The following is a 57,671-nucleotide window of genomic DNA, read 5'->3' on the forward strand; positions in this document are numbered from 1 at the left end:
AGCAGGAGCGCGATCCGCTCCCGGGCCGTCAGCTTGCCCTTCGCGTGCTGCGCCTCGGTCGCCCGATCACTCGGCCCGCGCCGCGCCTCCTCACGCAGGTCGCGCAACTCGGCCACTTTCCCGGTGAGGTTCGTCGTCATGTGCCCTCTCGACCCCGGCCCCGCGGGGCGGGCGGCTCGTCGTCTCCCGACGGGCCGCCAAAGGCCCGCACCCCACCATTAAACGAGCGGCCGGCGCCGCTCCTCCACCGTCTCCGACCCCTATTCTGCGCGCGGCGACCCCTAGAGCCGTAAAGGTTGAGCAATGAGCATTTGAGGTTTCCTTGAGGTTCCCGATACCGCCACGACCTTTTTCCCCGATTCACCTGAACCAACGGTGGCTTGGCTGCGTGTCATTCAAAACGGAGCCCGCTGGAAGGCCGGTCGAGTGTTGCTAGAGTTTGATCGGACCTGCCGAACGGGAAGAACCGGCCTGCCGTTTGACCGACGGCGAGCGCAGAATTCCACGCGCTCCCCGGGCACCACTTCCCCCAGCGGGACTCCATGGAATAGCCATGTCTTGCCACAGGACCGAGATGTGTCGCTCCGAATCTCAGGGGAGGCTTCTACAGCCATGCTGGTCGAGCGGGATGAACAGATCGCCAAGCTGACCGCCTGGGTGACCGGCGCAGCCCGGACCCACACCGCCGCTCACGGGGCGGGCTACGGAGCCGCGCGCCGGGCAGCCCCCGACGACCCCTCCAGACCCGGCCGGATCGCCGTCATCAGCGGTCCGGTCGCCTCCGGCAAGACGGCACTGCTCCATCGCGTGCTGGAACCCACGGCCGACTCGGGCATCCGCCTCCTGAGCGCCGTGACCTCCGCCTCCGAACGACACATACCCTTCGGCGTGGTGGAGGAGCTGCTGCGGGACACGCGCGAGGCCGCGGGTCCCCTGGCCCTCCACGGACCGGCCGGCGCCGAGGAACTCGTTCCCGCGCAGACCCTCATGGCCTTCCACGCCCGCCTCGCCGGCCTCGCGGCGCACGGACCCGTGCTGATCGCCGTCGACGACGTGCAGTACGCCGACCCTCAGTCGTTGCAGTGCCTCCTGTACGCCCTGGGCCGGGCGCGCGCCACGGCCGGCGGCCTCGCACTGGTCGTGACGTGCGGTCCCGACGCGGGGGCGACCGCTCCGCACGTCCTGGACGAACTGCTCCGCCAGGTCGAGGGACTGCACCTGCGGCTCGGCCCGCTCACCACCCACGGGGTGGAAGCCCTCCTCGTCCAGAAGGCCGGCCTGGCCGCCCGCACCGGCGACGCCTCGACCGGCCCCTCCCACACCGCCCGCCTGGCCTCCTCCCTGCACATGGCGACCGGCGGCAACCCGCTGCTGGTCCACAGCCTCCTGGACGACCGCGTGCACCGACAGCGCGCCGCGGATCCGGTCGACGGGTCGTTCCCCGCCGGTGAACAGTTCCTGCAGAACGCGCTGATCTGCGTCCACCGGACCGGAGCCGAGGGCCTGCGGGTCGCCCAGGGCATAGCCCTGCTGGGCAGCTCCACCGCCCGGCCGCTGCTGGCCCGGTTGGTGGAGACCGACGAGCGCACGGTGGGCCAGGTCGTGACGGCCCTCGGCGACGCGGGCATCCTGCAGGGCGAACGGTTCCGGCACGGAGCGGTGCGCACGGCCGTCCGCGAGAGCCTGGCCGACGACGCCCTCGTCCTGCTGCGCCGGCGCGCGGCCGGGCTGCTGTACGAGGCCGGCGCGGCCCCGATGGCCGTCGCCTCGCACCTGCTGGGCAACGGTCCGGCCGTCCCGGACGAGGAGTGGGTGCCCGGGGTGCTGAGCGCTGCCGCGCACACGGCGCTCGCCTCCCAGCGGGTCGAGTTCGCGGTGCGGTGCCTGCGGCTGGCGGAGGAGTGCTCCCCCGACGAGCGCGAGCGGCTGCGGCTCCGGGCGAGCATGGCCAAGTTCATCTGGCGGGTCAACCCGTCCGCCTGGGCGCAGGAACTCCAGCCGCTGAACGCCGCGTTGCGGGAGGGGACGCTGCCCGTCACCGACTCGCTGCGCCTCGTCGGCGACCTGCTGTGGAACGGCTGGATCGATGACGCGTCGATCGCCATCGAGAACGCCCTCGACGGCATGCCGCAGCCGCCCGATCCCGGACTGACCCGTCAACTGGGCGACGTTCGGGTGATGTTGGCCTCCACCTACCCCACACTGCTGGAGCGACTGGACCGCGCGCTCGGACCGGCGGCCGCCCCGTCCCCGGCGGAGTCCCCCGAGGACTGCGCGATGACCGGGATCCGGGTCCTCCAGGGGGTCCTGAGCACCGGAACCGGATCGGGCCACCGGGAACGGGCGGCGGCGGACGAGGTGCACACCGAGATCGCCGAGCGGATCCTCGCCGGTACCCGGCTCACGGAAGACAGCCACGTCACGATACGGGCGTGCCTGTTGACCCTGCTGTACTCGGAGCGGCTGGGCGAGGCGATCCTGTGGACGGACCGCCTGCTGGACGAGGCCTCCGAGCACGACGCGCCCGGTTGGACCGCCGTCATGCAGGCGATGCGCGCCCACATGGCGCTTCGCCGCGGCGAGCCCGACCTGGCGCGGCGGCTGGCGGCGCAGTCGATGGAACAGCTCACTCCGCACGGCTGGGGCGTGGGCATCGGCATGCCGCTGTCCGCCCTGATCGAGGCACGGACCGCCCTGGGCGACCACGAGGCGGCGGCGGCCCTCGTGGACAACCACCCGGTGCCGGAGCAGATGCTGCTGACGCGCTACGGGCTGCACTATCTCTACGCGCGTGGAGGTCACCGGCTCGCCACCGGCCGGCATCACGCCGCGTTGACCGACTTCATGACCTGCGGCCGGCTGATGCGCGAGTGGGACATGGACCGGGAGGGACTGGCGCCCTGGCGCGTCGGGATGGCGGAGGCCTCGCTGGCCCTCGGCAACCGTGACCAGGCCGAACACTTCGCCAGGGAGCAGCTCGCCCGGGAGGCCGGACCGCGGGTGCGCGGCATGGCGATGCGCGTCCTGGCCGCCGCCCGGCCCGCGACCGACCGGCCCGTACTGCTGGAGCGGGCCGTGACGCTGCTCCAGGAGGAGGGCGACTCCCACGAGCTGGCCCGGGCGCTGACCGACCTGGGGACGGCGTACGAACAACTCGGCGACACGGCGCAGGGCCGCAGCTGCACCCGCCGGGCGGGCCGGATCGCCGAGGTCCGCGGAGCGCGCGAGCTCACGCACGGCTCCCGCGGCGGGCAGCCCGTGCTGAGCGTGCCGCAACGGCCCGCGCCCGCGGCGCTGCCGAGCCCCGTACGGTCGCGGCCGAGCGCGGCGGCCCCCCTGACGGACGCCGAGCGGCGGGTCGCGGCGCTGGCCGCGCACGGGTACACCAACCGTGAGATCGGGGCGAAGCTCTTCATCACCGTCAGTACCGTGGAACAGCACCTCACCCGCGTCTACCGCAAGATCAACATCACGCGCCGCCAAGACCTGCCGGTCAGTTGGGACATCGATGTCGCACATACTGCCTGATCCCGCCGACGTGGCCGGCGAGCCGGGCGGACCCGCGTCCGCCGGTGGACCCGGTCCCCGGTTGCTCGCGGTGAGCGACCTGCACATCGGGATGGCCGACAACCGGCCCATCACCGAATCCCTTCGGCCCACCCACCCCGACGACTGGCTGATCGTCGCCGGCGACGTCGGCGAACTGACCGAGGACATCGAGTGGGCGCTGCGCCTGCTGGCCGACCGCTTCGCGAAGGTGGTGTGGGCCCCGGGCAACCACGAGCTGTGGACGCCGCGCGAGGACCCGGTCCAGGCCCGCGGCGAACGGCGCTACCGGCACCTGGTCGAGATGTGCCGCGCCCTGGGCGTCGTCACGCCCGAGGACCCGTGGCCGTTGTGGGAGGGGCCCGGCGGACCGGTCGCCATCGCCCCGCTGTTCCTGCTGTACGACTACACCTTCCGGGTGGCGGGCACCCGCACCAAGGAGGAGTCCCTGGCGCGGGCGCACGAGGCGGGCGTCGTCTGCACCGACGAGTACCTCCTGCACCCCGACCCGTACCCGACGCGGGACGACTGGTGCCGCGCCCGGGTCGCGCACACCCTGAGCCGGCTCGAAGCCCACGACCCGACGGTGCCCCTGGTCCTGGTCAACCACTTCCCCCTGGTGCGCGAACCCACGGACGTCCTATGGCACCCGGAGTTCGCCCAGTGGTGCGGCACCGTGCTCACCGCCGACTGGCACCGCAGGTTCCGTACGGCCGCCGTGGTCTACGGACACCTGCACATACCCCGCACCACCTGGTACGACGGGGTGCGCTTCGAGGAGGTGTCCATCGGCTACCCGCGCGAGTGGCGCCGCCGGGGCCACCCACGCGGTCTGCTGCGGCAGATCCTCCCCCACACCGGCCGGGAGGACGCGAAGTGATCGAGATCCTGCTGCCCGACAGCGCCCGCGCGAGCGAGTCCTTCGGGCCGGACGCCGCCGCGGTGCTCCACCCCGAGGAGGCGGCCCTGGTGGCGACCTCCACGCAGGAGCGGCGCGAGGAGTTCACCACCGTACGGGGCTGCGCCCGCCGCGCGCTGGCCGCGCTCGGGCTGCCCCCGGCGCCGGTGCTGCCGGGCCGGCGCAACGTGCCGCAGTGGCCGGCGGGCGTGGTGGGCAGCATGACGCACTGCGCCGGCTACCGGGCCGCCGTCCTGTCCCGCGAAGGCGACCTGATGGCCGTCGGCATCGACGCCGAACCGGACCGGCCGCTGCCCCGGGGGGTACTGGAGTCGATCGCCCTGCCCCAGGAACTCGCCTGGGCGCGCACCCCGTCGGTCGGGGCGGCCCGACCGTGTCGGGACCGGCTGCTGTTCAGCGCCAAGGAGGCCGTGTACAAGACCTGGTACCCGCTGGTGGGCACCGAGCTGGACTTCGAGGACGCCGCCCTCTCCTTCCGTACTGACGACGGCGGCGACATGCCGGACGGCATGCTCGGCGGCACGTTCCGGGCCCGCGTCCTACGGCCGGGCACCGACCCCGACGGCCGGCCGGTGACGACGTTCACCGGTCGCTGGCTCGCGCACCGGGGCCTGGTGGTGACCGCGATCACCGTCCCCGCCCACCGGAACGCGGCGGCCGGGGACGCCGTCGGGCAGCACACCCCGTACGGCACCACCGGTACGGCCGGGCACCCGGGTCGGTAGGGGTTGTCCGGTTCGGGGCCCGCTGCGTAGCGTGCGAGGACCGGACCGACCGCGCACGGCGTACGGCGCGTGGACCCCTCCCGCCGCGACGGCCAAGTGCCGCGTCCCCGGCTGCGCCGGCTCGTCCCCGGTTCCCCTGGAAGCGATGTCGCACCGGCCCGAGAGGTACTCCAGATGACATCAGCAAGCCCGGCTCCCACCACCATGCTCCTGCCGGACTTCCCGTTCTCCTACGACGGCTGGCTCGACCACCCGGCGGGCCTGGGCTCCCTACCGGCCGGCAGCGCCGGGACGCCCGTCGCCGTGGTGGGCGGCGGGATGGCCGGGCTGACCGCCGCCTACGAACTGATGCGGTTGGGCCTGCGCCCGGTCGTGTACGAGATCGGCCAACTCGGCGGCCGGATGAGGTCGGTCGCCTTCCCCGGGCAGCCCGACTGCGTGGCGGAGATGGGCGCGATGCGCTTCCCCCGGTCGGCCCGCGCCCTGTTCCACTACATCGACCTGCTGGGGCTGGACACCAGTCCGTTCCCCAACCCGCTGTCGCCCCACACCCCGAGCACCCTCATCGACCTGGGCGGCGTCCGCCACACCGTGCGCGGCGCCGAGCAACTCCCGGACGTCTACCAGGAGGTGGCCGCCGCCTGGGAGAAGTCCCTCCAGGAGCGGGCCGAGCTGGCCACGATGCGTGACGCCGTGCGGCGCCGCGACGTGGAGACCCTCAAGCACGTGTGGGGCAGGCTGGTGCGGGAGTTCGACGACCAGTCCTTCCACGGTTTCCTCGCGACCAGTTCGGCGTTCCGCTCGTTCCGCCACCGGGAGATCTTCGGACAGGTGGGTTTCGGCACGGGCGGTTGGGACACCGACTTCCCCAACTCGCTGCTGGAGATCCTGCGCGTCGTCTACACGGAGGCCGACGACCACCAGATGGCCGTCCTCGGCGGCTCCCAGCAGATTCCGCGAGGGCTGTGGGAGCACCGTCCGGCGCGGCTCGCGCACTGGCCGGCGGGCACCTCGCTGGCCTCCCTGCACGGCGGGGCCGCCCGGCCCGGGGTGCGTGCCGTCGACCGGGACGGCGCGGAGTTCACCGTCACCGACGTCGAGGGCGGCCGGGACCGGTTCCCGGCCGTGGTGTACACCCCGCACGTGTGGACGCTGCTGAACCGGGTGCGGGCCGATCCGACGCTGCTCAGCGCACCTCTGTGGACGGCGGTGGAGCGGACCCACTACATGGGCTCGTCCAAGCTGTTCGTCCTCACCGACCGGCCGTTCTGGCACGACGTGGACCCCGACACCGGGCTGCCCGTGATGAGCATGACGCTCACCGACCGGATGCCGCGCGGCGTGTACCTGTTCGACGACGGCCCGGACCGGCCGGGCGTGATGTGCCTGTCGTACACGTGGAACGACGATTCGCTGAAGATGGCCACGCTCGGCCCGGCGGAGCGGCTCGACGTCCTGCTCGGGCAACTCGCCGCGATCTATCCGGGGTTGGACATCCGGTCGCACGTGCGGGGGGAGCCGCTCACCGTCACCTGGGAGAACGAGCCGCATTTCATGGGCGCCTTCAAGGCGAACCTGCCGGGCCAGTACCGCTACCAGCGGCGACTGTTCACGCAGTTCATGCAGCGCGAACTACCCGCGGGGCAACGCGGCTTCTTCCTGTGCGGCGACGACGTGTCGTGGACCGGCGGGTTCGCGGAGGGAGCCGTCACCACGGCCCTGAACGCGGTGTGGGGCGTGGTGGACCACCTGGGCGGCTCCACCCACACGGACAACCCCGGCCCCGGCGACCTCTTCGACTCGTTGGCGCCCGTGGAACTCCCCTACGAGGACTGACCCGCCGCGCGGAGCCGGAGGGCACGGGGCCGGTACGGACGAAGGCGCCCCCGCGTGAACGCGGGGGCGCCTTCACCACGGCGTCGCGGAACTCACCCCTCGGCGGCGAGCACGGCGAGGGCCTTCTTGTCGGGCTTGCCGTTGCGGTTCAGCGGGAACCGCTCCAACACCACCACCTTGTTCGGCTGTTCGTAGACCGGCAGCAGGTCGCACAGCCGCTCCCGCCAGTGACCGGCATCGCGCAGCTCCTCGTCCTCGACGAAGAAGACCAGCTGGGAGCCGCGCAGTTCGTCGGGCAGGGGCACGATCCGGGTGGGGCAGCCCTCTGCGGCCACCTTCCGCTCGATGAGCTCGGGGTAGAGCGTGTAACCCATGCGGTGGACGGCGAACTTGCGGCCCAGGACGTGCAGGTTGCCGCCGGCGTCGAGGTGACCGAGGTCGCCGGTGGCCTGCCAGCCGGTGGCGTGCGCCGGCACGATGGTGCCGTCCTCGGACACCTGCCCTTCGAGGGCGTCGGGGGTGTCGACCTCGATCTCCCCCGTCTCCCCCGCGGACAGCTCGCGGCGGTCCTCGTCGACGATCCGGAGCCGGATGCCCTCCATGGCCCGGCCGCAGGCGACCGGGTTGTCGAGGGTGGCGAAGGAGATGTTGCCGAGCTCGGTCGATCCGTAGCTGTCGAGCAGCGGCAGTCCGAACTCCGTCCGGTACTGCTCCACCAGCGGGGCGTCGAGGGGGGCCGCGCCGACGCAGAACATCCGGACGTCGGCCAGGTGGCCGCGCAGCGAGGACTTGCGGCCGACGAGACTGAGGATGCTGCGGTAGCTGGAGGGCGTCGCGTCGATGACCGTGACCCCCGCGTCGCGGCCCATGCGCAGGGCCCGGTCGAGCCGGCGGTAGGGGGCGATCACCAGGGAGCAGCGGGTCAGCCAGGCGATGAGGACCATCGACAGGCCGTACTGGTGGGCGAAGGGCAGCAGCGGCATCAGCACGTCGTCGGGGCGGTGCCCGACCTGTTCCGCGTTGCGCCGGAGGTTGCGCAGGAACGAGGCGCCGGACTTGACGACGCCCTTGGGCGATCCGGTGGAACCGGACGTCCACATGATGAGGCCGTCGGGCAGCTCTCCCCAGGCGTCGAAGGACAGGGCCTGTTCGGTGGGCGCGTGGTCGGCGACGGCGACCATCAGCTCGTACAGGTGGACGGGGTCGGCGTCCGGGTAGATGGGGGTGTCGTCGTCGACGAAGGTGACCTTCACGCCGGTACGCACGGCGATGCGGCGGGTCTCCTCCTGGTGTTCCTGCTGGTCGACGAGGACGATCGAGGCGCCGACGTGCATGAGCGCGTACAGGACGCACACGTAGCTCGCCGAGTTGCCCGCCTTGAGCATCACGCGGTCGCCGAGGCCGACACCCCGTTCGCGGATCGCCCCGGCCACCCGGAGGGCGTCCTGTTCGAACTCGTCGATGGTCCGTACCGAGTCGGCTGCACATATCTTCGCGGTCATCGGTCGCACAATGTCCTTCCTCTGGGCCGGTCCACTGCCGGGCGGCGTGCGGTCCGCCGGGCCGGGGGCCGGGCCCGTTCAGGGGGTGGATCGCGGGGTTCGCGAGCTTCACCGGGGATGGGAATTCGGTCGCCCACGTCGTGGACCCGGGTCAATCCGGGTCCCCTTCGCCGAGCGAGATCAGCTGGTCGTGCACGATGTTGACCACTTCCCGGCGGTACGTCCTCAGGTACCCCTGGGCACCGGGGAAGACCTCCAGGTCGAACCCGCCGGAGGTGCTGCGCCGCCACGATCCGACGGCGGCCGGTGTGGCACGCGGGTCGTGACGGGCCGCCAGGGCGACCACACGACAGCCCAGTTGGGGTGGTCCGAGGCTGCCGCGGTGGCCGGGTGCGGTCCGTCCGGAGACGAACAGGGTCAGGGGCGCCGTGTACGTCTCCTTTTCGAGCCGGCAGCCGACGGCGTAGGCCAGTTCGGCCCCCAGGCGGTGCCCGAACAGGGCGAACGGGCGGTCGGCCCAGCCCCGTACGGCTTCGAAGACCTTGTCGGCGAGCACGGAGCCCGCCTCCGGGTCGAGGTCCTCCTCGGAGAGCTGGGAGGGGTATTGGACGATGAGCAGTTCCACGGTGGGCAGTAGTAACTCGGCCATGGCCAGATAGCAGAGCGGCGAGTTCCGTGAGCTCGGGAAGCAGATCATCCGGTAGCTGCTGCGGCCCGCGGGCTGCCGGATCTGGATCAGGCCGACCTCGTCGGGGGTGGTCTCCCCGGCGGGGGGCCGGTTGTGCTCATGGGTCATGCTCCCTGAAACTCCGCATCGGGTGGTGCCTGACGACTCGTGGTCGGGCGTACGATCGGCGCCTCCCGTGCGGAGGGCCTTCATGAACAGGTCCGGGGCCTGCCGTGATCGACGGCGGTGTCGGTGACCGTGGCGCTGAACGTGTCGGTGGACGTGACGGTGAACGTGTCGGTTCGCGTGCCGCTTCGGGTGCCGGTGTGCGTGCCGCTTTGCGTGCCGGTGCGCGTGTCGCTTTGTGTGCCGGTGCGCGTGTCGTAGGCCCCGGCGGCGGGCGCGCCCGTGGCGACCTCCAGGCCCTGGTCGGCCAACCACCTCAGGACCTCGCCGAACCCGACCTCGCCGGACGCGGCGGGTTCGCCGCCGGTGGGCGCGGTGGCCTCGACGGCGCGGTGCACCGCGTCGGTGAAGAAGTACACCCCCGGGTGGTCGGGGACCGCCTGGGCCGCCGGGCGGTGGGTGCGGAAGGCCTCCAACTGTTCGCCGATCCCGCCCGGGACGAAGGTGTCGCCCGGGTGCGTCACGAAGTCGTCCTCGCCCAGCCAGTCCCGCGCGCCGCGCAGGGACCGGGCCGGGTCCGGTGACCGGTGTTGGGGCAGGTAGGTGACGCTGACGCCGAAGCGGGTGCCGTCGCCGACGGCCGCCCGGATCTCGTCGGCGCCTTCGCCGAGGACGATGCCGACGTCGAGGATGCCCGTGTCGGCTATGCCTTCGAGGACTTCGAAGAGGACGGGCTTGCCGGCCGCCGGGGCGCACTGCCCGGCAGGGGCGACGGAGGGCCCGGCGGTGGGTTCGGCGGAGGACCGGGGGCGCGGACGGGTGCCGGATCCCCCCGACAGGACGAGTGCTTTCACGGGGTCTCCTCGCGGAAATGGTGGGGCGATCGGAGAGGGTCCGGCGCAGTCACGCGGTAACGCTGTGAGGATATTCCCGGTGGCAATATTCGATCACCCCTATTCCCCCCTAACCGTTTCCCCATTGCCCCTAGGCCCGGCCACGGCGGAGTCGCCCCGTGACCCCGCATGCTAGACAGGAAGCCATCACTTCCGTGTCCTATTCAGTCGGCGCCCGACGCGCGTCCGGTCACGCGATATCCTTCCCGCGGACCCCCGGCCGCCGTCGTCGCGTCCCACTTGATTCGCAGGCATAAATGAAACCTGAACGATCCGTGGAATCCACTGTCGTGGTCGACGGACTTGTCAAGAAGTACCGGGACCGTGACCGGCCGGCGGTGGACGACCTGAGTTTCTCGGTCCGCCGGGGTGAGGTCTTCGGGTTCCTCGGTCCGAACGGCGCCGGCAAGACGACGACCATCGGCATCCTCACGACCCGCGTGGCCCCCACGGCCGGGCGGGCGTTCGTGCAGGGCGTCGACGTCGTGGCCCATCCCGCGCAGGCCCGCAGGGCCTTCGCCGTCGTCCCCCAGCGCAACAACCTCGACCAGTCGCTCACGCTGCGCCAGAACCTGACCTTCCACGCCGGCTACCACGGCATGGGCCGGGCGGACCGGCGCCGGCTCGCCGACGAGTGCCTGGACTGGGTGGGGCTCGCCGACCGCGGCAAGGACCGCGGCGACCAGCTCTCCGGCGGCCAGGCCCAGCGCGTGATGATCGCCCGGGCGCTGATGCACCGCCCCGACGTGCTGTTCCTCGACGAGCCCGCCAACGGACTCGACCCGCAGGCCCGCCTGTTCATCCACGAGCGGGTCGCCGAGCTGAGCGGGCGCGGCGTGACCACCGTGCTCACCACGCACGACATGGACGAGGCCGCCAGGCTGTGCGACCGCGTCGGCATCGTGGACCACGGGCGGCTGCTCGCCCTGGACACCCCGCAGGCGCTGATGGAGAACCTGAGCGGCACCGCCTGCACTCTCACGGTGCGGCCGGCGGACGGCGGCGCGGCGGAAGTCATCCGGCTGCTGGAGAAGATCGAGGCGGTGACGCGGGTCGAGAACGTCGAGCCGCCCCGCGGGGACGGTCCGGCGGACGCCGCGGCGCAGCACCCGCCGGTCGACGCGGACGCTCCCCTACGGCTCCGCCTCTACAGCGACGCGCCGACCGGCGCGCTGCTTCCGGCCGCCATCACCACCCTCGCGGCGGCGAACTGCGACATCAAGGACATCAAAGTGGGCACCGCGACACTGGAGGACGTCTTCATCGCGCTGACCGGCCGGGAGCTTCGATGAGCACCTCCACCGCACCCGCGCCCGACCCGGTCGCCTCCTTTCCGCGCGAGCTGCGGCCCGCGCCCACCGGCGTCCGCTCGGTGACCCGTACGTTCTTCTTCATCCTGTGGCGGGACGTCTTCGTCACCGGCCGCGAACTGGGCACCTTCCTCGCCCAGGTGCTGGTGGAGCCGTTCTTCATCCTGTTCGTCTTCGGCAAGGTCCTCGGCGAACTCGGCTACACCGGCGGAAACTTCCAGCAGGTCCTGTTGCCGGGCGTGGTGGCCCTCAACGCCTTCCTGGTGAGCCTGCAGAACACGGCCCTGCCGCTGATCATCGACTTCTCCTGGAGCAAGGAGATCGAGGACCGTCTCCTGGCCCCGATCCCCATCACCCTGGTGGCCGTCGAGAAGCTGGTCTTCGGCATGCTGCGCGGCATCATCGCCTCGCTGCTGATGATCCCGATGGGCTTCCTGGTCCTCGACCACGCGTCCTGGCCGATGGACAGCTTCCCGGCCACGCTGGGCGTCCTCCTGATGGGTGCGCTGGCCGGCAGCACGGTGGGCCTGACCATCGGCACGCTGGCCCCGGCCCGGCACATCAGCATCGTGTTCGCGGTGACGCTGACGCCGCTGATGTTCACCGGCTGCACCCAGTTCCCGTGGCACGGGCTGGCGGACGTCCGCTGGTTCCAGGTGCTGTGCGCCTTCAACCCGCTGACCTACGTCAGCGAGGGGATCCGCGCGCTGCTCCTGCCGCCGGGCGGTCCGGGCTCGATCCCGTTGTGGGTGGACGTGTCGGCGCTGACCGCGGCGATCCTGATCTTCGGGGCGATCGGCATCAAGGGCTTCCACCGCAGGGCCCAGGACTGACCCCGCACCCCTCCTCCCCGGCCTCGTGCCCGGACCGGCGCATCCGCGCCGCCCGGGTGCGAGGCCTTTTTCTCGCCCCTCACATACTTCCCGGAAGCAAAGGTATTCACGGCTCATGACTCGTCCCGAGGCGATTTCCGAAACGATCACCCCCACGGAAACGGCCGGACCCTCCACCGTCGAATCGGCCGAATCCCGGACCGGGACCGCCATCGTGTTTCCCGGCATGGGTCCCGCCTCCTTCGCGGAGGTCGGCAAGTTCCTCCTGCTCGACCCGTACGCCCGGGTTCGGCTCGCGGAGGCCGACGAGGCACTCGGCTATTCGGTGTTCGACCGTTTCCGGGACGCCGAGGAGGATTATTCGGTCGATTTCCAGATCGCGTTCCTGGTGAACTCGATGGCGTTGGCGGACCGGGCCGTGGACGCGCTCGGGGTCACCCCCACGGTCTGCGCCGGCCCCAGCTTCGGGCAGAAGGCCACCGCCGCGTTCGTCGGGTCGTTGTCGTTCACCGAGGTCGTCCGGCTCACCGCGGAGCTGGCCCGCTGCGAGGAGGAGTACTTCGCCGACGCCTACGAGGACGTCGTCACGCACTGCTTCGTCCGCACTCCGCAGGACAGGTTGGACGAGCTCCTCGCCGGATTCGACGACCGGGGCGCCTGGTACGACTCCTCCGGCCGCCTCGACGCCGGTTTCCACATGCTGTCCGTGCGCGAGAGGGACCTCGACGCCCTGACGTCCGGCATCAGCGCGGCCGGCGGCTACTCCATGTACTCGATGCGGCCCCCGGTGCACGCCGCGGCGTTCTCGGCGCTGCGCAAGAAGGCGGAGGAGGACGTGTTCGGCGCGTACGCGTTCGCCGACCCGTCCCTGCCCGTGGTCGTCGACCACGACGGCAGCGTCGTCCGGGACGCCGCCGGGATGCGCACGATGATGCTGGACACCTTCGACCGGCCGATCCACTGGCCGGTCATGGTGGAGTCGCTCAAGGGGCTGGGCGTGGGCACGCTGTACGTGACCGGGCCCGACAACCTCTTCCACCGGCTGGACGTCACCAAGGACAACTTCGAGGTCGTCGCCCTCGGCCTGCCGAAGAAGCGGGCCCGGGAACGCGAGCGGGCGACCGCGCTCGACCGGTCCCGGGCGGCGCGGGTCCGTCGCGGCGCCTGAGGCACCGGACCCCGCACCGGAAGGGCCCCACCCCCTCGGGGGTGGGGCCCTTCCGCGTGGTCAACGACCGTGCGGACGGGCCTGGTTCACCGGGCCCGTCGCGCTCATCGCCGGCCGGTCAACCATGCCTCGACGACTCCGGCGGTCGCCTGCGCGTGCTGCTCCATCATGGTGAAGTGGTTTCCGGGGGCGTCCACGACGGAGTGCTCCAGGTCCCAGTAGGAACGCCAGTCGCCGTCCGTCGCACGGTTCCAGTCGAAGAACTGTTCCTGCGCGCGGACCAGCAGCGTCGGCGACTTCACGGCGTCCGGCTTCCACCCTCCGAAGAGCCGGAAGTAGGCGCCCATCGCGAGCAGCCGGCTGTCGTCGACCGGGACGTGGCTGCCCTGCCGCTCTTCGACGCCTTCCGACAGCCCCGGCTGGATGCCGAGGATGGCGTCGTCGTCGTGCGAGTAGATGTCGACCAGGACCACGGCCTCCGGGAAGACCCCGGCGGCCTCCAACCGGCCGGCGACCGCGTGCGCGAGCATGCCGCCCGAGGAGTGCCCGAGGAGCACGAACGGCGAACCGTCGGTGTGCTTCAGGACGGCCTCGGCCTGCGCCTCGATGACCGCCGCGGCGGTCGACGGCAGCTGCTCGCCGCGCAGGAAGCCGGGGGCCGCCATGGCGTGCACGTCCCGCCGGCCGCGGAAGGCGGACGCGAACCGGGCGTACTGGTGCGGCCCGGAGATCGACAGGATCGACGAGAAGCAGACCAGTCCGGGACCGTCCTCGCCCCGGGCGAGCCGCACCAGGGCGGGCGCCTTGCGCAGCTCGGCGGGCGACGCGAACGACGGCCTGAACCGCGACGCCTGCATGAGCAGTTCCATGAACGGGCCGGACGCACCCTGCGCACCGGCTTCCTGGAGCATCGCGCCGAACATTCCGGCACCGTCCTCCTCCTCTCCCGGCTCCGCCGCACCGGCCGCTCCGCCGGAGCCGCCCGGGCCCGCGGCGAGTTCGGCCCGCAGCAGCTGGGCGACCAGCAGCGGCGTCGGGTGGTCGAACAGCAGGGTGGCGGGCAGCCGCAGTCCCGTCGCGGCGTTCAGCTGGTTGCGCAGTTCGACGGCGGTCAGCGAGTCCAGACCGAGCTCCAGGAACCCCTGGGACTCTCCCACCGCCTCGGGCGACGGATAGGCGAGCACGGCGGCGGCCTGGGCCCGCACCACGTCGAGCAGCACCCGCTCCTGCTCCTCCTCCGACAGAGCGGCCAGACCCGCCAGGCGCTGCGCGGCTGCGGACGCCGCGGCGGAACCCGCACCGTGGGCGGCCGCCCTGCGAAGTCCACCGCGCACCAGACCGCGGAAGACGGCCGGGAGGGCTCCGGCGTCAGCCTGGGCCCGAAGCGGCGCGGTGTCCAACCGGATGGCGACGAAGACGCTGCCGTCGGTCAGGGCGCATCCCGTGTCGAACAGCGCCAGACCCTCCTCGGAGGACAGCGGCGCCAGGCCCGCACGCGCCATCCGCTGGACGTCGGCGTCCGTGAGCTCGCCGGTCATCTCACTGCGCTGCTCCCACAGCCCCCAGGCCAGCGACAGGGCGGGCAGCCCCGCCGCACGCCGACTGCGGGCCAGGCCGTCGAGGAAGGCGTTGGCCGCGGCGTAGTTGGCCTGTCCGGGGCTGCCGAGCGTGCCGGCGGCCGAGGAGAACAGGACGAACGCCGCGAGGTCCAGGTCCCGGGTCAGCTCGTGCAGGTGCAGGGCCGCGTCGACCTTCGGCCGCAGGACCGAATCGATCCGCTCCGGGGTCAGGGACGGTACGAGTCCGTCGTCGAGGTGGCCCGCGGTGTGGATGACGGCGGTGAGCGGGTGCTCGGCCGGGATACCGGCCAGCAGCTCGGTCAGCGCACCGCGGTCCGCGGCGTCGCAGGCGACGACGGCCGCCTCCGCGCCCAGCGCGGCGAGTTCCGCGACCAGTTCCTCGGCGCCGGCTGCGGCGGGCCCGCGCCTGCTGGTGAGGAGCAGCCGACGCACACCCCGACCGGTGACCAGGTGCCGGGCCAGGAGGCTGCCGAGCACGCCGGTACCACCGGTGATGAGGACGGTGCCTTCCGGATCCCATGCGGGGAGGTCCGTACGCTCCGAAGGCTCCTCGGCGGCCCCGTCCGTCCCGGCCCGGTCCACGGGGACCCTGGCCAGCCTGGCGGCGTGCAGGGCCGCGCCCCGAACGGCGACCTGGGGTTCGCCGCTGCCGACGGCGTCCGCGAGCAGCGCGGCGAGCTCCGCCGACCCGCTCGTGGGCGCACCGTCCGCGAGGCTGCCGGTGGTGTCCGCGTCGAGGTCGAGCAGCAGGAACCGGCCGGGGTTCTCCGACTGCGCGGAGCGCAGCAGTCCCCACAGCGGCGCGTGCGCCAGGTCCGGCACTCCGTCGCCGGGCCGGACCTCGACCGCCCCGCGGGTGACCAGCGCCAGCCGGGTTCCGGCGAACGCCTCGTCGGCCAGCCAGGCCTGGATGAACGTCAGAGCCTCCCGGGTCGCCCGCCGGGCGGCTTCCGCCGTGTCCGGCACGGGTTCGGTTCCGGGCGCGGCGTACGTGACCAGCACGGTGTCCGGTACCGGGTTGCCGGCGGCCACCACTCCGGAGAGGGCGTCCAGGTCCCCGTACACGTCGGCGGTGATGCCGACGGCCCGCAGGGTGGTTTCCAGACCGAGGGCGTCCTGGCCGACGAGGGCCCAACGACCCTCGGCCGCGGCCTGGTTGCCGGTGAGGGCGGGCCACTCCAGTCGGAACATCGAATCGTGGAACGCGGGTCGGGTCGACCGCAGTCGGGCCGGGTCGAGCGTCCTCAGCAGCAGCGACTCCACCGACACGACCGGCCGGCCTTCCTCGTCGAAGGCCGCGAGGGACACGGCTCCCGATCCGGCCGGCGCCAGCCGTACCCGCAGCGCATCCGCGCCGACAGCGTGCAGGCCCACACCGGTGAAGGCGAAGGGCACCCGCATGCGGGCCTCCTCGCCCTGATCCTCGTCATCGGCGACGAGGAAGGAGCCGAGGGCGAGCCCGTGCAACCCCGCGTCGAGGAGCGCCGGGTGGACACCGAAGTGCGCGGCCTCGGCCTGGGCGGCGTCGGACAGGGCGAGTTCGACGAAGAGTTCGTCACCGCGCCGCCAGGCGGTCCGCAGGTTGCGGAAGGCCGGACCGTACGCGTACCCGCCGGCGGCGAACAGCTCGTACAGGTCGGCCACGTCGAGCTCGTCGGCGCCTGCGGGAGGCCAGGCCTCCAGGGACGCCGGGCCCTGCGGCGCGATCCGTTCGTCCGCGGCTCCGAGCACGCCGGCGGCGTGCCGCGTCCAGGGCTCGTCGAGGCCCCTCACGTCGTCGCCGTCCTGGGACTCCGCACGCGAGTGCACGTGCAGCGCACGCCTGCCGTCCACGTCGGGTGCGGCAACCGTGAGCCGGAGTTGGAGTGCCCCCTGCTCGGGGAGCACCAGCGGAGCCTCCAGGGTCAGTTCCTCCAGGAGGGTGGACCCGGCCCGCCGCGCGGCGTGCAGGGCGAGTTCCACGAAGGCCGTCCCGGGCAGCAGCGCGGCGTCCGCGGCCCGGTGGTCGGCCAGCCAGGGGTGGGTCCGCAGCGACAGCCGGCCGGTGAACAGGAAGCCGTCCGAGTCGGGCAGTTCGACGGCCGCACCCAACAGCGGGTGCTCGGCGGCGCCGAGCCCGGCGGAGGCCACGTCACCGACGGCCGTCACCGGCACGTCGATCCAATAACGGTCACGCTGGAAGGCGTAGGTGGGCAGGTCCACACGCCGGGCTCCCGTACCGGCGAACACGGCGTCCCAGTCGACGGTCACACCCCGCACCCACGCCTCACCGAGGGACAACCAGAACCGCTCCAGGCCACCCTCATTGCGGCGCAGCGACCCGAGAACCGCCGCCTCACGGCCCGCGTCCTCCACGGTCTCCTGCATCCCGACCGTCAAAACGGGGTGCGGGCTGGACTCGACGAACACACCGAAACCCTGATCAAGGAGCGTACGCGTGGCTTCCTCCAACTCCACCGTCCGGCGAAGGTTGCGGAACCAGTACCCGGCATCCAACTCGGACCCGTTCACCCACTCACCGGTCACGGTCGACAGGAACGGCACCTGAGCCACTCGCGGAACGATCGGAGCGAGCAACTCGGCGAGCTCATCCTTCAAAAGGTCCACCTGAGCGGAATGCGAGGCATAGTCGACCGCGATCCGCTTGGCACGAACCCCGTCCACCTCACAGGCGGCCAACAGCTCATCCAGAGCCTCAACCTCACCCGAGACGACCACCGACGACGGACCGTTGACAGCCGCCACCGAAATACGGGCCTCACCCCACGGAGCGATCCGCTCACGAACATCCCTGGCCGGCAACGGCACCGACACCATCCCACCCAGACCCGCCAACACCCGACCGATGGCCTGACTCCGCAAAGCCACCACCCGAGCAGCGTCCTCAAGGGACAGAATCCCCGCCACACACGCGGCAGCGATCTCACCCTGCGAATGCCCGATCACCGCACCCGGACGCACACCCGCCGCCCGCCACACCTCCGCAAGCGACACCATCACCGCGAACAAAGCCGGCTGAACCACATCCACCCGATCGAGGGAGGGCGCGCCGTCGCCGGCCCGGAGCACGTCCACCAACGACCAATCCGTGAACGGCTCCAACGCCTTCGCGCACTCATCGATCCGCGCGGCGAACACAACGGACGAATCCAACAGACCCGCCGCCATCCCCACCCACTGCGAACCCTGACCCGGGAACACGAACGCCGTCTTCCCGTTGCTCACAGCGCCTCGGGCCACGCCGGTCGCCGCGGCCTCGTCCTTGAGGGCGGTCAGACCGCGCAGCAAGTCGCTGCGGTCTCCGGCCACGACCACCGCACGGTGGTCGAACGCGGCCCGTGTGGTGGCGAGGGAATGGGCGACGTCGACGGCCCGGAGGTCGTCCGCGACCTCCAGGTGGTCCAGGAGTCGGGCGGCCTGTCCGAGGAGTCCGTCGGCCGACTTCGCGGAGAGCACGTACGGCAGGGCGGAGGGAGCCGTCGGGGCCGGGGTGGCCTCGGGGGTGTCCTCGTCCGGGGCCTGCTCGATGATGGTGTGCGCGTTGGTGCCGCTGATGCCGAACGAGGACACGGCCGCTCGGCGCGGACGGCCCGTCTCCGGCCAGGGCGTGGCGGATTCGAGGAGCGAGACCGCTCCCGCCGACCAGTCGACGTGCGGGGTGGGCTCGTCGACGTGCAGGGACTTCGGCAGGACACCGTGCCGGATCGCCTGGACCATCTTGATGATGCCCGCGACGCCGGCGGCGGCCTGCGTGTGGCCCACGTTGGACTTGATCGAGCCGAGCCAGAGGGGCTGTTCGTCCGTGTGCTCCTGCCCGTACGTGGCCAGGAGGGCCTGGGCCTCGATCGGGTCGCCGAGGGTCGTGCCCGTGCCGTGCGCTTCGACGGCGTCGACCTCGGCGGCCGACAGGCCCGCGTTGGCCAGCGCCTGGCGGATGACGCGCTGCTGGGACGGACCGTTGGGCGCGGTGAGCCCGTTGCTGGCGCCGTCCTGGTTGACGGCGGAGCCGCGGACGACCGCGAGGACCGGATGGCCCTTGGCCCGGGCGTCCGAGAGCCGCTCCACCAGCAGCATGCCGACGCCCTCGCCCCACGCGGTGCCGTCGGCGGCGGCGGCGAACGGCTTGCACCGGCCGTCCGTCGCCAGTCCGCGCTGGACGCTGAAGGCGATGAACGTTCCGGGCGTTGCCATGACCGCCACACCGCCGGCGAGCGCGAGGTCGCACTCACCGCTGCGCAGGGCCTGTACGGCCAGGTGCAGCGTTACGAGGGAGGAGGAGCAGGCGGTGTCGACGGTGACGGCGGGACCTTCGAGGCCGAAGGTGTAGGAGACGCGGCCCGAGGCGACACTGCCCGAGCTGGAGGTCCCCATGTAGCCTTCCAGGCCCTCCGGGGCCCGGTGGAGAAGAGTCCCGTAGTCGTTGTACATGACACCCGCGAACACGCCGGTGCGACTGCCGCGCATCGACGCCGGGTCGATGCCGGCCCGCTCGAACGCCTCCCACGAGGTCTCCAACAGCAACCTCTGCTGCGGGTCCGTCGCCAGGGCCTCGCGCGGCGAGATCCCGAAGAACGTCGGATCGAAGTGGTGCGCGTCGTGCAGGAAACCACCGGTCGGGCTGTAGTCGGCGCCGGGTCGGGTGGGGTCGAGCAGTCCGGAGAGGTCCCAGCCACGGTCGTCCGGCATGTCGGAGATCGCGTCCCGACCCTCCGAGACGAGGCCCCACAGGTCCTCGGGGGAGCTCACTCCGCCGGGGAAGCGGCAGGCCATGGCGACGATCGCGATCGGCTCGTCGTCGTGCGCGGAAGCCACCACCGGGGCCGCTGCGGCAGCCTGACTGCCGAGGAGTTCGGCGTGCAGGTACTCCGCCAGAACGACGGGCGTCGGATAGTCGAAGACCAACGTCGCCGGCAGACGCACACCGGTCGCGGCACCGAGCCGATTACGGAGCTCGACGGCCGTCAACGAATCGAAACCGACCTCGCTGAACGACCGCGCCGGATCCACCGCCTCCGGACCCGCGAAACCAAGTACGGCAGCCACCTGACCACGGACCAGCTCCACTACGGCAGCCGGCTGCTGGTCCTGCGGCAGCGCGGCCACCTGACGGGCGAACGCACCACCGGAGGCCGCACCGCCGCGGGAGGCACGGCGCGAGGGCGTACGGACGAGTCCGGAGAGCAGCGGCGGAAGCATCCCGGCACCCGCGGCCGCACGCAGGGCGGCCAGGTCCAGCTTGAGCGGCACGAGCAGCGGTTGTCGGGAGGCACAGGCGGTGTCGAAGAGGGCCACGCCCTCCTCGGCGGTCAGCGCGTTCACGCCGCCCCGGCCGAGCCGGGAGACGTCCTCGGCATCCAGGGTGTCCCCCATACCACCCGTCTCCGCCCACAGACCCCACGCGAGCGACAGGCCCGCGAGGCCCTGGGCGTTGCGGTGCGCGGCGAGGGCATCCAGGAAGGTGTTACCGGCCGCGTAGTTGGCCTGCCCCGCACCACCGAACACACCGGCGGCGGACGAGAACAACACAAAGGTGGAGAGGTCCAGCCCGGCCGTCAGCTCGTGCAGGTTCCACGCGGCGTCGACCTTGGGACGCAGCACCGCCGACAGACGCTCGCCGGTCAGGGAACCGATGACACCGTCATCCAGAACACCGGCCGTGTGCACCACACCGGTCAGTGGGCGCTCCGCCGGAATCCCGTCCAGAACGGCCGCCAGCGCGACACGATCGGCGACATCACACGCCGCCCACGACACCTCGGCACCCAAGCCGGTCAGCTCCGCCGACAACTCGGAAGCGCCCTCGGCACCTTCACCGCGACGGCTCACCAACAGCAGGTGCCGCACACCGTGCTCGGTCACCAGGTGACGGGCGAAAAGCCCACCCAACGAACCACTCGCACCCGTCACCAGCACGGTGCCTTCCGCACTCCACTCCGACGCGGGGGCGTCTGCGGCGACCGTCGCACGTACCAGCCTCGGCACGAGGAGGGCGCCGTTGCGTACGGCGACCTCGGACTCGCCGGAGGCGAGGGCGGCGGCGAGAGCCGCCTCCACGTCACCGTCGACGTCGACGTCGACGTCGACCAGGACGAACCGGCCGGGGTTCTCCGAGTGCGCAGACCGCACCAGGCCCCACACGGAGGCGTGGACGAGGTTGGTCGGGCCTTCGCCCGGTGTCGCGGCCACCGCGCCGCGCGTCTGGAATACCAGTCGCGAGTCCGCGAACCGCTCGTCGGAGAGCCACTGCTGAAGGAGTGCCAGTACACGTGCGGTTTCGGCGTGCACGGCATCGGCCGTGTTCTCGTCGGTCGGTACCGCGCAGGGCACCACCAGCGCCGCCGGAACGGTGCTGAGATCCGCGAGCCCTTGGGTTCCTTCTTCGAGAACGAGCCAGTTTTCGAAGGTGCCCGTTGCCGAGGGAGCTTCGGTCCACTCGACGCGGAACACGGAGTCGCCGTGACCGCCGGCCGGCCGCCCGAGCTGCTCGGGTGAGAAGGCACGGAGGGCGAGACTGTCCACGGTCGCTACGGGAGCACCGTCGACGTCGGCGATCTCCAGTCGCACAGCGTCCTTGCCCGCCCGGGTAAGTCGTACACGCAGAGCGTCCGCGCCACCGGCGTGGACGGAAACCCCCGACCACGAGAACGGAAGCCGCGCCCGACCGGTGTCCTCCACGAGCGAACCGAGACTGATGGCATGCAGCACGGAATCGAGAAGCGCGGGATGAATCGTGAACTGTTCCGCACCCGGCGCGGTTTCGTCACCGAGGCTCACCTCGGCGAACACCTCCTCACCGCGCCGCCATGCGGCACGCAACCCCTGGAACACCGGACCATAACCAAAACCGGAATCCGCAAGACCCTCATACAGGCCCTCGACATCAACGGCATCCGCACCGACCGGCGGCCACGCCACCAGATCGAAACCCGGCGCCCCGCCCTCACCCTCCACCAACGTCGCCGTCGCGTTACGAACCCACGGCTCATCCCCGGCCGCCAGCCCATCACGCGAATGGAAAACCACCGAACGCCGACCCGACCCATCCGGGCCACCCACGGTGATCTGAAGCTCGACACCACCCTCCTCCGGCAACACCAACGGCGCGGCAAGGGTGAGTTCATCGACCAGATCACACCCGACCTGATCACCGGCACGCAACGCCAACTCGACGAAGGCCGTACCGGGCAACAACACCGAACCCATCACCATGTGATCGACCAACCACGGGTGAGTCGCAACCGACAACCGACCGGTGAGAAGCAACCCATCCGCATCGGCCAACGTCACCGCGGCACCCAGCAACGGATGATCGGCGGACCGGAGGCCGGCTGCGGCGGCATCGGCGAAGGAGCCGACGGGGACATCGATCCAGTACCGCTCGTGCTGGAAGGCATAGGTCGGCAGGTCGACGCTCCGGGCGCCGGTACCCGTGAAGTAGGTCTCCCAGTCGACGGAGACACCCCGCGCGTGGACCTGGGCGATGGCTCGGGTCAGGGTCGCCGCTTCGGGGCGGCCCTTGCGGAGGGTGGGGGCGAAGGCGTCGGTGTCGGCGTCCTGAGTGAGGCAGCCGTGCGCCATGGCGGACAGGACGCCGTCGGGGCCGATCTCCACGTACGTCGTCACCCCGGCGGTTTCGAGGGTCCGGACGCCGTCGAGGAAGCGGACGGCCTCGCGGACGTGCCGGACCCAGAAGTCAGCCGACCCCATCTCACCACCGGTGACCAGGGCACCGGTCAGGTTGGAAACGATCGGGATGCTCGGAGCGGCGTACGACAGCCCCTCCACCACCTGGCGGAAGTCGTCCAGCATGGCGTCCATGTGCGGCGAGTGGAACGCGTGACTGACCGCGAGCCGCTTGGACTTGCGGTCGGTGAACGACTCGGTGACTGCCGTCGCCGCGTCCTCGTCGCCCGCGATCACCACCGACTGCGGGCCGTTGACGGCCGCGATGCTCACCCGGTCGGTCAGCAGCGGAAGAACCTCCGCCTCCGACGCCTGGATCGCGATCATCACACCGCCGGCGGGCAGCGCCTGCATCAGGCGACCGCGTGCCGCGATCAGGGTGCAGGCATCCTCCAACGAGAACACCCCGGCCACGTGCGCCGCGGCGATCTCACCGACGGAATGCCCGGACAGGAAGTCCGGCCGCACACCCCACGATTCGAGGAGTCGGAACAACGCCACCTCGATCGCGAACAACGCCGGCTGGGCGTACTCCGTACGATCGAGCAGCACCGCATCCTCGCCGAACAACACTTCCTTCAGAGGGAGTTCAAGATCGAGCCCCTCGCACACCGCATCCAACGCGGCGGCGAACACCGGGTACGTCTCGTACAGTTCACGGCCCATACCGAGCCGCTGGCTGCCCTGACCGGTGAACAGGAACGCGAGCTTCTCGGATCCGGCGGCGCCGACGGTGCCGGTCTTGGCCCCGGTCGGAACGGGGTCGCCGTTCTCCAGTGCGGTCAGGCTCCGCAGCAGTTTCTCGCGGTTCGCGGCGACGACGACCGCGCGGTGGTCGAACGCGGCACGTCGGCCGGCCAGCGAGTAGGCCACGTCCACGGCTGCGAGTTCGGGGTCGTCCGTCAGGTGGGCCCGCAGTCGGGCGGCCTGGTCGCGCAGTGCTTCCGCGGTCTTCGCGGAGAGTACGTAGGGCAGGACGGAAGGCGCCGACGCGGTGGGCGCGGACTCCGGGGTGTCCTCGTCCGGGGCCTGCTCGATGATGGTGTGCGCGTTGGTGCCGCTGATGCCGAACGACGACACGGCCGCTCGGCGCGGACGGCCCGTCTCCGGCCAGGCCACCGTCTCCGTGAGCAGGGAGACGGCGCCCTCGGACCATTCGACGTGCGGGGAAGGCTCGTCCACGTGGAGCGTCTTGGGCACTGTTCCGTGTCGCATCGCCTGGACCATCTTGATGATGCCCGCGACGCCGGCTGCGGCCTGCGTGTGACCCATGTTGGACTTGATGGAGCCGAGGAGCAGCGGCCGGTCCCCGGTGCGCTCCTGCCCGTAGGTGGCGAGGAGGGCCTGGGCCTCGATCGGGTCACCGAGGGTCGTACCGGTGCCGTGCGCCTCGACCACGTCGACCTCGGCGGCCGACAGACCCGCGTTGGCCAGCGCCTGGCGGATGACGCGCTGCTGGGACGGACCGTTCGGAGCCGTCAGGCCGTTGCTCGCCCCGTCCTGGTTGATGGCCGTACCCCGGACGACGGCCAGCACCGGGTGACCGTTCTTGCGGGCGTCCGAGAGCCGCTCCACGAGCAGCATGCCGACGCCCTCGCCCCACGCGGTGCCGTCGGCGGCAGCGGCGAACGGCTTGCACCGGCCGTCCGTGGCAAGGCCACGCTGCCGGCTGAAGGCGATGAACGTTCCGGGGGTGGCCATCACGGTCACGCCGCCGGCGAGCGCGAGGTCGCACTCACCACTGCGCAGGGCCTGAGCCGCGAGGTGCAGCGTCACGAGGGAGGAGGAGCAGGCGGTGTCGACGGTGACGGCGGGACCTTCGAGGCCGAAGGTGTAGGAGACGCGGCCCGAGGCGACACTGCCCGAGCTGGAGGTCCCCATGTACCCCTCCAGGCCCTCCGGGGCCCGGTGGAGAAGAGTGCCGTAGTCGTTGTACATGACACCCGCGAACACGCCGGTGCGACTGCCGCGCATCGACGCCGGGTCGATGCCGGCCCGCTCGAACGCCTCCCACGAGGTCTCCAACAGCAACCTCTGCTGCGGATCCGTCGCCAGGGCCTCGCGAGGCGAGATCCCGAAGAACGTCGGATCGAAGTGGTGCGCGTCGTGCAGGAAACCACCGGCCGTGCTGTAGCTGGTGCCCTGTCGGTCCGGGTCGGGGTCGAAGAGGCCCTCGATGTCCCAGCCACGGTCGGTGGGCATGTCGGTGATGGCGTCCTTGCCGTCGCGGACGAGCCGCCACAGGTCTTCGGGGGACCGGACGTCACCGGGGAAGCGGCAGGCCATGGCGACGATCGCGATCGGCTCGTCGTCGTGCGCGGAAGCCACCACCGGGGCCGCTGCGGCAGCCTGACTGCCGAGGAGTTCGGCGTGCAGGTACTCCGCCAGAACGACGGGCGTCGGATAGTCGAAGACCAACGTCGCCGGCAGACGCACACCGGTCGCGGCACCGAGCCGATTACGGAGCTCGACGGCCGTCAACGAATCGAAACCGACCTCGCTGAACGACCGCGCCGGATCCACCACCTCCGGACCCGCGAAACCAAGTACGGCAGCCACCTGACCACGGACCAGCTCCACTACGGCAGCAGGCTGCTGGTCCTGCGGCAGCGCGGCCACCTGACGGGCGAACGCACCACCGCTACCCCGTGCCGCCCGGCGGGTGGGTGTGCGGACGAGGCCGGTGAGCAGCGGCGGGAGCATGCCGGTGCCCGCCTGGGCGCGGAGTGCGCCGAGGTCCAGCTTCACGGGCACCAGCAGCGACTGCCCGGTCGCCGGCGCGGCGTCGAACAAGGCGACACCTTCAGCGGCGCTCAAGGCGTTCACGCCGCCCCGACCGAGCCGGGAGACGTCCTCGGCATCCAAGGTGTCCCCCATACCACCCGTCTCCGCCCACAGACCCCACGCGAGCGAGGTACCCGCGAGCCCTTGGGCATTGCGGTGGGCGGCAAGGGCGTCCAGGAAGGTATTGGCCGCCGCGTAGTTGGCCTGCCCCGCACCACCGAACACACCGGCGGCGGACGAGAACAACACAAAGGTGGAGAGGTCCAGCCCGGCCGTCAGCTCGTGGAGATTCCACGCGGCGTCGACCTTGGGACGCAGCACCGCCGACAGACGCTCGCCGGTCAGGGAACCGATGACACCGTCATCCAGAACACCGGCCGTGTGCACCACACCCGTCAGCGGGTGCTCCGCCGGGACCGACGCCAGAACGGCCGCCAGCGCGACACGATCGGCGACATCACACGCCGCCCACGACACCTCGGCACCCAAGCCGGTCAGCTCCGCCGACAACTCGGAAGCACCCTCGGCCGCCTCACCACGACGGCTGACCAACAGCAGGTGCCTTACGCCATGCTCGGTCACCAGGTGACGGGCGAACAGCCCACCCAACGAACCACTCGCACCCGTCACCAGCACGGTGCCTTCCGCACTCCACTCCGACGCGGGGGCGTCTGCGGCGACCGTCGCACGTACCAGCCTCGGCACGAGGAGGGCGCCGTCGCGCACGGCAACCTCGGACTCGCCCGAAGCGAGGGCGGCGGCGAGAGCCGCCTCCACGTCACCGTCGACGTCCACGTCGACCAGCACGAACCGGCCGGGGTTCTCCGACTGCGCGGAACGCACCAGACCGCGCACAGCGGCACGTGCCGGATCGGGGATGCCCTCGCCGGGTACGGCTTCCACCGCGCCCCGCGTCAGGAACGCGAGACGCGAATCCGCGAACCGGTCGTCGGCCAGGCATTCCTTGAGCAGCGCCAGGACCCGGCCGGTCTCGGTGTGTGCCGCTTGGGCGACGCTCCCGCCGACGGGCTCCAGACACGGCACGACCAGTACGGGCGGGATCTCGCCGCCTTCGGCGACGGCCACACCCAGTCCGGCGAGGTCCGCGAACACCTGTGTGCCGTCGCCCAGCATCAGCCAGTCGGCGGCGGAGCCCGCCGGGGTGGTCGACGCCGTCCACTCCACGCGGAACAGGGAGTCGCCGTGACCGCCGGCCGGCCGCCCGAACTGCTCGGGTGAGAAGGCACGGAGGGCGAGGCTGTCCACGGTCGCTACGGGAGCACCGTCGACGTCGGCGATCTCCAGTCGTACGGCGTCCTTGCCCGCCCGGGTGAGTCGTACGCGCAGAGCGTCCGCGCCACCGGCGTGGACGGAAACCCCCGACCACGAGAACGGAAGCCGCGCCCGACCGGTGTCCTCCACGAGCGAACCGAGACTGATGGCATGCAGCACGGAATCGAGAAGCGCGGGATGAATCGTGAACTGTTCCGCACCCGGCGCGGTTTCGTCACCGAGGCTCACCTCGGCGAACACCTCCTCACCGCGCCGCCATGCGGCACGCAACCCCTGAAACACCGGACCATAACCAAAACCGGAATCCGCCAGACCCTCATACAGGCCCTCGACATCAACGGCATCCGCACCGACCGGCGGCCACGCCACCAGATCGAAACCCGGCGCCCCGCCCTCACCCTCCACCAACGTCGCCGTCGCGTTACGAACCCACGGCTCATCCCCGGCCGCCAACCCATCACGCGAATGGAAAACCACCGAACGCCGACCCGACCCATCCGGGCCACCCACGGTGATCTGAAGCTCGACACCACCCTCCTCCGGCAACACCAACGGCGCGGCAAGGGTGAGTTCATCGACCAGATCACACCCGACCTGATCACCGGCACGCAACGCCAACTCGACGAAGGCCGTACCGGGCAACAACACCGAACCCATCACCATGTGATCGACCAACCACGGGTGAGTCGCAACCGACAACCGACCGGTGAGAAGCAACCCATCCGCATCGGCCAACGTCACCGCGGCACCCAGCAACGGATGATCGGCGGACCGGAGGCCGACCGTGGTGACGTCCCCGCCGAGGGTTCCGGCGTCGAGCCAGTAGTGCTCGCGCTGGAAGGCGTACGTGGGCAGGTCGACGTGCTGGGCTCCGGTGTCGGAGTGGTACGCCTGCCAGTCGACGGCGATGCCTCGGACGTGGGCCCGGGCGAGGGCCGTGACGACGGTCTCCGTCTCCGGGCGGTCCTTGCGCACGGTGGGCACGAAGGCGGTGGAGCGGCTGTCGTCGGAGGTGAGGCAGGCCTGGGCGAGAGCGGACAGGACGCCGTCGGGGCCGAGTTCGACGTACGTCGTCACCCCGGCGGCCTCCAGGGCCCTTACGCCGTCGAGGAATCGGACGGCCTCACGGACGTGCCGGACCCAGAAGTCCGCCGAACCCATCTCGCCGTCGGCGATCAGGGCGCCGGTCAGGTTCGAGACGATCGGAATGCTCGGGGCGGTGAAGGACAGACCCTCCACCACCCGGCGGAAGTCGTCCAGCATGCCGTCCATGTGCGACGAGTGGAACGCGTGACTGACCGTGAGCCGCTTGCTCTTCCGGCCGGTCAGAGCCGTCAGGATCGCCGTAGCCGCGTCCTCGTCACCGGCGATCACGATCGAGCGCGGCCCGTTGATCGCCGCGATGCTCACACGGTCGGTCAGCAGCGGCAGGACCTCCGCCTCCGAGGCCTCCACCGCGATCATGACGCCACCGGCCGGCAGGGCCTGCATCAGACGTCCGCGCGCCGCGACCAACACACAGGCGTCGTCGAGGGACAGCACGCCCGCCACGTGTGCGGCGGCGATCTCACCGATCGAGTGCCCGGACACGAAGTCCGGCTTCACACCCCACGATTCGAACAGCCGGAACAGCGCGACCTCGATCGCGAACAACGCGGGCTGCGTGTACTCGGTCCGGTCCAGAGTTTCCGCGTCGGACCCGAAAAGCACTTCCTTCAGCGGGAGTTCGAGTCCCATTCCTTCGCACACGGCGTCCAGGGCGTCCGCGAACACCGGGTAGGCGTCGTACAGTGCGCGCCCCGTGCCCAGCCGCTGGCTGCCCTGCCCGGTGAACAGGAAGGCGACCTTGCCGCGTGCCGCGACCTCGCCCCGGACGATGTGAGACGCCGCGGTCGCATCGCCGGAGGCGAGTGCGGCCAGGTCCGCGAGGGCGCGTTCCCGGTCGGCGGCGACGACGACCGCGCGGTGTTCGAGGGCGGCGCGGCCGGTGGCCAGGGAGCGGCTGATGTCGGCCGCCGACTGCTCGGGGTGGGCCCGCAGGTGGGTGAGGAGGCGTTCGGCCTGGGCCCGCAGGGCGTCCTCCGTACGGGCCGAGACGGGCCACGGGAGGGCCGGGGGGGCCACGGTCCGACGCTGCGGCGTCGCCTCGGAGACCTCGGACGTTTCGGACGCGGCGAGCGCGGCGGGTGTGGCGGGTGTGGCGTCGGCCGGTGCTCCGGCGGTGGGCTCGGCCCCGGCGGATTCGGCGGGTTCGGCGGGGACCTCGGCCGGTGCCTGCTCGATGATGGTGTGCGCGTTGGTGCCGCTGATGCCGAACGAGGAGACCGCCGCGCGGCGGGGGCGGCCGGTCTCCGGCCAGTCGACGGTGCTGCGCAGCAGCGATACGGCGCCCGCGGCCCAGTCGACCTTGGCCGACGGTTCGTCCACGTGCAGCGTCTTCGGGATCCGGCCGTTGCGGATCGCCATGACCATCTTGATGACGCCCGCCACACCGGCGGCGGCCTGGGTGTGCCCGATGTTCGACTTGACCGAGCCGAGCCACAGCGGCCGGTCCTCGGTGTGTTCCCTGCCGTACGTGGCCAGCAGCGCCTGTGCCTCGATCGGGTCGCCGAGGGTCGTGCCGGTGCCGTGCGCCTCGACCACGTCGATCTCGGCGGCCGAGAGGCGTGCGTCGGCGAGGGCCTGGCGGATGACGCGCTGCTGGGAGGGGCCGTTGGGCGCGGTGAGCCCGTTGGAGGCGCCGTCCTGGTTGACGGCGGAGCCGCGAACCACGGCGAGGACGCGGTGGCCGTTCTTGCGGGCGTCCGACAGTCGCTCCACGAGGAGCATGCCGGCGCCCTCGCCCCAACCGGTGCCGTCGGCGGCGTCCGCGAAGGACTTGCAGCGTCCGTCGAAGGACAGACCGCGCTGCTTGCTGAACTCGGTGAAGGTGCCGGGCGTCGGCATGACGGTGACGCCGCCCGCGAGGGCGAGCGTGCACTCGCCCTTGCGGAGCGCCTGCATGGCGAGGTGCAGGGTGACGAGGGAGGACGAGCACGCGGTGTCGACGGTGAGCGCCGGGCCCTCCAGGCCGAACGTGTACGAGACGCGGCCGGAGGCGATGCTGCTGGAGCCGCCGGTGCCGAGGTAGCCCTCGACCTCCGGCGGGACGGCGCGCAGCCGTGACGCGTAGTCGTGGTACATGACGCCGGTGAACACGCCGGTGCGGCTGCCCCGAACCGACGTCGGGTCGATGCCGGCCCGCTCGAACGCCTCCCACGCGATCTCCAGCAACAGGCGCTGCTGCGGGTCCATCGCGACGGCCTCACGGGGTGAGATGCCGAAGAACTCGGGCTCGAAGCGGTTGGCGGTGTGCAGGAAGCCGCCTTCCCGCACGTAGCTCGTGCCGCGCCCGTCGGGGTCCTCGTCGAACAGGCTGCCCGTGTCCCAGCCCCGGTCGGTCGGGAAGGGCGAGATGGCGTCGGTCTCGTCGGACACCAGCCGCCACAGGTCCTCGGGGGACTCTACGTCCCCCGGGTAGCGGCAGCTCATCCCGACGATCGCGATCGGCTCCTGCTCCTCCGACTCGACCTCCTGGAGCCGGCGGCGCGTCTCGTGGAGATCGGCCGTCACCCGCTTCAGGAAGTACCGGAGCTTTTCCTCGTTCATGCGTGCATCCCTCGTACAGAAGCCGTGGAGTCAGGGTGGTGGGAAGGGGTGGGGTGGAGCTGCCGCGTCATGAGATGCCGAACTCCTTGCCGATGAAGTCGAAGAGGTCGTCGTCGGTGGCGCTCTCCAGGGCTTCGGCCACATCGGGGCCGTCGGGCTCGGCAGGCAGGTCCGCCGCCGCGTCCGCGGCCTCGCTCCATGCGGTGAGCAGGGCCTGGAGGCGTTCGGTGATGCGGTCGCGGCCGGCGGAGTCGGGCGTCGAGGTGACGAGCGTCTTCTCCATCCGGTCCAGTTCGGCGAGCAGTGGGGGTACGGCTGCCGCGCCGTGCTGCCAGAGTTCGTCCCGGAGGTATTCGACGAGTGCAGTCGGTGTCGGGTAGTCGAAGACGAGGGTGGCGGGCAGTCGTACGCCGGTCGCGGCGCCGAGGCGGTTGCGGAGTTCGACGGCGGTCAGCGAGTCGAAGCCGACTTCGTTGAACGACCGTGCCGGGTCGACGGCTTCGGGTCCGGTGAAACCGAGGACTCCTGCGACGTACGTGCAGACGAGTTCCAACAGGGACTCGTCCCGTGCGGCCGGCGAGAGTCCGGAGAGGCGCTCGCGCAGTTCCGCTCCCCCGTCGGCACCGGCGGCGGTGTTGCTTCCTGCGGTCCGGCGGGTGGGTGTGCGGACGAGGCCGGTGAGCAGCGGCGGGAGCATGCCGGTGCCCGCCTGGGCGCGGAGTGCGCCGAGGTCCAGCTTCACGGGCACCAGCAGCGACTGCCCGGTCGCCGGCGCGGCGTCGAACAAGGCGACACCTTCAGCGGCGCTCAAGGCGTTCACGCCGCCCCGACCGAGCCGGGAGACGTCCTCCGAATCCAGGGTGTCCCCCATACCACCCGTCTCCGCCCACAGACCCCACGCGAGCGAGGTACCCGCGAGCCCTTGGGCATTGCGGTGGGCGGCAAGGGCGTCCAGGAAGGTGTTGGCCGCCGCGTAGTTGGCCTGCCCCGCACCACCGAACACACCGGCGGCGGACGAGAACAACACGAACGCGGAGAGGTCCAGCCCGGCGGTCAGCTCGTGGAGGTTCCACGCGGCGTCGACCTTGGGACGCAGCACCGCCGACAGACGCTCGCCGGTCAGGGATCCGATGACACCGTCGTCCAGAACACCGGCCGTGTGCACCACACCCGTCAGCGGGTGCTCCGCCGGGACCGACGCCAGAACGGCCGCCAGCGCGGCACGATCGGCGACATCACACGCCGCCCACGACACCTCGGCGCCCAAGCCGGTCAGCTCCGCCGACAACTCGGAAGCGCCCTCGGCACCTTCACCGCGACGGCTCACCAACAGCAGGTGCCGCACACCGTGCTCGGTCACCAGGTGACGGGCGAACAGCCCACCCAACGAACCACTCGCACCCGTCACCAGCACGGTGCCTTCCGCACTCCACTCCGACGCGGGGGCGTCTGCGGCGGCCGACGCCCGCGCCAGCCTCGGCACCAGCACCGCGCCGTCGCGCACCGCGACCTCGGACTCGCCCGAGGCGAGTACGGCGGCCAGGGTCCGGTACGACGCGTCCGTGCCGTCGGTGTCGGCCAGGACGATCCGGCCCGGGTTCTCCGACTGCGCCGAACGGACCAGACCCCACACCGGGGCGTGTACGAGGTCCGGGAGGTCCTCGCCCTGTGCGGTGGCCACCGCGCCCCGCGTCAGGAACAGCAGGCGGGAGTCCGCGAAGCGGTCATCGGCCAGCCATTCCTTCAGGAGTTCCAGCACGCGGCCCGTCTCGGCGTGCACCGCACCCGTCACGTCACGCGGGTCGGTCGACGTGAGCAGCGGGACGCAGAGCAGCGTCGGGTCCGCGAGGGTCCCGAGACTGTCGTGGGTCTCGTAGCGGACGCCCACCGCGTCGAGCCCGGGGTGACCGTCCCCGAGGAGGGCCCAGGGACGCTGCTCGGTCGTGGGTGCCGGGGTCGGTTGGAGCGGTGTCCATTCGATCCGGAACAGCGATTCGTGGCGGCCGCCGCGCGCGGCGCCGATCTGCTCGGGCGAGACCGCCCGCAGGGCGAGCGACGCGACGGAGGCGACCGGCGCACCCGCAGGGTCCGCGAGCTCCAGCGACACCGCGTCGCGGCCGGCGGGGGCCAGCCGGACCCGTACGGCGGAGGCGCCGGCCGCGTGGAGCCGTACGCCGCTCCAGGCGAAGGGCAGTCGGCCCTGACCGGTGTTCTCGACCAGGGAGCCGAGTCCGGCGGCGTGGAGGGTGGCGTCCAGGAGCGCCGGGTGGAGGCCGAACCAGTCGGCCGTTCCCGCGGTCTCCTCGTCGAGGCTCACCTCGGCGTACACGGCGTCGCCGTGCAGCCAGGCGGAGCGCAGGCCCTGGAAGGCGGGGCCGTAGTCGAAGCCGGCGGCGGCGAGCCCGTCGTAGAGGCCGTCGATGTCGACCGGTTCGGCTCCGGTAGGCGGCCAGGTGGTGAGGTCGGCCGGCGGGATCGGGGCGTCGGCTCCGGTGGTGAGGACGCCGGTGGCGTGCCGCGTCCACGGCTCGTCGGCCGGGCTGTCCTCGTGTCGGGAGTACAGCGACAGGGCGCGTCGGCCGGATTCGTCTGTTCCGGAGAGGGAGAGGCGGAGTTGGATTCCGGCGCGCTCGGGGAGGACGAGCGGGGCTTCCAGGGTCAGCTCCTCCAGGACGTCGCAGCCGACCTGGTCGCCTGCTCGGACCGCGAGTTCGACGAAGGCGGTGCCGGGCAGGAGGACCGATCCGAGGACGGCGTGGTCGGTGAGCCACGGGTGGGTGGCCGCGGCGAGGCGACCGGTGAAGAGGAAGCCGTCCGAGTCGGGCAGTTCGACGGCCGCGCCGAGCAGGGGGTGGTCCGTCGTGCCGAGTCCGAAGCCGGTGGCGTCGCCCGGGGCGTACTGGCCGGTGGGGGCCGAGTCGAGCCAGTACCAGTCGCGTTGGAAGGCGTAGGTGGGCAGCTCGATCGGGCGGGCGCCGGTCGGGGCGAAGTAGCCGTCCCAGTCCACGCTCGCGCCGTGGGTGTGGGCGAGGGCGAGGGCGGTGTTCAGGGTTTCGGGCTCGGGGCGGCCGGTTCGCAGGGCGGGCGCGAAGCGGGCCGCGCCGTCCTGGGTGAGGCAGTCCTGGGCGAGGGCGGAGAGGATCCCGTCGGGCCCGAGTTCGAGGTACGTGCTCACCCCGGCGGCCTCCAAGGTCCGGACACCGTCCAGGAAACGGACCGCCTCGCGGACGTGCCGGACCCAGAAGTCCGCCGAACCCATCTCACCGTCGGTGATCAGCGCGCCGGTCAGGTTGGAGACGACCGGAATGCGCGGAGCCCCGTACGACAGCCCCTCGACCACCTTGCGGAAGTCCCCGAGCATGCCGTCCATGTGCGGCGAATGGAACGCGTGACTCACCGTGAGCCGCTTGGACTTGCGGTCCGGGAAGGCCGCCACGACCATAGCCGCCGCGTCCTCGTCACCCGCGATCACCACCGACTGCGGACCATTGACCGCGGCGACGCTCACCCGGTCGGTCAGCAGCGGCAGAACCTCCGCCTCCGACGCCTGCACCGCGATCATCACGCCACCGGCCGGCAGCGCCTGCATCAACCGACCACGAGCCGCGACCAGCGTGCACGCGTCATCCAGGGAAAGCACACCCGCCACGTGCGCGGCGACGATCTCACCGATCGAATGCCCCGACACGAAGTCCGGCCGCACACCCCACGATTCGAGCAGACGGAACAACGCCACCTCGACCGCGAACAACGCCGGCTGCGTGCACTCCGTCCGATCCAGCAACTCCGCGTCCGACCCGAACAGGATCTCCTTCAACGGGAGTTCATGGGCCATCCGTTCGCACACCGCGTCCAGCGCGCCGGCGAACACCGGGAAGGTTTCGTACAGTTCGCGGCCCATCCCGATCCGCTGGCTGCCCTGCCCGGTGAAGAGGAAGGCGAGTGATCCGGTGCCGGCCGCACCCAGGGTGCCGCGCGTCACCGCGGTGGCGGTCGGGTCGGCGTCCTCCAGTGCGGTCAGACCGCGCAGGAGTTCGTCCCGGTCGCCCGCCACGACCACCGCACGGTGTTCGAACGCGGCGCGTCGGGTGGCCAGCGAGTAGGCCACGTCGGTGGCTCCGGTCTCGGGCGCTTCCTCCAGGCGGGCCCGCAGGCGGGCCGCCTGGCCGCGCAGCGCGTCGGCCGACTTGGCGGACAGCACGTACGGCAGCGCGGACCGGGGGTCGGTCGTGGGCGAGGCACTCGCCCCGGGCTCGTCGGGAGCCTGTTCGATGATCGTGTGCGCGTTGGTGCCGCTGATGCCGAACGACGACACACCGGCCCGGCGCGGGCGGCCCGTCTCCGGCCACGGCACGGCCTCCGTCAGCAGGCTGACGGCGCCGTCCGCCCAGTCGACGTGCGGGGTCGGCTCGTCGACGTGGAGGGTCCTGGGCAGGATCCCGTGCCGCATCGCCATGATCATTTTGATGACGCCGGCGACACCTGCGGCGGCCTGCGTGTGGCCCACGTTCGACTTGATCGAACCGAGCAGGAGGGGTTCGTCGGCCGCGCGCTCGCGTCCGTAGGTGGCCAGCAGGGCCTGCGCCTCGATCGGGTCTCCGAGCGTCGTACCCGTGCCGTGCGCCTCGACCACGTCGATCATGTCGCTGGTCAGCCCGCCCGAGGCGAGGGCCTGGCGGATGACGCGCTGCTGGGAGGGGCCGTTGGGGGCGGTCAGGCCATTGGAGGCGCCGTCCTGGTTGATCGCCGAGCCGCGGACCACGGCGAGCACCGGGTGTCCGTTGCGGCGGGCGTCCGACAGCCGCTCGACGAGGAGCATGCCCGCGCCTTCGGCCCAGCTGGTGCCGTCGGCCGCCGCCGCGAAGGACTTGATGCGGCCGTCGGCGGCCAGACCGCGCTGCCGGCTGAACTCGGTGAAGGTGCCCGGTGTCGACATGACCGTGACACCGCCGGCCAGCGCCATCGTGCATTCGCCGTTGCGGAGCGCCTGGATCGCCCAGTGCAGGGCGACGAGGGACGACGAGCAGGCGGTGTCGACGGTGACCGCCGGGCCCTCCAGGCCGAACGCGTACGAGACGCGGCCCGAGGCGATGCTGCCGGAGTTGCCGGTGCCGAGGTAGCCCTCGACCCCGTCGGGTACGGAGGTGATGCGGGTGGCGTAGTCGTGGTACATGACGCCCGCGAACACGCCGGTGCGGCTGCCGCGCATGGACGCCGGGTCGATGCCGGCCCGCTCGAACGCCTCCCAGGAGGTTTCCAGCAGCAGCCGCTGCTGCGGGTCCATCGCGACGGCCTCGCGCGGCGAGATCCCGAAGAACGCCGGGTCGAAGCGGCCCGCGTCGTGCAGGAAGCCGCCCGAGCGGGTGTAGCTGGTGCCCTTGCCGTCCGGGTCCGGGTCGTAGAGCGACTCCAGGTCCCAGCCGCGGCCCTGGGGGAATTCGGAGATGGCGTCGATGCCTCCCGCCACCAGGCGCCACAGGTCCTCGGGGGTCTCGACGCCTCCGGGATAGCGGCAGCTCATGCCGACGATCGCGATCGGGTCGTCCTGGAACGAGGCGCCGAGGGTGACCGGCAGGGCGGTGGCGGCGCCGGCCGTGTCCGCGTCGCCGTCCCCGGTCAGGCCGAGGACCTCGGTCCTCAGGTACGCCGCCAGCGCGCTCGGTGTGGGGTAGTCGAAGACGAGGGTGGCGGGCAGGCGTTGGCCGGTGGCGGCGCCGAGTCGGTTGCGGAGTTCGACGGAGGTGAGGGAGTCGAAGCCGAGCTCCTTGAAGGCCCGGTCGGCCGACACCTCGTCGGTCGAGGCGTGACCGAGTACGGCGGCGACCTCGGTCCGGACGAGGTCCAGCAGGGCCTTGTCCCGGTCGGCCGGCGGGAGCGCCGACAGTCGGGTGATGAGCGCGGATCCGTCGGCCGTGGCGGCCTGCCCCGCTGCCCGGCGTGCCGGTACGCGGACCAGGCCGCGCAGCAGGTCGGGGACGATGCCGTTGCGGGCCTGGGCGCGCAGGGCGGCCAGGTCGAGCGGGAGCGGCACGAGCAGCGGCTCGGTGGTGCGGCGGGCCGCGTCGAAGAGGGCCAGGCCCGTCTCCGGTGCGAGGGAGCCGATGCCGCCGCGGTTGATGCGCTCGCGGTCACCGCCGGCCAGGTCACCGCCCATGCCGCCAACGCCCGTCCACAGGCCCCAGGCGAGCGCGGTGCCCGCCAGGCCCTGGGCGTTGCGGTGGGCGGCGAGGGCGTCCAGGAAGGTGTTGGCCGCCGCGTAGTTGGCCTGCCCCGCACCACCGAACACACCGGCGGCGGACGAGAACAACACGAAGGCGGAGAGGTCCAGCCCTGCCGTCAGCTCGTGGAGGTTCCACGCGGCGTCGACCTTGGGACGCAGCACCGCCGAGAGGCGGTCCCCGGTCAGGGAACCGATGACACCATCGTCCAGAACACCGGCCGTGTGCACCACACCCGTCAGCGGGTGCTCCGCCGGGACCGACGCCAAAACGGCCGCCAGCGCGACACGATCGGCGACATCACACGCCGCCCACGACACCTCGGCGCCCAAGCCGGTCAGCTCCGCCGACAACTCGGAAGCCCCACCCGCGGCCTCACCGCGACGGCTCACCAACAGCAGGTGCCTTACGCCATGCTCGGTCACCAGGTGACGGGCGAACAGCCCACCCAACGAACCACTCGCACCCGTCACCAGGACAGTGCCCGCAGGATCCCACCCGGCGGCCGCGTCCCCGGCGGCCGACGCACGCGCCAGCCTCGGCACCAGCACCGCGCCGTCGCGCACCGCGACCTCGGACTCACCCGAGGCGAGGGCGGCGGCGAGAGCCGCCTCCACGTCACCGTCGGCATCGACGTCGACCAGCACGACGCGGCCGGGGTTCTCCGACTGCGCCGAACGCACCAGACCCCGCACAGCGGCGTGCACCAGGTCCCGGACGCCCTCGCCTGGCACGGCTTCCACCGCGCCCCGCGTCAGGAACACCAGTCGGGAATCGGCGGGCCCGTCGGCAGCGGCCCATTCCTGGAGGATCCCCAGGGCGCGGCCGGTCTCCGCGTGCACGACGGCGGCAACGTCCCCGTCGGTGTGGTCCAGGAGCGACACCACCGAGGCTGCCTCGGTCCCGTCGCCCTCTCCCCACATCGACCAGTCGTCGAAGGTTCCGTCCGTCGCCGACTCCGTCCACTCGACGCGGAACAGGGCGTCACGGGTGAGGTCCGGGCCGGCCGTGAGCTGGTCGCGGCCGACGGCCCGCAGGGCCAGGCCGGTGACCGAGGCGACCGGGGCTCCGGTGGCGTCGGCCATGGTGAGGGCCACCTCGCCGTTCCGGGCGGTGGTCAGACGTACCCGCAGCTCGGAGGCTCCGACCGCGTGCAGCCTGACTCCGGACCAGGAGAACGGGAGCCGCCCTTCGGTTCCGTCTGCGGCGCCCAGTCCGAGCGCGTGCAGGGCGGCGTCCAGGAGCGCCGGGTGCAGGCCGAAGCGTGCGGCCTCGGCGGCGGCGCCGTCGGGCAGGGCGACCTCGGCGTAGTAGGTGCCGTCGTGCTGCCAGGCGGCCCGCAGGCCCCGGAACACCGGGCCGTAGCCGAAGCCGGAGTCCGCGAGGCCCTCGTACAGGCCTTCCACCGGCACGGCTCGCGCGTCGGCGGGCGGCCACTCGGTGAGGCCCTGCGGGGCGGGTTCGGCCCCGGCCGCGAGCACGCCGACGGCGTGCCGCGTCCACGGCGCGTCCGGGTCCGCGCCCTCCGGGCGGGAGTGGAGGGCGAGGCTGCGACGCCTGCCCGTGGGGTCGGCGGCTCCGACGGAGAGCCGTAGCTGTACGCCACCCTGCTCGGGCAGTACCAGCGGTGCTTCAAGGGTGAGTTCGTCGACCAGGTCGCAGCCGACGTGGTCACCGGCCCGGAGCGCCAGCTCGACGAAGGCCGTGCCGGGCAGGAGGGCGGCGCCCATGACCCGGTGGTCCCCGAGCCACGGGTGGGTGGTCAGTGACAGCCGGCCGGTGAAGAGGTGGCCGTCGGAATCGGGCAGTTGGACCTCGGCGCCGAGCAGGGGGTGGTCGGTGGTGCCGAGTCCGGCCGCCCCGACGTCGCCGTCCGCGCGGCCGGCGTCGAGCCAGTGAACGGTGCGCTGGAAGGCGTACGTCGGCAGGTCGACGCGGTGGGCCCCGAGCGGGGCGTAGAACGCGGTGCGGTCGACGGTGGCGCCGCGCACCCAGGCCGTGGAGAGCGCCGAGAGGAGGGTCTCGGCCTCGTCGCGTCCGGAGCGCAGGGCGGGGGCGAAGGCGGATTCCCGGGAGAGGCAGTCCTGGGCGAGGGCGGACAGGACGCCGTCGGGGCCGAGTTCGACGTACGTCGTCACCCCGGCGGCCTCCAGGGCGCGTACGCCGTCGAGGAACCGCACGGCGTCGCGGACGTGACGGACCCAGAAGTCCGCCGAACCCATCTCACCGTCGGCGACCAGGGCACCGGTCAGGTTCGAGACGATCGGGATCCGCGGGGCGGCGAAGGACAGACCCTCCACCACCTGGCGGAAGTCGTCGAGCATGCCGTCCATGTGCGGCGAGTGGAACGCGTGGCTCACCGTGAGCCGCTTGCTCTTCCGGTCGCCGAGCGCCTCCACGACCGCCTGAGCGGCATCCTCGTCACCCGCGATCACGACCGACTGCGGACCGTTGACGGCCGCGATGCTCACACGCTCCGTGAGCAGCGGCAGGACCTCCGCCTCGGAGGCCTGAACGGCGATCATCACGCCACCGCCGGGCAGCGCCTGCATCAGCTGTGCACGTGCGGCGACGAGCGTGCACGCGTCGTCCAGCGACAACACACCCGCCACATGCGCGGCGGTGATCTCACCGATCGAGTGTCCGGACACGAAGTCCGGCTTCACACCCCACGATTCGAGGAGACGGAAGAGTGCCACCTCGACCGCGAACAACGCGGGCTGCGTGAACCGCGTCTCGTCCAGCAGATTCGCATCCGACCCGAACAGCACACTCTTCAGCGGCAGTTCGAGATCGGTCCCCTCACACACCGCGTCCAGCGCGGCCGCGAACGCGGGGAACGCGTCGTACAGTTCGCGCCCCATGCCGAGGCGCTGGCTGCCCTGCCCGGTGAACAGGAAGGCGAGCTTCTCGCCGGCGGTCGGTGAGCCCAGGACGAGTCCGGCGGCCGTGCGGCCCTCCGCGAGGGCCGTCAGGCCGGTGCGGAATCCGTCGGGGTTCGAGGCGATGACGGTGGCGCGGTGTTCGAAGACGGCCCGGCCGGTGGCCAGGGAGTGCCCGATGGCGGTGGGTTGTGCGTCGGGGTGGGCGTCCAGGTGGGACAGGAGGCGCTCACCCTGGGCGCGCAGGGCTTCGGGGGTGCGGCCGGTCAGGTGCCAAGGGAGCGCTGCCGGGGCTGCCGGGGTGTCGGGGGTGGCCTGGACGGTCGTCGGTTCGGCCGGGAGTTCGACGATGGCGTGCGCGTTGGTGCCGCTCATGCCGAAGGACGAGACGCCCGCGCGGCGGGGGCGGCCGGTCTCGGGCCAGGGGCGCTGCTCGGTGAGGAGGGAGACCGCGCCCGCGGACCAGTCGACGTGCGGGGAGGGCTCGTCGACGTGGAGGGTGCGGGGCAGCACGCCGTGGCGCATCGCCTGGACCATCTTGATGATGCCCGCGACGCCGGCGGCGGCCTGCGTGTGGCCGAAGTTGGACTTGATGGAGCCGAGCCAGAGGGGGTTGTCCTCGGGTCGGTCCTGGCCGTAGGTGGCCAGCAGTGCCTGGGCCTCGATCGGGTCGCCGAGCCGGGTTCCCGTGCCGTGCGCCTCGACGGCGTCCACTTCGGACGCGGTCAGGCCAGAGTTGACGAGGGCCTGGCGGATGACGCGCTGCTGGGCGGGGCCGTTGGGGGCGGTGAGCCCGTTGGAGGCGCCGTCCTGGTTGACGGCGGTGCCGCGGACCACGGCGAGTACCTGGTGGCCGTTGCGGCGGGCGTCGGAGAGCCGCTCGACGAGGAGCATGCCGATGCCCTCGCCCCAGGCGGTGCCGTCGGCGGCGGCGGCGAACGGCTTGCAGCGGCCGTCGGCCGCGAGACCGCGCTGCCGACTGAACTCGGTGAAGACGTCCGGGGTGGTGATGATGGTGACGCCGCCCGCGAGGGCGATCGAGCATTCGCCGGAGCGCAGGGCCTGCGCGGCCAGGTGCAGGGCGACGAGGGAGGAGGAGCAGGCCGTGTCGACGGTGACGGCGGGGCCCTCGAAGCCGAAGGTGTAGGAGACGCGGCCGGAGGCGATGCTGCTGGAGCCGCCGGTGCCGAGGTAGCCCTCGACGCCTTCGGGGACGGTGTTCAGGCGGGAGACGTAGTCGTTGTGCATCTGGCCGACGAACACGCCGACCTGTTGGCCGCGCAGGGCCGTCGGGTCGATGCCGGCCCGTTCGAACGCCTCCCAGGAGGTTTCCAGGAGGAGCCGCTGCTGCGGGTCCATGGCGAGGGCCTCGCGCGGGTTGATCCCGAAGAAGCCGGGGTCGAAGTGGTGGGCGTCGTAGACGAAGCCGCCTTCGCGGGCGTAGGAGGTGCCGGGGTTGTCGGGGTCCGGGTCGTACAGCGCCTCGGTGTCCCAGCCGCGGTCCGCGGGGAGGTCGGCGATGCCGTCGCGGCCTTCGGCGAGCAGCTCCCACAGGTCCTCGGGGCTGCGGACGCCGCCGGGGAAGCGGCAGCTCATCGCGACGATCGCGATGGGGTCGTCGGCGTCGGCGGCGCCGGTCGGGTGGTGCGGGAGGGCGGCGGCCGCTGCGGCGGCTTCGGAGCCGAGGAGTTCGTCCTTGAGGTAGGCGGCGAGGACGGTGGGCGTCGGGTAGTCGAAGACGAGGGTTGCGGGCAGGCGGACGCCGGCGGTTGCGCCGAGGCGGTTGCGGAACTCGACGGCGGTCAGCGAGTCGAAGCCGAGGTCCTTGAACGCGCGGCCGGGTTCGACGGCGTCGGGGGTGGCGTGGCCGAGTACGGCCGCCACCTGGTCGCGTACGAGGTCGAGGAGGAGCGTGTCGCGTTCGGGCTCGGGGAGCCGTACGAGTTGCTCGACCAGCGGGGTTCCGGTGCGGGCCGTGCCGGCTTCGACGGCCCGGCGGGCGGGGGCGCGGACGAGGCCGCGCAGCAGGGCGGGGACCATGCTCGCGTCGGCCTGGCGCAGGGGTGCGAGGTCGAGCTGCATGGGGACGAGGTGCGCGTCGCCGGTGCGGTGGGCGGTGTCGAGGAGGGCGAGGCCCTCTTCGGTGGTGAGGCCGAGGACGCCGGAGCGCGTCATGCGGTCCTTGTCGGCGGTGTCGAGTTCTCCGGTCATGCCGCTGGCTTCGGCCCACAGGCCCCAGCCGAGGGAGGTGCCGGGCAGGCCGTGGGCCTGGCGGTGGCGGGCGAGGGCGTCGAGGAAGACGTTCGCGGCGGCGTAGTTGGCCTGTCCGGCTCCGCCGAAGGTGCCGGCGGCGGAGGAAAAGAGGACGAAGTCGGCGAGGTCGAGGCGGCGGGTCAGTTCGTGGAGGTGGAGGGCGGCGTCGGCCTTGGGGCGCAGGACGGTGTCGAGGCGTTCGGGCGTGAGTGCCTCGGCGATGCCGTCGTCCAGGACGCCGGCGGTGTGGACGACGGCGGTCAACGGGTGTTCGGCGGGGATGGTGTCGAGCAGGGCGGCGAGCGCGTCGCGGTCGGCGGCGTCGCAGGCGGCGATGGTGACGTCGGCGCCCAGGTCGCGCAGTTCGGTGGCGAGTTCGCGGGCGCCGGCGGCATGTTCGCCGCGGCGGCTGGTCAGGACGAGGCGGCGGGCGCCGCGGGCGGTGACGGCGTGTCGGGCGACGTGTGCGCCGAGTGTGCCCGTGCCGCCGGTGATGAGGACGGTGCCTTCCGGGTTCCATGCGGCGGGCACGGTCAGGACGATCTTGCCGGTGTGGCGGGCCTGGCTGAGGTAGCGGAACGCCTCGGGTGCCTGACGGAGGTCCCAGGCGGAGACGGGGATGGGCTTCAGGGCGCCGGCCTCGAAGAGGCCGAGCAGCTCGGTGAGCATCTCCTGGATGCGGTCGAGGCCGGCTTCGGTGAGGTCGAAGGCCTGATAGGTGACGCCGGGGTGGGTGGCGGCGACCTCTCGGGGGTCGCGTACGTCGGTCTTGCCCATCTCCACGAAGCGGCCGCCGCGCGGCAGGAGCCGCAGGGAGGCGTCGACGAACTCGCGGGCCAGGGAGTCGAGGACGACGTCGACGCCGCGGCCGTCGGTGGCGGTGCGGAAGGTGTCCTCGAAGTCGAGGGTGCGGGAGGAAGCGATCCGATCGTCGGTCAGGCCGAGTCCGCGCAGGGTGTCCCACTTGGCGGGACTGGCGGTGGCGTAGACGTCGGCGCCCCGGTGGCGGGCCAGTTGGACGGCGGCCATGCCGACGCCGCCGGCCGCGGCGTGCACGAGGAGGGTTTCGCCCTCGCGCAGGCCGGCGAGGTCGTGCAGGGCGTAGTGGGCCGTCATGAAGACGATCGGGACGGCCGCCGCCTCGGCGAAGGTCCAGCCCTCGGGCATGGGGGCGATCATGCGGCGGTCGACGACGGCGAGCGGGCCGAACGCTCCGGGGAGCATGCCCATGACGCGGTCGCCGGGGGCGAGGTCGGTGACGCCGGGGCCGGTCTCCAGGACGGTGCCGGCGCCTTCGCTGCCCATCAGGCCGGGGTCGCCGGGGTACATGCCGAGGGCGTTGAGGACGTCGCGGAAGTTGAGGCCGGCGGCGCGTACGGCGACGCGTACCTGGCCGGGTTCCAGGGGTGCTTCGGATTCGGGGCTGGGGACGAGGGTGAGGTGGTCGAGGGTGCCCTTGTCCACGATGTCCATGCGCCAGGCGGCGCCGTCCGCGGGCGGTGTCAGCGGGGTGGTGGCGGGGATCCGGGCGAGGCGGGGGGCGTGGACGGTGCCCCGGCGGATCGCGAACTGCGGTTCGCCGGTGGCGAGGGCCGCGGTGAGGAGGGTGGCGTCGGGGCCGGTCGCGCCGGTGTCGAGGTCGGCGAGGACGAAGCGGTCGGGGTTCTCCGACTGGGCGGAGCGGACGAGGCCCCAGGCGGCGGCGTGGGCCGGGTCGGTGAGGTCCCAGTCGCCCTGGCCGGCGACGGCGCCCCGGGTGACGAACACCAGGCGGGAGGTGGCGAACCGGTCGTCGGCGAGCCAGCCCTGGACGAGGGCGAGGGCCCGGTGCGACGCGGCGTGGACGGCGTCGGTGGTGAGAGGGGTCCCGCCGCCGGCCGGCGGGCAGGGGGCCAGGACGTACGCGGGGGCGTCCGTGCCCGCGTCGACGGCGGCGGCGAGTGCCGCGAGGTCGGCGTGGACGGGGCCGGGCAGCGCGTCGGCGTCGGCGCCCACCACGACCCAGGGGGTCTCCTCGGTGGCCGGGACGGCCGGCAGCGGCACCGTGGCCCACTCGACGCGGAACAGTGACTCGTGGTGCGCGGTGCGGGAGGCGGCGGTGAGCCGGTCGGCGGAGACGGGCCGCAGCACGAGGTGGTCGACCGCGGCGACGGGCGCGCCGGTGGTGTCGGCGAGTTGCAGGGAGATGCTGTCGTCGCCGTCGGGGGTGAGGCGCACCCGCAGGGCGGACGCGCCGACGGCGTGCAGGGACACCCCGCGCCAGGAGAACGGGAGCCGGCCCTGGCGGTCCGCTTCGGGGGAAGGCTGGACGAAGGTGGCGTGCAGGGCGGCGTCGAGCAGCGCCGGGTGCAGGCCGAACCGGCCGGCGTCGCCCTGCCGGTCGTCGGGCAGGGCCACCTCGGCGTAGACGTCGTCGCCGAGGGTCCAGGCGGCGCGCAGGCCCTGGAAGACGGGCCCGTAGGCGAAGCCGCCGCCGGCGAGGTGCTCGTACAGGCCGTCCACGGTGACGGCCTCGGCGCCGGGCGGGGGCCAGGTGGTGAGGTCGAAGGCGGGGCGGGGCGCGCCGGTGGCGAGGACACCGGCCGCGTGCCGGGTCCAGGGCTCGTCGTCGGCGGCGTCGGGGTCGCCGGAGTACAGGTCGAGGGTGCGGCGGCCTTCGTGGTCGGGTGCGCCCACCACGATCTGGAGGCGTACCGCGGTGTGCGGGGCGAGGATCAGCGGTGCTTCGAGGGTGAGTTCTTCCAGGACGTCGCAGCCGGCCTGGTCGCCGGCGCGGATGGCGAGTTCGACGAAGGCGGTGCCGGGCAGCAGGACGGTGCCCATGACGGCGTGGTCGGCGAGCCAGGGGTGGGTGTCGAGGGAGAGGCGTCCGGTGAACAGGAAGCCCTCGCCGTCGGCGAGCGGTACGGCGGCGCCGAGCAGCGGGTGGTGGGCGGCGCCGAGGCCCGCCGATTCGACGTCGCCGATGTGTCCGGCGGGTGCCTCCAGCCAGAACCTGCGGCGTTGGAAGGCGTAGGTGGGCAGGTCGGTGCGGCGGGCGCCGGTCGTGGCGAAGTACGCGGTCCAGTCGAGGGGGACGGCGCGGGTGTGGAGGGCGGCGACGGCCTCGGCGAGCGCCGCGGCCTCGCCGCGGTCGCGGCGCAGCGCCGGTACGAACACGGTGTCCGCGGCGGGGCCGGTACCGGCCCCGGTGTCGGTGTCGGTGAGGCAGTCGCGGCCAAGGCCGGACAGGACGCCCTGCGGGCCCAGTTCGAGGTAGGTGGTGACGTGTTCGGCGTCCAGGGTGCGGATGCCGTCGAGGAAGCGGACGGCTTCGCGGACGTGCGCGACCCAGTGTTCGGGGGTGCGCAGTTCCTCGCCGGCGACGGTCCCGGTGAGGTGGGTGACGACGGGGACGGTGGGCGCGTGGTAGGTGAGGGAGGCGGCGACGTCGTGGAAGGCGTCGAGCATGCCGTCCATGAGCGGGGAGTGGAAGGCGTGGCTGACGGTGAGGCGCTTGGTGCGGCGGCCGCGTCGTTCGAACTCGGCGGCGATCTCCAGGGCGAGGGTCTCGTCGCCGGAGATGACGACGGAGGAGGCCGAGTTGACGACGGCGATGCCGATGCGGTCCTCGTGGCCGGCGAGCAGCGGGCGGACCTCGTCCTCGGTGCCGGTCAGCGCGATCATCGCGCCGCCCTCGGGGAGTTGTTCCATGAGGCGACCGCGGGCGGCGACGAGGGCGGCCGCGTCGGGGAGCGTGAGGACGCCCGCGACGTGCGCGGCGGTGATCTCGCCGATGGAGTGGCCGGCGACGAAGTCGGGGCGCACGCCCCATGATTCGACGAGTCGGTAGAGCGCGGTCTCCAGGGCGAAGAGGGCGGGCTGGGTGTGGCCGGTCCGGTTCAGGCGGGTGTCGTCCTCGTCGAACAGGACTTCCTTGAGGGGTTGTTCGAGGTGCGGGTCGAGGGCGGCGCAGACCTCGTCCAGGGCGGTGGCGAACGCGGGGTGGGCGGCGTACAGTTCACGGCCCATGCCGGGGCGTTGGCTGCCCTGGCCGGTGAAGAGGACGGCGAGGCGGCCGTCGGCGGTGTCGTGGCGGACGAGTCGGGCGCTGTCCTTGCCCGCGGCGAGCGCTTCGAGTCCGGTCAGGAGGTCGTCCCGGTCGGCGGCGACGACGGCGGCGCGGCGGTCCAGGGCGGTGCGGGTGGTGGCGAGGGAGAACGCCACGTCGGTGGCGTCGGTGTCAGGGTGTCGCACGAGGTGGTCGGCGAGGCGGGTGGCCTGGGCGCGCAGGGCTTCGGGGGTGCGGCCGGAGAGGACGTACGGGAGCGGGGCGCCCTCGGTGACGTCGGTGTTCCCGGCCGGGTCGGTGCCGGTGGGGGCGGGTGCTTCGGTGTCCTGGTCGGTGGGCGGCTGCTCGATGATGACGTGGGCGTTGGTGCCGCTGACCCCGAACGAGGAGATGCCGGCGCGGCGGGGGCGGTCCGTGTCGGGCCAGCGGGCGGCCTCGGTGAGGAGTTCGACTGCGCCCGCGCTCCAGTCGATGTGCGGGGACGGCTCGCCGATGTGCAGGGAGGCGGGCAGGACGCCGTGGTGCATCGCCTGGACCATCTTGATGATGCCGGCGGCGCCCGCGGCGGCCTGGGTGTGGCCGATGTTGGACTTGATGGAGCCCAGGCGCAGCGGCCGGTCCGCGGGGCGGCCCTGGCCGTAGGTGGCGAGGAGGGCCTGGGCCTCGATGGGGTCGCCGAGGGTGGTGCCCGTGCCGTGGGCCTCGACGGCGTCGACGTCGGCGGCGCTCAGGCCGGCGTGCGCGAGGGCTTCGCGGATGACGCGCTGCTGGGACGGGCCGTTGGGGGCGGTCAGGCCGTTGGAGGCGCCGTCCTGGTTGACGGCGGTGCCACGGACGACGGCGAGGACGGGGTGACCGTTGCGACGGGCGTCGGAGAGCCGCTCGACGAGGATCATGCCGGCGCCCTCGGCCCAGGCGGTGCCGTCGGCGTCGGCTGAGAAGGACTTGCAGCGGCCGTCGGTGGACAGGCCGCGCTGACGGCTGAAGTCGATGAAGGTGTCCGGGGTGGACATGACGGTGACGCCGCCGGCGAGCGCCATGTCGCACTCGCCGCTGCGCAGGGCCTGCGCGGCCAGGTGCAGGGCGACGAGGGAGGAGGAGCAGGCCGTGTCGATGGTGACGGCCGGGCCCTCCAGGCCGAAGGTGTAGGAGATGCGGCCGGAGGCGACGCTGCCCGCGGTGCCGGTGCCGAGGTAGCCCTCCAGGCCCTCGGGGACGGCCGGGAGGCGCGTCAGGTAGTCGTGGTACATGACGCCGGCGAAGACGCCGGTGCGGCTGCCGCGCATCGATGCCGGGTCGAGCCCGGCGCGTTCGAACACCTCCCAGGAGGTTTCCAGCAGGAGCCGCTGGTGCGGGTCCATGGCGAGGGCTTCGCGCGGGTTGATGCCGAAGACGTCGGGGTCGAAGTCGGCGGCGTCGTGCAGGAAGCCGCCGGTGCGGGTGTACGAGGTGCCGGCGCGGCCGGGGTCGGAGTCGTACAGCCCGTCGAGGTTCCAGCCGCGGTCGGTCGGGAACGGGGAGATCGCGTCGACGGAGCCGGCGACGAGTTGCCACAGTTCCTCGGGGGTGCTGACGCCTCCGGGGTAGCGGCAGCTCATGGCGACGATGGCGATGGGCTCGTCGGCGACGGCCTGCGTGCCCGCGGTGGTGGGCTGCGCGGGTGCGGCCAGGTCGCCGAGGAGTTCGGTGCGCAGGAACGCGGCGAGGGCGTTCGGGGTGGGGTAGTCGAAGACGAGGGTGGCGGGCAGGCGGACGCCGGTGGCGGAGCCGAGGCGGTTGCGCAGTTCGATGGCGGTGAGCGAGTCGAAGCCGAGTTCCTTGAAGGCGCGGCCCGGGTCGACGGCGTCGGGGCCGGGGAAGCCGAGGACGGCGGCGACCTGTACGCGGACGGTGGCGAGCAGCAGCCGGTCGCGTTCGGCGGCGGTCAGTGGCAGCAGCCGCTCGGTGAGGCCGTCGGCGGGGGCGGCGCCCCGGTCGGCGGCGGTCCGGCGTGCGGCGGGTCGGACGAGGCCGCGCAGTAGCGGGGGGACCATGCTCGCGTCGGCCTGCCGCAGGGCGGCGAGGTCGAGGTGCATGGGGACGGCGGTGGGTTCGCCGCCGGTGCGGGCGGTGTCCATGAGGGCGAGGCCCTCGGCGGAGGACAGGGCGGCGACGCCGGCGCGGGCGATGCGTTCCAGGTCGGTGTCGGCGAGGTCGCCGGTCATGGCGCTGCGTTCGGCCCACAGGCCCCAGGCGAGGGCGGTGGCGGGCAGGCCTTCGGCGCGGCGCCGGTGGGCGAGGGCGTCGAGGAAGGTGTTGGCTGCGGCGTAGTTGGCCTGGCCGGCCGCGCCGAGGGTGCCGGCGGCGGCGGAGAACAGGACGAACGCGGCGAGGTCGAGGTCGCGGGTCAGTTCGTGCAGGTTGACGGCCGCGTCGACCTTGGCGGGCAGGACGTGGTCGATGCGGTCGGGGGTGAGCGCTTCGAGGATGCCGTCGTCGAGGACGCCGGCGGTGTGGACGACGGCGGTCAGGGGGTGTGCGGCCGGTACGGAGTCCAGGAGCGCGGCGAGCGCGGCGCGGTCGGCGGCGTCGCAGGCGGCGAGGGTGACCTCGGCGCCCAGGGCGCGCAGTTCGGCGAGGAGTTCGGGGGCGCCGGTGGCGGCCTCGCCGCGGCGGCTGGTCAGCAGCAGGCTGCGGACACCGTGCGCGGTGACCAGGTGGCGGGCGACGAGCCCGCCGAGGGTGCCGGTGGCGCCGGTGACGAGGGCGGTGCCGTCGACGTCGAGGGGGCGGGTCCCGTGTCCTTCGGCGGTGGGCCCGGCGGGGACCCGGCCGAGCCGGGGGACGACGGCGCGGCCCTCGCGCAGGGCGAGTTGCGGCTCACCGGTGGCGAGCGCGGCGGGCAGTGCGCGCAGGGACTCGTCGCGGTCGTCGAGGTCGACGAGCACGAACCGGTCGGGGTGCTCGGACTGGGCGGAGCGCAGCAGGCCCCACAGCGGGGCGTGCGCCAGGTCGGGGACGTCGGAGCCGGCGGTGGTGGCGACGGCTCCGTGGCTGACGAACACGAGCCGGGAGTCGGCGAGGCGGTCGTCGGCGAGCCAGGCCTGCGCGAGGTCCAGGGCGTGGTGCAGGGCTCCGGCGACGGCGGCGGGCAGCGTGCTGTCGACGGGGGTCGGGGAGGTGGTGCCGGTGGCGGGCAGGGGGACCACGACGGCCTGCGGTACGGGGCCGCCGGCCTCGATCGCGGCGGCCAGTTCGGCGAGGCCGGTGTGGGTGGCGGCGGTGGGCAGCACGGTCGTGAACCGGGAGCCGGCCACGGCGTCGGTCGCGGTCGCGTCGAGCAGGGCCCACTGGCCGGGGGCGACGGTGGTCGCGGCGGGCAGGGCGAGCGGGGTCCACTCGACGCGGAACAGCGAGTCGTGGAAGGTCGTGCGGGCGGCGCGCACCTGGTCGGGGGTGACGGGGCGCAGCAGCAGGGCGTCGACGGTGGCGACGGGGGCACCGGTCTCGTCGGCGAGGTCGACGGAGACGGTGTCCTGGCCGGCGGGGGCCAGCCGTACGCGCAGGGAACGCGCGCCGACGGCGTGCAGGGTGACGCCGCTCCAGGAGAACGGCAGTCGGCCGTGTTCGGTGTCCTCCAGCAGGTCGCCCATGCCGACGGCGTGCAGGGCGGCGTCCAGGAGGGCCGGGTGCAGGCCGAACAGGGCTGCTTCGGCGTGTGCCTGCTCGGGCAGGCGGATCTCGGCGAAGACCTCGTCGGCGCGCTGCCAGGCGCCGGTGAGGCCCTGGAAGACGGGCCCGTAGGCGAAGCCGGAGGCGGTGAGGTGTTCGTAGAGGCCCTCGACGGGTACGGCGGTGGCGCCCTGCGGGGGCCATGCGGCGAGGTCGGCGCCGGTGCGTGCGGTGTCGCGGGCGGCGGGGGCGAGGAAGCCGGTGGCGTGGCGGGTCCAGGCGCCTTCGCCCCAGGTGTCGTCGGCGGCGTCCTCGGGTCGGGAGTGCAGGGTCAGGGAGCGTCGTCCGTCGGCGTCGGGGGCGTCGACGGCGAGCTGGATCTGGATGCCTCCGTGCGGGGGCAGGGCCAGGGGGGCCTGGAGGGTGAGTTCGTCGAGGAGTTCGCAGCCGGTGTGTTCGCCGGCGCGGAGGGCGAGTTCCACGAAGGCCGTGCCGGGGAGCAGCACGGTGTCCATGACGGTGTGGTCGGCGAGCCACGGGTGGGTGGCCAGGGAGAGCCGGCCGGTGAACAGGTAGCCGTCGCCGTCGGCGAGGGAGATGGCGGCGCCGAGCAGCGGGTGGTCGGCGGAGCCGATGCCGGCGGCGGTGACGTCGCCGGTCCAGGCGGTGAGCTGCTCGGGCCAGTACAGGCGTCGCCGGAAGGCGTACGTGGGCAGTTCGACGCGGGTGCCGGCGCGGCCGGCGAAGACGGCGGACCAGTCCACGCGGATGCCGTGGACGTGGGCGCGGGCGACGGCGGCGGTGAACGCGGCGGCTTCGGGACGGTCGGCGCGCAGCGCGGGCACGAACACCGCGTCGGTGTGGCCGTCCTCGTCGCCGAGGCAATCCTGGGCGAGGGCGGTGAGCACGCCGCCGGGGCCGACCTCGATGAAGGTGGTGACGCCGAGGGCGGCCAGGCCGCGTATCCCGTCGAGGAAGCGGACGGCTTCGCGGACGTGCCGGACCCAGTAGTCGGCGGTGCAGATCTCCTCGGCGGTGACGGAAGCGCCGGTGAGGTTGGAGACGATCGGGATGACGGGCGGCGCGTAGGTGACGGCTTCGGCGGCCTCGCGGAACGCGTCGAGCATGCCGTCCATGAGCGGCGAGTGGAAGGCGTGGCTGACGGTGAGCCGCTTGGTGCGGCGGCCGCGGGCCCGCAGGGTCTCGGCGAGTTCCGTGGCGTCGTGCTCGTCGCCGGAGACGACGACGGAGCGGGGGCCGTTGACCGCGGCGATGGAGATCCGGTCGGTGAGGAGCGGGCCGACCTCCTCCTCGGTGGCCTCGACGGCGATCATCGCGCCGCCGGTGGGCAGCGCCTGCATCAGGCGTCCGCGGGCGGCGACGAGGGCGGCCGCGTCGGGGAGGGTGAGGACGCCGGAGACGTGGGCGGCGGCGAGTTCGCCGATGGAGTGCCCGATGAGGAAGTCGGGTCGCACGCCCCACTGTTCGAGCTGCCGGTGCAGGGCGACCTCGACGGCGAACAGTGCGGCCTGGGTGTGGGCCGTCTCGTCGAGCAGGGCCGCCGCGGCGGTGCCGGGCTCGGCGAACAGGACCTCGTACAGGGGCCGTTCGAGGTGGGTGTCGAGGGCGTCGCGGACCTCGTCGAGGGCGCGGGCGAACACCGGGTGCGTCGCGTACAGTTCGCGGGCCATGCCGGGGCGCTGGCTGCCCTGACCGGTGAACAGGAAGGCGGTGTTGCCCTCGCCGACGGCGCCGACGACGCCGGTCGGGGGCTGCTCGCCGGCGGCGAGCGCGTCGAGGTCGGTGAGGAGCCCGTCGCGGTCGGCGGGGAGGAGGACGGCCCGCCGGTCCAGCGCGGAGCGGCTGGTGGCGAGGGAGAGTCCGAGGTCGGTGAGGGCGGCGGGGCCGTCGGCGAGTGCCGGGTGGGCGCGCAGGTGGGCGGCGAGCCGGTCGGCCTGGGCGCGCAGGCCGTCGTCGCCGTGGCCGGAGATCAGCAGCGGCACGGGCCCGGTGGCGGCCCGCGCGGCGGTGGTGTCGCCCGTGCCCGTACCGTCCGGCTCGGTGGTGGCCGGTTCGGCGGGCGGCGCCTGCTCGATGACGGTGTGGGCGTTGGTGCCGCTGACGCCGAACGAGGAGATGCCGGCGCGGCGCGGCTGGCCGGTCTCGGGCCACGGCACGGACCGGTCGAGGAGTTGGACGTCGCCGGTGGCCCAGTCGACGGCGGAGGACGGCTGGTCGATGTGGAGGGATTCGGGCAGGACGCCGTGCCGGATCGCCTCGACCATCTTGATGATGCCCGCGACGCCGGCGGCGGCCTGGGTGTGCCCGATGTTCGACTTGATGGAGCCGAGCCACAGCGGCCGGCCCTCGGGCCGGTTCTGCCCGTAGGTCGCCAGGATGGCCTGGGCCTCGATGGGGTCGCCGAGGGTGGTGCCGGTGCCGTGCGCCTCGACGGCGTCGACCTGCGCCGGGGTGAGTCCGGCGTTGGTCAGGGCCTGGCGGATGACGCGCTGCTGGGACGGGCCGTTGGGGGCGGTGAGCCCGTTGGAGGCGCCGTCCTGGTTGACGGCGGTGCCGCGGACCACGGCGAGGACCTGGTGGCCGTTGCGGCGGGCGTCGGAGAGCTTCTCCACGAGGAGCATGCCGACGCCCTCGCCCCAGCCGGTGCCGTCGGCGCCGTCGGCGAACGGCTTGCACCGGCCGTCGGGGGCGAGGCCGCGCTGCCGGCTGAACTGCACGAAGGCGCGCGGGCTGGACATGACCGTGACACCACCGGCCAGGGCCAGGGAGCACTCCCCCGACCGCAGGGCCTGCACGGCCAGGTGCAGGGCGACGAGGGACGACGAGCAGGCGGTGTCGATGGTGACCGCGGGACCTTCGAGGCCGAAGGTGTAGGACAGTCGGCCGGAGACGACGCTGGCGGCGTTCCCGGTGAGGAGGTACTGCTCGACGCCCTGGGGGACGCCGTCGCGCAGCAGGTCGGGATAGTCCTGGCCGTTGGTGCCGATGAACACGCCGGCCTTGCTGCCGCGCAGGGTCACCGGGTCGATGCCGGCGCGTTCGAAGGTCTCCCAGGACGTTTCGAGCAGCAGGCGTTGCTGCGGGTCCATGCCGAGGGTCTCGCGGGGGCTGATCCCGAAGAACCCGGCGTCGAACTCGCCGACGCCGTCGAGGAATCCGCCCTCGCGGGTGTACGAGGTGCCCCGCTGGTCGGGGTCGGCGTCGTACAGCGACTCGATGTCCCAGCCCCGGTCGACCGGGAAGTCGGTGATGGCGTCCCGGCCGCCGGAGACCAGGTCCCACAAGCCCTCCGGCGACTGGATGCCGCCGGGGAACCTGCAGGCCATGCCGACGATCGCGATCGGCTCCGGCTCCTGGGCCTCGACCTCGCGCAGGCGCTGCCGTGTCTGGTGCAGATCGGCCGTCACCCGCTTCAGGTAGCCGATGATCTTGTCCTGATCCGCAGCCTGATCCGCCATTGGAACCTCACCCATGCTCGTCACAAACCCTCGTGCTGTTACTGCCTGCTGTCCGCTGTGCTAGATACCGAGCTCGTTCTCGATGAAGTCGAAGAGCTCGTCGGGCGTGGCTTCCTGGAGTTTCTCGGCCACGGCCTCGCCGCTCGATTGGGCCTGGGGTTCACCCCATTTCGCCAGGAGTGCCTGGAGGCGCGAGGCGATGTCGGCGCGCGTACCGCCGTCGGGATCGAGGACGGAGAGCGCGGATTCGAGCTTCTCCAGTTCCGCGATGCCGGGCGCGGCGGCGGCGCTGCCGTCCTGCACGATCTCCGCCCGTAGGAACTCGGCGAGGACCGCCGGGGTCGGGTGGTCGAAGACCAGCGTGGCCGGGAGTTTCAGTCCGGTGGCGGCGTTGAGGCGGTTGCGCAGTTCCAGCGCGATCAGGGAGTCGAAGCCGAGCTCCTTGAAGGCGCGACCGGCACCCACCTCGTCGGTACCGGCGTGCCCGAGCGCGGTCGCCGCGTGGGTACGGACCAGCTCCAGGACGGCCAGGGCCTGTTCGGCCCGCGTCATCACCGACAGGCGTCGGCGCAGCGCCTCGCCGGGAGCCCCTGCGGCGTCCGCGTCCGCTCCGCCGGCCGGCGCGGCCTGTACGAGCCGACGCACCTCCGGCAGGTCGGCGAGGAACGGGCTGGGTCGTACGGCGGTGTAGCCGGGCGTGAACCGTTCCCACTGGATGTCTGCGACGGCGACGGCCGGCTCGCCGTGGTCGAGGGCCTGCTGGAGCGCGCGGATCGCGGAGCGCGGCGCCATGGCGGGCACGCCGCCGCGGTCGAGGCGTTCCCCGATGGCGCCGCCGGCGGCCAGTCCGCTGTCGCCCCACCGGCCCCAGGCGACGGAGGTCGCGGGCAGGCCGTCGGCGTGCCGCTGCTCGGCGAGGGCGTCGAGGTAGGAGTTGGCGGCGGCGTAGTTGCCCTGTCCCGCGTCACCGAGGGTGCCGGCGACGCCGGAGAACAGGACGAACGCCGACAGGTCGAGGTTCCGGGTCAGTTCGTGGAGGGTGAGCGCCGCGTCCGCCTTGGGGGCGAGTACCGTCGCGAACCTTTCGGGGGTGAGTCCGTCGATGACTCCGTCGTCGAGGACGCCCGCGGTGTGCACGACGGCGGTGAGCGGCCGGCTCCGCGGCACGGCGGCGAGGAGGTCGGTGACCGCGTCACGGTCGGCCATGTCGCAGGCGGCGAGGGTGACCTCGGTGCCGAGCGCGGTGAGTTCGTCCCGCAGTTCGGTCGCGCCGGGGGCGTCGGCGCCGCGGCGGCTGGTGAGGAGCAGGTGCTCGGCGCCGTTCTCGGCGAGCCAGCGGGCGACGTGCGCGCCGAGCGCGCCCGTACCGCCGGTGACCAGGGTCGTGCCGTGCGGCTTCCAGGCGGGGGCGACGGGCGCGTCCGCGAGGGGGGCGTGGGCGAGGCGGCGTCCGTACGGTCCTGCGGCCCGGACGGCCACCTGGTCCTCGGTGCCGTCCCCGGCGAGGATCCCGACGAGCCGTTCCAGGGTCCGTCCGTCGGCCTGCGCGGGCAGGTCGAGGAGACCGCCCCAGCGGTCGGGGAACTCCAGCGCGGCCGTACGTCCGAAGCCCCAAAGGAGGGCCTGCGCCGGGTCCTGGAGGCGCTCGGACGGGGCGACGGCGACGGCGCCGCGGGTCACGCACCACAGGGGTGCGGACACCTCGGTGTCACCGAGGGCCTGGACGAGTGCGGCGGTGGCCAGCAGTCCTGTGTGCCCGTGCAGTGCGGTGCCGTCGGTGCCGTCGGCGAGGGCGAGGAGGGAGAGGACCCCGGCGGGTTCGTCCGCCCCGTCGGTGATGCCCTTCAGGGCGGTGGCGAGCGCGTCCCGGTCGGCCGTGCCGGTGGCGACGGTGACCGTACGGACCTCCGCGCCGCGCTCGGCGAGCGTACGCAGCACACCGGCGACCGTGTCCCCGGCCGGCCCGGCCGGAGCCTCGGGCACGACGACCAGCCAGGTCCCCGACAGTCGGGTGGTGGTGGCTTCGGCGAGCGGCTTCCAGGTGACGCGGTAGCGCCAGCCGTCGACCGTGGACTGTTCCCGGTTCTCGCGCCGCCAGGACGACAGCGCGGGGAGCAACGCGGTCAGCGGTTGGTCGCCTTCGATGCGCAGCTCGGCGGTGAGCGCGGCGAGGTCCTCGCGTTCGACGGCGTCCCAGAACCGGGCGTCGACAACGCTCTCCGCAGCCTGCTCCCCCACCTCGACGGGGGCGGCCTCGGGCCAGAACCGCTGCGCCTGGAAGGCGTAGGTGGGCAGGTCCACACGCCGGGCTCCCGTACCGGCGAACACCGCGTCCCAGTCGACGGTCACACCCCGCACCCACGCCTCACCGAGGGACAACCAGAACCGCTCCAGGCCACCCTCATTGCGGCGCAATGACCCGAGGACCGCCGCCTCACGGCCCGCGTCCTCCACGGTCTCCTGCATCCCGACCGTCAAAACGGGGTGCGGGCTGGACTCGACGAACACACCGAAACCCTGATCAAGGAGCGTACGGGTGGCTTCCTCCAACTCCACCGTCCGGCGAAGGTTGCGGAACCAGTACCCGGCATCCAACTCGGACCCGTTCACCCACTCACCGGTCACGGTCGACAGGAACGGCACCTGCGCCACTCGCGGAACGATCGGAGCGAGCAACTCGGCGAGCTCGTCCTTCAAAAGGTCCACCTGAGCGGAATGCGAGGCGTAGTCGACCGCGATCCGCTTGGCACGAACCCCGTCCACCTCGCAGGCGGCCAACAGCTCGTCCAGAGCCTCAACCTCACCCGAGACGACCACCGACGACGGACCGTTGACCGCAGCCACCGAAATACGGGCCTCACCCCACGGGGCGATCCGCTCACGAACATCCTTGGCCGGCAACGGCACCGACACCATGCCACCCAGACCCGCCAGCACCCGACCGATGGCCTGACTCCGTAGAGCCACCACCCGAGCAGCGTCCTCAAGGGACAGGATCCCCGCCACACACGCGGCAGCGATCTCACCCTGCGAATGCCCGATCACCGCACCCGGACGCACACCCGCCGCCCGCCACACGTCCGCAAGCGACACCATCACCGCGAACAGAGCCGGTTGAACCACGTCCACCCGGTCGAGGGAGGGCGCGCCGTCGGCGGCCCGGAGCACGTCCACCAACGACCAGTCGGTGAAGGGCTCCAGCGCCGTCGCACATTCGTCCACCCGGGCTGCAAACACAGGTGAAGCGTCCAACAGCGCTTCCGCCATTCCCACCCATTGCGACCCCTGTCCGGGGAAGACGAAGGCGGTCCTGCCCCCGATGACCGACCCCTGGACGAGCAGGGGTGCGGTGCCTCCCGCGGCCAGGGTGGCCAGGCCCGCCAGGTGTTCCTCCCGGTCCCGGCCGATCAGTACCGCACGGCGGTCGTGGGCGGTGCGGGTGGTGGCGAGGGAGTGGCCGATGTCGCCGGTGCGCAGGTCAGGGCGGGTGGAGAGGTGGTTCAGCAGGCGGTCCGCCTGGGCGTGGAGCGCCTTTTCCGTCTTGGCCGTGAGGGGCCAGGGCAGTGGGGCCGGCCGACCGGAGTCGTCGGCGTCCGGGGTCGTCGTGGTCAGTAGGGGGTGGGGGGCCGGCGGGACAGGGGTTCCCTGCTCGTCGGACCCCGGTACGGCCGGGGCCTGCTCGATGATGGCATGGGCGTTCGTCCCGCTGAATCCGAACGACGAAACACCCGCGCGCCAGGGTCGGTCGCCGGTCTCGGGCCACGCCCGCTGCTCGGTCAGCAGGGTGACCTCGCCCTCGCTCCAGTCGACGTGCGGGGTGGGGTCGGCGATGTGGATGCTCTGCGGCAGTACGCCGTGCTGCATGGACAGCACGACCTTCATCACGCCGGCGACGCCCGCGGCGGCCTGGGCGTGGCCGATGTTGGACTTGATCGAGCCGAGCAGCAGCGGCCTGCCCTCGGGCCGGTCCTGGCCGTAGGTGGCGAGGAGGGCCTGGGCCTCGATCGGGTCGCCGAGGGTCGTACCGGTGCCGTGCGCCTCGACCACGTCGACCTCGGCGGCGGACACACCCGCGTTGGCCAGGGCCTGGCGGATGACGCGCTGCTGGGACGGACCGTTCGGGGCCGTCAGGCCGTTGCTCGCGCCGTCCTGGTTGATGGCGGTACCGCGGATCACGGCCAGTACGGGGTGTCCGTGGCGCCGTGCGTCGGAGAGGCGTTCGACGAGGAGCATTCCGACGCCCTCGGCGGGGCTGAAGCCGTCGGCGTCGGAGGAGAACGCCTTGCAGCGGCCGTCGGTGGACAGGCCGCGCTGGCGGCTGAACTCGATGAAGGTGCCGGGTGTGGACATGACGGTCACACCGCCGGCCAGGGCCATGGAGCACTCCCCCGACCGCAGGGCCTGCACCGCGAGGTGCAGCGCGACGAGCGAGGCCGAGCATGCCGTGTCGACGGTGACGGCGGGGCCTTCGAGGCCGAACGTGTAGGACAGCCGGCCGGAGACGACGCTGCCCGCGCTGCCGGTGGCCAGGTGTCCTTCGAGGCCCTCGGAGGCGCCGCGCACGAGGTGCGAGTAATCGGAGCCGTTGGTCCCGACGAACACGCCGGACTGGCTGCCGCGCAGG

13 protein-coding genes (1 of these 13 running past the window's edge) are annotated in these 57,671 nt (G+C 72.6%); 7 read left to right on the plus strand and 6 right to left on the minus strand.

The features are described from left to right. Positions 1 to 612: 612 nt before the first annotated feature. The 4 genes from ACFVS6_RS35680 to ACFVS6_RS35695 all read left to right on the plus strand — a co-directional run bounded on the left by ACFVS6_RS35680 (position 613) and on the right by ACFVS6_RS35695 (position 7,026). The gene (locus ACFVS6_RS35680) at positions 613 to 3,528 is read left to right on the plus strand and encodes a LuxR C-terminal-related transcriptional regulator (RefSeq protein ID WP_389710648.1); all 2,916 of its coding nucleotides are present in this window, start codon (positions 613 to 615) and stop codon (positions 3,526 to 3,528) included. After that, positions 3,509 to 4,426 (plus strand): metallophosphoesterase family protein, encoded by a 918-nt coding sequence (locus ACFVS6_RS35685; RefSeq protein WP_389710650.1) that lies wholly within the window; start codon positions 3,509 to 3,511, stop codon positions 4,424 to 4,426. The genes ACFVS6_RS35680 and ACFVS6_RS35685 overlap by 20 nt, the downstream gene beginning before the upstream one ends. Next, positions 4,423 to 5,190 (plus strand): 4'-phosphopantetheinyl transferase, encoded by a 768-nt coding sequence (locus tag ACFVS6_RS35690; RefSeq protein ID WP_389710652.1) that lies wholly within the window; start codon positions 4,423 to 4,425, stop codon positions 5,188 to 5,190. Before ACFVS6_RS35685 ends, ACFVS6_RS35690 begins: the two co-directional genes overlap by 4 nt. A gap of 174 nt (positions 5,191 to 5,364) precedes the next feature. Continuing rightward, complete coding sequence (locus ACFVS6_RS35695; protein ID WP_389710654.1) at positions 5,365 to 7,026, plus strand: flavin monoamine oxidase family protein; 1,662 nt, start codon at positions 5,365 to 5,367, stop codon at positions 7,024 to 7,026. 92 nt (positions 7,027 to 7,118) lie between these two features. Here ACFVS6_RS35695 and ACFVS6_RS35700 read toward each other — a convergent pair whose 3' ends face one another. The 3 genes from ACFVS6_RS35700 to ACFVS6_RS35710 form a co-directional block, all read right to left on the minus strand. After that, complete coding sequence (locus tag ACFVS6_RS35700; RefSeq protein WP_389710656.1) at positions 7,119 to 8,528, minus strand: class I adenylate-forming enzyme family protein; 1,410 nt, start codon at positions 8,526 to 8,528, stop codon at positions 7,119 to 7,121. A gap of 151 nt (positions 8,529 to 8,679) precedes the next feature. Beyond that, positions 8,680 to 9,324, minus strand: coding sequence for a thioesterase II family protein (locus ACFVS6_RS35705; protein WP_389710658.1), 645 nt, complete (start codon positions 9,322 to 9,324; stop codon positions 8,680 to 8,682). An 80-nt stretch (positions 9,325 to 9,404) separates the two neighbouring features. Then, a complete protein-coding gene (locus tag ACFVS6_RS35710) occupies positions 9,405 to 10,175 on the minus strand; it encodes a sugar phosphate nucleotidyltransferase (RefSeq protein ID WP_389710660.1) in 771 nt (256 codons plus the stop codon). Between the two features lie 329 nt (positions 10,176 to 10,504). Between ACFVS6_RS35710 and ACFVS6_RS35715 the strand changes: the two genes are divergently transcribed. From ACFVS6_RS35715 to ACFVS6_RS35725, 3 genes are all read left to right on the plus strand, one after another. Then, entirely contained in the window at positions 10,505 to 11,506 is a 1,002-nt protein-coding gene (locus ACFVS6_RS35715; RefSeq protein WP_389710662.1) for an ABC transporter ATP-binding protein, read from the plus strand. Then, a complete protein-coding gene (locus ACFVS6_RS35720; protein ID WP_389710664.1) occupies positions 11,503 to 12,357 on the plus strand; it encodes an ABC transporter permease in 855 nt (284 codons plus the stop codon). Before ACFVS6_RS35715 ends, ACFVS6_RS35720 begins: the two co-directional genes overlap by 4 nt. A gap of 115 nt (positions 12,358 to 12,472) precedes the next feature. Beyond that, positions 12,473 to 13,525, plus strand: a complete 1,053-nt coding sequence (locus tag ACFVS6_RS35725) for an ACP S-malonyltransferase (protein ID WP_389710666.1) — start codon at positions 12,473 to 12,475, stop codon at positions 13,523 to 13,525. A 104-nt stretch (positions 13,526 to 13,629) separates the two neighbouring features. Here the strand turns inward: ACFVS6_RS35725 and ACFVS6_RS35730 are convergent, their stop codons facing one another. From ACFVS6_RS35730 to ACFVS6_RS35740, 3 genes are all read right to left on the minus strand, one after another. Beyond that, a complete protein-coding gene (locus ACFVS6_RS35730) occupies positions 13,630 to 30,477 on the minus strand; it encodes an SDR family NAD(P)-dependent oxidoreductase (RefSeq protein WP_389710672.1) in 16,848 nt (5,615 codons plus the stop codon). A 103-nt stretch (positions 30,478 to 30,580) separates the two neighbouring features. Next, positions 30,581 to 53,047 carry an SDR family NAD(P)-dependent oxidoreductase gene (locus tag ACFVS6_RS35735; RefSeq protein ID WP_389710668.1) on the minus strand — a complete coding sequence of 7,489 codons (22,467 nt, stop codon included), beginning with the start codon at positions 53,045 to 53,047 and terminating at the stop codon, positions 30,581 to 30,583. A gap of 60 nt (positions 53,048 to 53,107) precedes the next feature. Next, the coding region annotated (locus tag ACFVS6_RS35740) for a type I polyketide synthase (RefSeq protein WP_389710670.1) crosses the window boundary (this coding region is incomplete at its 5' end): on the minus strand, positions 53,108 to 57,671 show 4,564 of its 7,116 nt. Its footprint extends 2,552 nt past the window's final position.

Origin of the sequence: Streptomyces sp. NPDC057939 (assembly GCF_042887545.1) — a bacterium.
Taxonomy (GTDB): domain Bacteria; phylum Actinomycetota; class Actinomycetes; order Streptomycetales; family Streptomycetaceae; genus Streptomyces.

Coding starts and splice junctions, on each gene's coding strand:
- ACFVS6_RS35680 (WP_389710648.1), top strand. CDS start 613: ATGCTGGTCGAGCGGGATGAACAGATCGCCAAGCTGACCGCCTGGGTG.
- ACFVS6_RS35685 (WP_389710650.1), top strand. CDS start 3,509: ATGTCGCACATACTGCCTGATCCCGCCGACGTGGCCGGCGAGCCGGGC.
- ACFVS6_RS35695 (WP_389710654.1), top strand. CDS start 5,365: ATGACATCAGCAAGCCCGGCTCCCACCACCATGCTCCTGCCGGACTTC.
- ACFVS6_RS35700 (WP_389710656.1), bottom strand. CDS start 8,528: ATGACCGCGAAGATATGTGCAGCCGACTCGGTACGGACCATCGACGAG.
- ACFVS6_RS35705 (WP_389710658.1), bottom strand. CDS start 9,324: ATGACCCATGAGCACAACCGGCCCCCCGCCGGGGAGACCACCCCCGAC.
- ACFVS6_RS35720 (WP_389710664.1), top strand. CDS start 11,503: ATGAGCACCTCCACCGCACCCGCGCCCGACCCGGTCGCCTCCTTTCCG.
- ACFVS6_RS35725 (WP_389710666.1), top strand. CDS start 12,473: ATGACTCGTCCCGAGGCGATTTCCGAAACGATCACCCCCACGGAAACG.
- ACFVS6_RS35735 (WP_389710668.1), bottom strand. CDS start 53,047: ATGGCGGATCAGGCTGCGGATCAGGACAAGATCATCGGCTACCTGAAG.